This window comes from Pseudomonas kairouanensis (genome assembly GCF_004682055.1).
GTDB lineage: Bacteria > Pseudomonadota > Gammaproteobacteria > Pseudomonadales > Pseudomonadaceae > Aquipseudomonas > Aquipseudomonas kairouanensis.
Genome location: NZ_QUZU01000033.1, coordinates 1 through 57,319, shown reverse-complemented (window position 1 = coordinate 57,319; position 57,319 = coordinate 1). Strand labels below are relative to the sequence as shown.

Here is a 57,319-nt window from a genome sequence, read left to right as displayed (position 1 = left end):
CCCACTTCCATCACCTCGCCCACTTCTCGCTGCGTGGGTTGCCAGGAAAGCAAGCCCTTGGGGTTCGACTTTTCCTTCGCATACCAACCTATCGTAGACCTTCGTGACCACTCTATTTTCGCCCACGAAGCCTTGGTACGCGGTATCAAGGGTGAGGGCGCGTTCTCGGTGCTGGAGCAGGTCAACGAGAGCAACCGCTACCGCTTCGACCAGCGTTGCCGTACCCAGGCTATCGCCGGGGCCGCTGCATTGGGGATGCAGACCCACCTCTCCATCAACTTCATGCCCAACGCCGTCTACCGCCCGGAATTGTGTATCCGCAGCACCCTGGAGGCCGCGCGGGCACATAATTTCCCGCTCAATCAGCTGATTTTCGAGACATTGGAAAGCGAGCATGTAGATAACTATCGCCATTTGACGAATATTCTGCGTGAATACCGCGAATTCGGCTTCAAGACCGCCATCGACGATTTCGGCGCGGGCTATTCGGGGCTGAACCTGCTGGCCGATTTCCAACCTGATTTGATCAAACTCGACATGGCGCTGATTCGCGATGTCGATCAGGACCGTGTTCGTCAGGTGATCGTCCGGGGGATTGTCACAATCTGTGAGCAGTTGGAGGTTACTGTCATCGCCGAAGGCATAGAGAGTGCCGGCGAGCGTGATTTTCTGTCCGACTGCGGAATATATCTGATGCAGGGTTACTGGTTCGCCAAACCTGCATTCAAAGCCCTGGCCGAGGTTTCCCCCCAAGCCTGGGCGAATTGACCGGTTACCTATATTGAAGACATTTGACCATTTGACCGTTGTGGGTCTGCGTGAGTGGGTGGCACTTCCCGACTTGGGAGTGGCGGGCCTGCGCGCGAAGATCGACACCGGGGCCAGCACCTCCAGCCTGCACGCCACCGATATCGAGCCGTTTGAGCGCGACGGTGAGAAGTGGGTGCGTTTCACCGCGCATCTGGGCAGCGTGGTGCAACTGCGTCACCGCCGCTGCGAAGCGCCCCTGGTGACGATGAAAACCATCAAGAGCTCCAACGGCCATGCGCAGGTGCGCTATGTGATCAGCACCACGTTGGCGCTGGGTGATCGGGTCTGGCGGGTGGAGTTCACCCTGGCCTGCCGCAAAGCCATGCGTTACCGCCTGTTGCTCGGTTCCAAGGCGCTGATTGACGGCCAATTGGTGGTCAATCCCGGCGTCAAGTACGTTCAAGACAAGCCGGTGTTCCCGGTCTCTACTATTTCTGCCCCAGGTGCTGCATGAAGATTGCTGTGCTGTCGCGAAACCCGCGTCTGTATTCCACCCGCCGCCTGGTCGAGGCCGGCACCGAACGTGGCCACGAAATGGTGGTGATCGACACGTTGCGTGCCTATATGAACATTGCCAGCCACAAGCCGCAGATCCACTACCGGGGCAAGCCGCTGGAAGGCTTCGATGCGGTGATCCCGCGTATCGGTGCTTCGGTGACGTTCTATGGCTGCGCGGTGCTGCGCCAGTTTGAAATGATGGGGGTGTTCCCCCTGAATGAATCCGTGGCCATCGCCCGCTCGCGAGACAAGTTGCGCTCCCTGCAACTGCTGTCGCGCCGGGGCATTGGCCTGCCGGTCACGGGTTTCGCCCACTCTCCGGATGATATCCCCGACCTGATCGAGATGGTCAACGGCGCGCCTTTGGTGATCAAGGTGCTGGAAGGCACCCAGGGCATCGGTGTGGTTTTGTGTGAAACCGCCACCGCCGCAGAATCGGTGATCGAGGCGTTCATGGGCCTCAAGCAGAACATCATGGTGCAGGAATACATCAAGGAAGCCGGCGGCGCAGATATTCGCTGCTTCGTGGTGGGCGACAAGGTGATTGCCGCGATGAAGCGCCAGGCCAAACCGGGTGAGTTCCGCTCCAACCTGCACCGCGGTGGTAGCGCCAGCCTGATCAAGATCACTCCGGAAGAGCGCATGACCGCACTGCGCGCTGCCAAGGTGATGGGGTTGAGCGTGGCGGGCGTGGATATCTTGCGCTCCAACCACGGGCCGCTGGTGATGGAGGTGAATTCGTCACCGGGCCTGGAGGGGATCGAGACCACCACCGGCAAGGATGTGGCGGGGATCATCATTCAGCATCTGGAAAAGAATGGTGGGCCGAATATGACCCGGACCAAGGGCAAGGGCTGATAAATCAGTCTGTGACACCCTGAGAAACCAATGTGGGAGCGGGCTTGCTCGCGAATGCGGTGGGTCAGTCGATGAGTCCGTTGACTGACACTCCGTATTCGCGAGCAAGCCCGCTCCCACATTTGATCGGTGTTGTTGCCTAGACCGCGTCTCTGGGCAACATCAGACCCAACGGCAAACGCACACGCGCTTCCAGGCCGCCGCCCTCACGGTTGCGCAACTCGACATTGCCGCCATGCATCGAAGCGATCCGCCGCACAATCGCCAGTCCCAGGCCAGTGCCTTTGCCGCCCCGGGCACGGTCGCCACGGGTGAACGGGTTGAAGATACCTTCCAGTTCATCCGGATCGATACCGGCCCCTCGGTCCATCACGCTCAACACCACATAGGGTGCTGCGCTGTCGCCGGAGACATACGCAGCCACTTCCACATCGGAACCTGCGTGATGCAAGGCGTTACCGATCAGGTTGTTCAACAGACGCTTCATCGACACTCGGCGCAATGCAAACGGCTGGATCGGTTCCAGGCGCATGCGCACCTGCTCGCCATTCTGGTTGTAAGGGGCGACCACTTCGCGAACCAGGTCCGTCAGGTCGACCTCCTCCACCACCTCATCGCGACCATCGCGGATAAACGCCAGGAACTGGTCGAGAATCGCATCCATATCCTCGATATCGCGGACCATGTCATCCGTCAGGTCGTTGTGGTTACCCATCAACTCCAGAGACAAGCGCAACCGCGTCAACGGCGTACGCAGGTCATGGGACACCCCCGCCAGCATCAGCTCGCGTTCGCGCCCCGCCTGCTCGACGTCCTCCGCCATCTGGTTGAATGCGCCATACACCTCGGTCATCTCACTGGGCGTATCGCTGACCGGCAGGCGCACGCTGCGCCCCTGTCCCAACTGGCGAGCGGCAAACACCAGGCGCTTGAGCGGTTGGTTGAGTTGACGTACGAAAATCCACGCGGAGGCGGTGGATAACAACCCAATCGCCAGGAACCAGCCCAGCACGTTCCAGATCTTCTGCCCCCGTAGCGGGTGGGGATACAGCGGTACTTTCAGCCAGTCCTCGCCCAGGCTTGGCGCACGCACCCACAGCGCGGGCGATACGTGCATGCGCAGGCGCACTTCGGTGTCCTCACCGAGTTCGGCCTGCATCTGGCGCTGGTAAATTTCGCTGTAGGGCCAGTGCTGCTCGCCCTCCGGTACACCCGCGCCAGCGACGCGAACCAAGGTGGCAGCCTTGGCGATTTTTTCGCGGTTCTCGGGGTCGGCTGCCCAGTAGGCACGCAGCGTCAGGGCGACGCCGTGGCTGTACTGTCGATCCACCAGCACGTCTTCGTTCATCAGCAGATAAACCAGCGTGAGTGCCTTGGAAAACAGAACGACAATCAGCACCAGCCAAAGGGTGCGGGAGAAAAAACTTTGCGGGAACCACAGCGGGGTTTTCATAGAAGACAGCTAGACACCTTGCAGGAACGAGCGGCGCTCGCAGAATTGCAGACGCCGGGCATCCCGTCGACCCTCATGGGGTCTAACGCCAGGATGCCCGCCCCTGCAAAACATCGGTCACTTGGTTGCAGTACCATCCGGCACAAACACATAACCCACGCCCCACACCGTCTGGATATAGCGCGGTTTGGACGGGTCCGGCTCGATCATCCGCCGCAGGCGCGAGATCTGCACATCAATGGAGCGCTCCAAGGCGTCCCATTCCCGACCACGGGCCAGGTTCATCAGCTTGTCGCGGGTCAACGGCTGGCGAGCATTCATCACCAGGGCCTTGAGCACGGCGAATTCACCGGTGGTGAGCATGTGCACTTCGTCGCCACGCTTGAGCTCACGGGTGGCCAGCGACAGCTCGTAGTCGCCAAAGGTAACGCTCTCGTCTTCGCTGCCTGGCGCGCCCGGTACTGGCGGAGCCTGGCGACGCAATACGGCCTTGACCCGTGCCATCAACTCATCGGGGTTGAACGGCTTGGCCAGGTAGTCATCAGCGCCCAGTTCCAGGCCCTTGATGCGGCTCAGCTCATCGCCCTTGGCGGTGAGCATGATGATTGGAATCTGGTTGTTCGCGCCGCGCAGGCGTTTGCAGGCGGTCAGGCCGTCTTCGCCGGGCAGCATCAGGTCGAGTACGACCAGGTTGAATACTTCACGCCCCAACAGGCGGTCCATCTGCTCGGTGTTAGGCACCGCGCGGGCACGGTAGCCCTTGGAGTTGAAGAAACGCTCCAGCAGGCTGCTCAGCCCCGGATCGTCATCAACGATGAGAATTTTTTCGCCTTCAGCAGTTTGTGCAGTGCTGCTCATTGGATGCTCCTCTTATCTCGGCGCGCATTATGGCGTAGCTGCCGTTATACGCACCGTGTGCATTGTTAGCAGATTTTTCCTCTACCGCCAGCGAACCCGCGCGCTACAACCGCGGCTGCAGTACCCCCCAAGGGCAGAACGCTGGTTATAATGCGGCGCCTTCTTGCAGGGCAACGTCAGATCGTTACCGTTTACTGCCGGGCTTTTTTTCACCCGTTTGTCGTGACTTTTTCGATTTCGAGGGTCAATAGGCTGCCTCTTGACCCAGGCAGCGGCGCCAGTCGGGCCGCTCAACCAGCCTTGCCGGGCCTTGTTTTCCGGGCCTGCCAGCTGCTTTTAAGAATTTCAGGTGGTTTTATGGACAGCATCAACAGCCGCATCGCCGAGGAACTCGGTGTACGCCCCCAACAGGTCGAAGCGGCCGTCGCTCTACTGGATGAAGGCTCCACGGTGCCCTTCATCGCCCGTTACCGTAAAGAAGTGACCGGCAGCCTCGACGATACCCAACTGCGTCACCTGGAAGAGCGCCTGCGCTACCTGCGAGAACTCGACGAACGGCGCATCAGCATCCTTGCCAGCATCGAGGAGCAAGGCAAGCTGACCCCGCAACTCGAACGCGACATCAAGCTCGCCGACACCAAGACCCGCCTCGAAGACCTGTACCTGCCGTACAAACAGAAACGCCGCACCAAGGGCCAGATTGCCCTGGAAGCCGGCCTGGGCGAGCTGGCCGACGGCCTGTTCAACGACCCGTCGCTCACTCCGGACACCGAAGCCGCCCGCTTCATCGACGCCGAAAAAGGCGTGGCCGACGTCAAGGCCGCTCTCGAAGGTGCCAAGTACATCCTCATGGAGCGTTTCGCCGAAAACGCCAGCCTCCTGGAAAAACTGCGCACCTACCTCAAGCAGGAAGCCATCCTCAGCGCCCGAGTCATCGCCGGCAAAGAGGAAGAAGGCGCCAAGTTCCGCGACTACTTCGAGCACGACGAGCCGCTCAAGAGCATGCCATCCCACCGTGCGCTCGCCATTTTCCGCGGCCGCAACGAAGGTATCCTCAGCTCCGCGCTCAAAGTCGGCGACGAACTGCCGGGCACCATGCACCCGTGCGAGGGCATGATCGGCCAACAATTCGGCATCCAGAACCAGAACCGCCCTGCGGACAAATGGCTCGGTGAAGTCGTGCGCTGGACCTGGAAGGTCAAGCTCTACACCCACCTGGAAACGGACCTGCTGGGCGAGTTGCGCGACGGCGCCGAAACCGAGGCGATCAACGTGTTTGCCCACAACCTGCACGACTTGCTGCTGGCCGCACCCGCCGGCCCACGCGCCACATTGGGCCTGGACCCGGGCCTGCGCACCGGCTGCAAGGTGGCGGTGGTCGACTCCACCGGCAAGCTGCTGGACCACGCCACCGTGTACCCGCATGTGCCGCACAACAAGTGGGACCAGACCCTGGCGATCCTCGCCGCGCTGTGCGCCAAGCACGCCGTGGACCTGATCGCCATCGGCAACGGTACCGCCAGCCGCGAGACCGACAAGCTGGCCGCTGAACTGATCAAGAAATACCCGGCCATGAAGATGACCAAGGTCATGGTCTCCGAGGCCGGTGCTTCGGTGTACTCGGCGTCGGAACTGGCGTCCAAGGAGTTCCCGGATCTGGACGTGTCGATCCGTGGCGCGGTGTCCATCGCCCGTCGCCTGCAAGACCCGCTGGCCGAGCTGGTGAAGATCGACCCTAAATCCATCGGTGTCGGCCAGTACCAGCACGACGTGTCGCAGCTGAAACTGGCGCGCGGCCTGGATGCCGTGGTGGAAGACTGCGTGAACGCCGTGGGCGTGGACGTCAACACCGCCTCCGTGGCGCTGCTGGCGCGTATCTCCGGCCTCAACGCCACCCTGGCGCAGAATATCGTGACCCACCGTGACGAGAACGGCGCGTTCAAAACCCGCGCCGCGCTGAAAAAAGTCGCACGCCTGGGCGAAAAAACTTTTGAACAGGCCGCCGGTTTCCTACGCGTGATGAACGGCGACAACCCGCTGGACTCCTCCGCCGTCCACCCGGAAGCCTACCCGCTGGTGCAACGCATCGCCGCCGAGACCGACCGTGACATCCGCTCGCTGATCGGTGACGCCGCGTTCCTCAAGCGCCTGGACCCAAAGAAGTACACCGACGAAACCTTCGGCGTGCCGACCATCACCGACATCCTGCAAGAGCTGGAAAAACCCGGCCGTGACCCGCGTCCCGAGTTCAAGACCGCCGAGTTCCAGGACGGCGTCGAAGACCTCAAGGACTTGGAACTGGGCATGATCCTCGAAGGCGTGGTCACCAACGTGACCAACTTTGGCGCTTTTGTGGACATCGGCGTGCATCAGGACGGCTTGGTGCATATCTCTGCGCTTTCGGAGAAGTTCATCAAGGACCCGCGTGAAGCTGTTAAAGCCGGTGATGTGGTCAAGGTCAAGGTCATGGAAGTCGACATCCCGCGCAAACGTGTGGGCTTGTCGATGCGCATGAGCGACACCCCCGGTGAGAAAATCGACGGTGCCCGTGGCGCCCGTCCAGGTTCGGCACCACGCCAGTCGCAAAACAGTGCACCGCGCAAGGAAACCGCAGCGCCAGCGCCAAGCAATAACGCCATGGCGTCGTTGTTCGCCAACGCCAAACAGCTGAAGAAGCGCTGATGGAACTCCCGGCCGGCGTGACCCACAGCGCATTCAGCGAACTGATTGGCTGCCGCCTGCAACGCCTTGAAGAAGGCGTTGCCGAGGTGGCCCTGACCCTGGAGCCGCACCTGCGCAACCGCGCGGGCAAGCTCCATGGCGGCGCGATTTTCAGCCTGGTGGACATTGCGATGGGACTGGCCTGTTCCAGCGCCCATGGTTTTGACCAGCAGAGCGCGACCATCGAGTGCAAGATCAACTACATCCGCGCCGTGGAAGACGGCGACGTGGTGTGCATCAGCCGGGTGATTCATGCCGGTCGCCGCACGCTGGTGGTTGAAGCGGACGTGCACCAGGGCGACAGACTTGTCGCAAAAGCGCAGGGCACCTTCGCTGTCCTATAGCTCCCCACCCACGATTTGAGTTAATTTCGGCGCTGCACGAACGGCGTCGGAATTTTCTCGCTGCGCTGTAGCCAAATTCATGGAGTGAAGTGGGCTTTTTCAGAGCGGGTCAAATCGACTCTTAACCAGGCGAAAACGCCAGTTTTAACTTCACCCTTGTAGACCGTCCTGCCCACCCCCATATTGGGGCGACTGACGCGTGAAGGAATCCAACTTGAGCGAACTTCTCAACCGCCGCCTGGCCCTGCTCGGCAAGCGCGAACACCTCTCCCTGCTAGAGCAGTGCTTGCACGGCATCGAGCGTGAATGCCTACGCGTCACCGGTGAGGGTCGCCTGGCGCAAACGCCGCACCCTGAAGCCCTGGGCGCTGCGTTGACTCACGAACAAATCACCACCGACTACTCCGAATCGCTGCTGGAGTTCATCACGCCTGCACTGCCCAACCCGGCCGATACCCTGAGCAGCCTGGACAAGATCCACCGCTTTGCCTACAGCAAGCTCGGCAGCGAGTACCTGTGGAGCCCTTCGATGCCGTGCCCGTTGCCGGCCGAGGAAGATATTCCGATTGCCTACTACGGCACGTCCAATATCGGGCAGCTCAAGTATGTGTACCGCAAGGGCCTTGCCCTGCGATACGGCAAGACCATGCAGTGCATCGCTGGCATCCACTACAACTTTTCCCTGCCGGAACAGCTGTGGCCGCTGCTCAAGGAAACGGAAGGGTTCGTGGGTACCGACCGCGACTTCCAGTCCAGTGCCTATATCGCGCTGATCCGCAACTTCCGCCGCTACAGTTGGCTGTTGATGTACCTGTTCGGGGCTTCACCGGCCCTGGATGCCGGTTTCCTGCGCGGTCGCTCGCACCAGCTGGAAGTGCTGGACGCCGACACCCTGTACCTGCCCTACGCCACCAGCCTGCGCATGAGCGACCTGGGTTACCAGAGCAACGCCCAAGCCGGCCTGACGCCGTGCTACAACGATCTGGCCAGCTACACCGACAGCCTGCGCGAAGCGGTGGCAACGCCCTACCCGCCGTATGTCGAAATCGGCACCCATCAGGACGGTGAGTGGGTGCAGCTCAACACCAACATCCTGCAGATCGAAAACGAGTACTACTCCAACATTCGCCCCAAGCGCGTGACCTACACCGGCGAACGGCCGATCCAGGCGCTGGTGGCTCGCGGTATCCAGTACATCGAAGTGCGCTGCCTGGACATCAACCCGTTCCTGCCGATGGGTATCGACTTGCCGGAGTCGCGTTTCCTCGACGCCTTCCTGTTGTACTGCGCCCTCAACGACAGCCCTCAACTGGCGGACAACGAGTGCGGTAACGCGACCTCCAACTTCCTCAGCGTGGTCAAGGAAGGTCGTCGTCCGGGCTTGCAGTTGCAGCGTCAGGGCCAACCTGTAGACATGAAGGAATGGGCTGGCGAACTGCTGGAAAAAATCGCGCCGCTCGCGGCCCTGCTCGACGAAAGCCACGGCATCACCGAACACAGCCAGGCGCTGGACGCCCAGTTGGCGAAGGTCAAGGATTCGTCCCTGACGCCGTCGGCCCAGGTGCTGGCGGCGATGGCCGAGCGCAAGGAGAGTTTTGCGCAGTTCTCCCTGCACCAGAGCCAGCTGCACGCCGAGCATTTCCGTAAGGAGCCGTTGCCAGCAGAGGAGCAGGCACGCTTTGAAGAACTGGCGCGTACGTCGCTGGCACAACAGGCGGAGCTGGAGCAGAACGAAGTGGGCGATTTCGATGTGTTTGTCGGGTCGTACCAGGCGAGCATCCTCGCCATCAGCAACTAAGGCCTTACACAAAACCCTTGTGGGAGCGGGCTTGCTCGCGAAAGCGGTGTATCAGCAACACACTCAGTGGCTGACACTCCGCTTTCGCGAGCAAGCCCGCTCCCACATTTGGCCTGTGTCCACTCGACATTCTCCTAATAAGCTAATTCGAAAATGTTATTTATTTTCGAGTTCTTAGATCATTTAGTCTCCTCACACGCCGATCCTCGGCCGCCTGATTGAGGAGCTTCCCCGTGAAACTGTTAACCCGTCTGCGCCTCTTGGCTGCATTGTCCCTGGCCGGTGCCAGCCTGTTTGCCCAGGCGGCGGATGTGACCATCGCTTACCAGACCACCGTGGACCCGGCCAAAGTCGCCCAGGCCGACGGCGCGTATGAAAAAGCCACCCAAGCCAAGATCAACTGGCGCAAATTCGACAATGGCGCCGATATCATCGCCGCCATCGCTTCCGGTGACGTGCAGATCGGCTACCTCGGTTCCAGCCCGCTGACTGCCGCCATCACCCGCAAAGTGCCGGTGGAAACCTTCCTCGTCGCCACCCAGATCGGCGGTGCCGAAGCGCTGGTGGCGCGCAACGGTTCGGGGATCAACAGCCCGCAGGACCTGGTAGGCAAAAAAGTCGCCGTGCCGTTTGTCTCTACCGGCCACTACAGCCTGTTGGCCGCACTGAAGCACTGGAACATCGACCCCTCCAAAGTGACCGTCCTCAACCTCGCACCGCCGGCCATCATCGCCGCCTGGAAACGCGGTGATATCGACGCCACCTACGTATGGGACCCAGCCCTGGGCGTGGCCAAGGAAAACGGCAAGGTGCTGATCACCTCCGGCGAACTGGCCAAGTTCGGCGCACCAACTTTCGATGCCTGGATCGTGCGTAAGGATTTTGCCGAGAAGCACCCGGAAATCGTCACCGCCTTCGCCAAGGTCACCCTGGATGCCTACGCCGCCTACCGCAAAGACCCACAAGCCTGGATCGCCGACAAAGGCAACGTCGACAAGCTGGTGAAACTCTCCGGCGCCAAAGCCGCTGATATCCCATTGCTGCTGCAAGGCAACGTCTACCCGCTGGCCGCTGACCAGGTGACCCTGCTGGGCGCCCCGACCACCAAGGCCGTAACCGATACCGCTGCGTTCCTCAAGGAGCAAGGCAAGGTCGATGCCGTGCTGCCGGACTACGCCCCTTACGTCAGCGCCAAGTTCATTACCAACTGATCAGGAGTTCATCGCGATGGCCTTGCTACAACTGGAGCGCATCAGCGCACAGTACCCAGGCGCCACACAACCGGTACTGTCTGACATCTCAATCGACCTGGGGCCCCAGCAATTGCTGGTGGCCCTGGGCCCGTCCGGCAGTGGCAAGACTTCGCTGTTGAACCTGATTGCCGGCTTTGTCGAACCCTCTTCCGGGCGCATCACCCTTGATGGCGTACCCGTCAAAGGCCCCAGCGCCGAACGAGGCGTAGTGTTCCAGGACGACGCCCTGCTGCCCTGGCAGGACGTGCTGGCCAACGTCGGCTTCGGCCTGGAGCTGGCCGGTGTACCCAAGGCGCAACGTGAAGTGCGCGCCCGGGAAATGCTGGCGTTGGTGGACCTGGCCGGTTTCGACAGTCGGCGTATCTGGCAACTCTCCGGTGGCCAGAAGCAACGCGTTGGCCTGGCCCGTGCACTGGCCGCCGACCCTCGCGTATTGCTGATGGACGAACCCTTCGGCGCCCTCGATGCCTTCACCCGCGAGCAGATGCAGGAGTTGCTGCTGCAGGTCTGGCGGCGCACGGCCAAGCCGGTATTCCTGATTACCCACGACATTGAAGAAGCGGTGTTCCTCGCCACCGACCTGATCCTGCTGGCGCCCAACCCAGGGCAGATCGTCGAGCGCCTGAGCCTGGACTTCGGCCAACGCTACGCTGCCGGCGAGTCGGCACGGGCGATCAAGTCCGACCCGCGCTTTATCGAAACCCGCGAACACGTACTGGGCAAAGTGTTCTCCCAACGGCAGGTGTCCGCATGAGCAGCTACGAAATTGCCACCAAGCCAGTGGTGCACCCGGTTATCCCGGTACGCCGCAGATTGAGCACGCGCTGGATCAGCGTATTGACCCTGCTCGCGTTGCTCGCGCTGTGGTGGGCCGTGACCGCCACCGGCCTGATCGAGCCCCTGTTCCTGCCTCCGCCTTCTGCTGTGCTGCAAAAAGGCTGGCTGCTGGCGACCAGTGGCTATATGGATTCCACGCTGTGGCAGCACCTGGGCGCAAGCCTCAGCCGTATCGGTCTGGGCCTGGGCTTTGCAGTACTGACCGCCGTGCCGGTGGGGATTGCCATCGGCGCCAACCGCATTGCCCGTGGCGTGCTCGACCCGTTGATCGAGTTCTACCGGCCGATACCGCCCTTGGCCTACCTGCCGTTGATCGTGATCTGGTGCGGCATTGGCGAGCTGTCCAAGGTGCTGCTGATTTACCTGGCGATCTTTGCGCCCATTGCCATCGCCACCGCGACCGGCGTGCGCACCGTCGACCCGGCCAAGTTGCGGGCGGCACAGTCATTGGGGGCGACCCGTGCCCAGCTGATTCGCCATGTGATCCTGCCGAGCGCCCTGCCCGACATCCTCACTGGCGTGCGCATCGGCCTGGGTGTGGGCTGGTCCACCCTGGTCGCCGCCGAGTTGATCGCGGCCACCAGTGGCCTTGGTTTTATGGTGCAGTCGGCGGCGCAGTTCCTGGTCACCGATGTGGTGGTGCTGGGCATCCTGGTCATCGCCCTGATCGCCTTCGCCATGGAAATGGGCCTGCGCGCCCTGCAGCGTAAATTGGTGCCGTGGCATGGCCAGGCACATTGAGTGAGAACCGCATGAGCAGCCTGACCGTTACCCCAATCAGCACCGCCCTGGGCGCCCAGATCAATGGCGTCGATATCACCCAACCGCTGAACATTGAACAGCGCGACGCCATCGAACAGGCGTTGCTCACCCACTCGGTGCTGTTCTTTCGCGGCCAAGCCATCAACCCGCAGCAACAAGCGCGGTTCGCGGCGAATTTCGGTGACCTGCACATTCACCCGATCTACCCCAACGTGCCGGAAACGCCTGAAGTGCTGATCCTCGACACCGCCGTCACCGACGTGCGCGACAATGCGGTATGGCACACCGACGTGACCTTCCTGCCCACCCCGGCCCTGGGCGCGGTGCTCAGTGCCAAGCTGTTGCCCGCGTTTGGCGGCGACACGTTGTGGGCCAGCGGGATTGCGGCATATGAGGCGCTGTCCGAGCCATTGAAGCGCTTGCTCGACGGGCTCACCGCGACCCACGACTTCACCAAATCCTTCCCACTGGAGCGTTTTGGCAACACCGCCGAAGACCTGGCGCGCTGGGAAGAAACCCGCAAGAAGAACCCACCGCTGTCCCACCCGGTGGTGCGCACGCATCCGGTGAGTGGGCGCAAGTCGCTGTTTGTCAGTGATGGGTTCACCACCAGGATCAACGAACTGGAACCGGCGGAAAGCGAGGCGATTCTCAAGCTGTTGTTCGCCCACGCCACCCGCCCGGAATTCACCATTCGCTGGCGCTGGCAGGAAAACGATGTGGCGTTCTGGGACAACCGCGTGACTCAACACTACGCGGTGGACGACTACCGCCCGCAGCGGCGGGTGATGCACCGGGCGACGATTCTAGGCGACGTACCGTTCTAACGACTGGCGAAGCTCAAAATGTGGGAGGGGGCTTGCTCCCGATAGCGGTGGGTCAGCTAGAGATATGCTGACTGATCCACCGCCATCGGGAGCAAGCCCCCTCCCACATTGACCGAGTGCTACAGGTTATTCAGCGGTGGATGGCTTTTCCCACAGGTTGATCCCGCCTTCCTGGGCAAACCGGTCGATCTGCGCCAGTTCTTCTGCACTGAAGCTCAGGTTCTTCAATGCGCCGACGTTCTCGATGATCTGCTCTGGTCGGCTGGCGCCGATCAGCGCACTGGTCACCCGTGGGTCGCGCAGGGTCCAGGCCAGGGCCATTTGGGCGAGGCTCTGGCCGCGACGCTGGGCAATTTCATTGAGTGCACGTACGTGAGCAATGTTCTCTTCGGACAAGTGCTTGGCCTGCAACGAACCACCACCCGGACGGTTCACCCGCGCATCCGCAGGCACCCCGTTGAGGTACTTGTCGGTCAGCAAACCCTGGGCCAGCGGCGTGAACGCGATCACCCCGGCACCGAGTTCTTCAGTGGTGTCCAACAGGTCTTTTTCCACCCAGCGGTTGAGCAGGTTGTAGGCCGGTTGGTGGATCAACAGCGGCACTTTCCACTCTTTGAGCAAGGCGGCGATTTCGCGGGTTTTTACCCCGGAGTAAGACGAGATGCCAATGTACAACGCCTTGCCTTGTTGCACGGCGGTGGCGAGGGCGCTGGCGGTTTCTTCCAGCGGGGTGTCGGCGTCAAAACGGTGGGAGTAGAAGATGTCCACGTAATCGACGCCCAGGCGTTGCAGGCTCTGGTCCAGGCTCGCCAACACGTACTTGCGCGAACCGCCGCCCTGGCCGTAAGGGCCTGGCCACATGTCCCAACCGGCCTTGCTGGAGATGATCAATTCATCGCGGTAATGCTTGAAGTCTTCACGCAACAAACGACCGAAATTGATCTCGGCGCTGCCATAGGGTGGGCCGTAGTTGTTGGCCAGGTCGAAGTGGTTGATACCCAGGTCAAACGCCGTGCGCAACAGGGCGCGCTGGGTGTCGATCGGGGTGCTGTCGCCAAAGTTGTGCCACAGCCCCAGGGACAGTGCTGGCAGCACCAATCCACTGCGGCCTACGCGGCGATACGGGATAGATTCATAGCGGTTTTCGGCAGCAATGTACGTCATCGAATCCTCTCTGGGCTTGGGGCTAATAAGGCCTGGGAATAAGGTTATTCCCAGGCCTTTTAACCCGCTGAATCGCTTAAGTCTGCCCTTTCGTTTTACAGCAATTGCCTACCAGAGTGGAACGACATAGCTGACATAAAAGCGGTTTTCATCCTGCACGGTGGCACCGGTAATGTCGGGGCTGGCGTGGGCGTTTTTCCAGGTCACACCCAGGCCTTTGAGGGTGCCTGTGGGCACTTGATACGCCACCGCAACGTTGCGCTCCCATTCGCTGGTAGTGCCCTGTGCCGTGCGGATGTCGTCGCCATGGGCATAGGCGGCGGAGAACGTCAGGCCGGTGAGGCCCAGCTTGCCCAAATCATATTTGTACTGCGCCAGCCAAGTGCGCTCGCCAGCGTGCTGGAATTTGTTCAACTGCATGTTGGTCAGTGCCGGCGTGTCGGCGCCTGAGCCCGGACCCTGGCGGTTATCGCCGCTGTTGAGGCCAGAGTCGAGGTAAGGGAAATCACTGTCGCCGCTGTTTTTCTGGATACCCAGGCCGACGGTATGGCCGTCCAGGCTGTAGCTCTCAAGCAGGCTGGCGGTGGTCTGGTTGATACGGCCCTTGTTAACGCCATCGCCATACAGACCGCTGGCGGCGTAGTCCTTGTCGCCGTCGGCGTTACCGCCCACACCGAGGCTGCGGAACACGCGAATATCGGTGTCGATCGCCCCCACCGACAGGGCGTCATGGCGCTTGGCGCCGAGGAAGAATTGTTGGTAGTAATCCTCAAGGTTGGAATACCACAGGCTCACCGTGGTGTTCTGGATGCCGGTGTAGTCGGCGCCGCCGAACAGGAAGCGGTCACTCTCTTTGGTACCGCCGGCAGTGATCATGCCCTGGTCGCCGGTTTCGTTGCGGATCTTGGTCTTGAGGATATCGCCACCGGTGAAGGTGAAGTCGGTGAGGTCCTTGGACACCAACTGCACACCGGTATTGGTCTGCTGGTACAGGCGACCGTCGGTGTTGGCGAGGATCGGGTTGTTGCCGTACAGGGTGCCGACGCGCAGTTCATCCTTGGCAAAACGCATCTTGAACGTGGGGCTGAGCACGCCGAACTGGTCGGCGGATTTGCCGTTGTCCAATGGGAACATGCTGCCGGGGTAGCGGCCTTGGTGATCCTTGTCGTTGAGGTCGCCGCCGGAGTCCAGCTTCAACCCGTAGAACGCCTGCAGGTCCAGCCCGAAACCCACAGGCCCCTCGGTGTAGCCGGACTTGAAGTTGAACTCGAAGCCCTGGCCCCAATCCCGGATGCTGTGGGCCTTGGCGTTGCTGTTCACCACATCGCGCCCCTGCTGGTTGAGGTAGCGGTTGAGCAGGGTCACATCGGCGTGGCTGTCATCGATAAAATCGGCATGGGCGGACAACATAAAGCTCGCCATGGCGGCACCCACCATAGGGCTTATCAACGTCTTCATTGTTACCGGTCTCCGTCACTGTTCTGAAATGAAAGCGTCAAACGCTTCACACAATTACGCAGGGGACAGATGACAGTTACGCTTCAAAACCGGCGTGCGGCGGATGAAATTAAATTTAAGAAAGCCCTGTAGATCAGGGCCTTGCGAGGTTTTATGTGGGAGCGGGCTTGCTCGCGAAGGCGGTGCATCAGTCACACATGCATCGACTGACACGACGTCTTCGCGAGCAAGCCCGCTCCCACAAAAAGCTAGCGCACCAAGTGCAAAAATTGCAGGTGTCGCTCGTACTGGTCAAGGATGTCGTTGATGATCTGCTCCTTGGTGTAACCCACCAAATCGTAGTCCTGGCTGCCCTCGGCCAAGTGCACTTCCGCCCGGTAGTAGCGACGGTTGTTGAGCTCCTTGGAGCCCATGCCGCCACGGGCGAACGACGGCGTGAAGTAACCGCGCATCTGCACCTGGTAGATAAACGGATGTTCCTCGCCATGGCCGATTTCCAGGCTGACGCTGTCGTTGGACGGATCAGGCTGGGTCATCACATTCAGGCCCTTCTCCACGAACACGGCGGTCACTTCTTCAATCGCCGGGCGTACCGTCGATTCAAGGAAGCGGTACACCTCATCCCGCGAAGGAAAATGCACGGCCTGACTCAAACGCTGGCGCCAACCACCACGGCCCCTGCGCGATGCCGATACCGGCGCCAGCGAATGCAGTTGCGCGATCTGCTTTTGCGACTCCAGGTAGAACGCCTTGTGCAGCCCCCACATCATCAGCAGCAAAATCATCGAGAACGGCAGCGAGGTCAGCACCACCGCGGACTTGAGCGAGTCGATGCTGCCGGCAAACAGCAACGCACTGGTAACCAGCCCGGTCATCACCCCCCAGAACACCCGCAGCCATTTCGGCCCGTCTTCATCGGCGTTGCCGCCTTTGGATGACAGGGTCGACAGCACCACGGTGCCCGAGTCGGCCGAGGTGACGAAGAACACGAAGCTGATGAACACCGTCACCGCAATCACGGTCTTGGCCCATGGATAGGTTTCCAGCAACAGGTAGAGGCTCATCGATGGGTTATCGATAGCCGACTGACCGAGCGCCGCCATACCGTGGTTGAGCACTTGGTCGATGGCGCTGTTGCCGAAAATCGACATCCACGCCAGGGTGAAACCCAACGGGATCAGCAGCACGCCGAACACGAATTCGCGGATGGTGCGGCCACGGGAAATACGCGCGATAAACAGGCCCACGAACGGCGACCATGCAATCCACCAGGCCCAGTAGAACACCGTCCAACCGCCCAGCCAGTCGCTGGGCTTGTCGTAGGCGTACACATCAAAACTCTTGGTCGGCAACGCGCCCAGGTAGTCACCGATGTTCTGGATCAGAGTGTTGAGCAAATGCTGGGTGGGGCCTGCAAACAACACAAACAGCAGCAGCGCACAGGCCAGCAGCATGTTGATGTCGGACATCACCCGCACGCCCTTGTCGACGCCGGCCACCGCGACGATGATCGCGGCGCCCATCATCAAGGTGATCAACCCCACCTGGATCCACTGGGTGTGGGCGATGCCGAACAGGTAGTCCAGGCCAGAGTTGAGGTGCAACACCCCAAAGCCCATATCCGCGCCAAGGCCGAACACCGTGGCGATGATGCCGAAGCCATCCACCGCATAACCGATCGGGCCGTTGATGCGCTTGCCGATCAGTGGGTACAACGCCGAACGCAGCGCCAGCGGCAGGTTATGCCGGTAGGCGAAGTACGCCAGCGCCATGCCGACAAATGCGAACACACCCCAGCCATGCAGGCCCCAATGCAGAAACAGAATCTGCATGGCCTGGCGTGCAGCATCGGCGTTCATCGGTGCGCCCTGGGGCGGTTGCACCAAGTGGGTCAATGGTTCGGAAACGCAGAAGAAAAACAGCGTGATGCTGATCCCGGCGGCAAACAGCATGCCGGCCCAGGACAGGTAACTGAATTCGGGCTCGTCGTGGTCGGCACCGAGTTTTATCTTGCCGTAGCCCGATAACGCGGTGACCACCACGAAGACCAGATACAGGGTCATCGCCAGCATGTAGTACCAGCCGACCGTATTGGCCGCCCAGTTTTGCGCCGCCAGCAACCAGGCGCCGGCCTGTTGCGGAATGGCGATGACAGTGACGCCGAACAGCAGGATGAAGGTTGCAGCGAAGTAGAAGACCGGCGCATTCATGCGCACCTGGCCGCTGGAGGGGGTGGACGATGCACTCATGAACGATGCACCCCGAAGGTGTGGGATATGGCTGTAAAAAACGGACTCAGCAAAGGTAAGCCTCCTGTTGTGAGCGGGCAGCGAACCACCGGGTTTAACTTGAACGAGCGTTCAATTTAAACATGGATAGGCGGTTTTGGACTAATCGCAGGGCTGAGTGGTAAGTAATTCCTACACTAGCTCAAGGAAAGGTATGACGGATGGGGATGGAAAATCGTTCAGCGACTACGCTGGCAAAAAGTGGAACGCGGTAAAAAATGTGGGAGCGGGCTTGCTCGCGAATGCGGTGGTTCAGCCAACTGATTCAGTGACTGACACACCGCATTCGCGAGCAAGCCCGCTCCCACAGGGTATTTGTGTAGGCTCGTTACTTTTGCGTACCGTCATCATGCTGCAAATTGGCCTGGGTGATATTCGCCCCTGCCGGCACGCTACGGGTCAGCCACACGTTACCGCCAATGGTCGACCCCTGGCCGATAGTGATGCGCCCCAGAATCGTCGCCCCGGCATAGATCACCACGTCGTCCTCCACAATCGGGTGACGTGGATGCCCCTTCTGCAATTGCCCGTCTTCATCCGCCGGGAAGCGCTTGGCGCCCAGGGTCACGGCCTGGTAGATCCGCACGCGCTCGCCAATGATTGCGGTCTCGCCGATGACCACGCCGGTCCCGTGGTCGATAAAAAAGCTCGGGCCGATCTGCGCGCCGGGGTGGATGTCGATGCCGGTGGCCGAGTGGGCGATTTCCGCACTGATCCGCGCCAACAGCGGCAGGCCGGCACGGTACAGGTGGTGCGCCAGACGATGGTGAATCACCGCCAGGATGCCGGGGTAGCACAGCAGCACTTCATCCACGCTGCGGGCGGCCGGGTCGCCGTGGTAGGCGGCCAGCACGTCGGTGTCCAGCAGGCTGCGCAGTGTTGGCAAGGCCAGGGCGAAATCCTGGATCAAGCGGATGGCCAGGGCATCGACCTCGCTGTCGTCCTTGGCGCCCTGGCGTGCGGCGTAGCGCAGTTCCAGACGGGCCTGGCCGAGCAGCGCATTCAGCGCCACGTCCAGGGTATGGCCGACATAGAAGTCTTCACTTTCCTCGCGCAGATCCACCGGCCCCAGCCGCATCGGGAACAAGGCGCCGCACAACGCTTCGAGGATCTGCGCCACGGCCTCGCGGGACGGCAATTCGCGGCCGCCATGTTCACCGCTCAAACGGCCATTGCGCGTTCGCCACTGGTCCCGGGCGCCGCGCAACTGGCTGACGATGGTCTGTAATTGCCAATGGCTGGAACGCTCACTCACGGTATTGCCTCCTGACGAAATGCCCACCACTTTACGGTATGCACCCAGGCCGCTCTTAAGAACCAATGGTGCGATGCTAAGAACCAGCCGGTATAACGCGATTGGCGGTTGCCCGATGAAAAGTGCCTGCCTATAGTCGCCCCATCACTTAGCAACCGTGCGTAGCCATGATCAAACAACAGCTTGACCGCTTTAACCGTCTGGAACTGCTCGGCGGCGCCACTGCCCTGGAAAAACTTGAACGGCTATCGACCTGGTTGGGCCGGGATATCTACGTCAAGCGCGACGACACCACACCGTTGGCGATGGGCGGCAACAAGCTGCGCAAACTCGAATACCTGGCGGCCGATGCCATCTCTCAGGGCGCCGATACCCTGGTGACCGCCGGCGCGATCCAGTCCAACCACGTACGCCAAACCGCCGCCATCGCCGCCAAGCTCGGCCTGGGCTGCGTCGCCCTGCTGGAAAACCCCACCGGCACCGAAGACCCCAACTACCTGGGCAACGGCAACCGTCTGTTGCTGGACTTGTTCGACGCCAAGGTGGAGTTGGTGGAAAACCTCGACAACGTCGACGACCAACTCAATGCCCTCGCCGACCGCCTGCGCAGCAATGGCAAGAAGCCCTACCTCGTCCCCATCGGCGGCTCGAACGCCCTGGGCGCCCTGGGTTACGTGCGCGCTGGCCTGGAGCTGGCCGCACAGATCGAAGACAGCGGTATTGAGTTCGCGGCCGTCGTGCTGGCGTCCGGCAGCGCCGGGACGCACAGCGGCTTGGCATTGGCCTTGAGCGAAGTGCTGCCGGATTTGCCGGTGATTGGCGTCACTGTCTCACGCACCGATGAAGCCCAACGCCCGAAAGTGCAGGGTTTGGCCGAGCGCACCGCCGAGTTGCTGGGTGTGGATATTCCCGAAGCCTTCAAGGTGATCCTGTGGGACGAATACTTCGGCCCCCGTTATGGCGAGCCGAACGCCGGCACCCTCTCTGCGATCAAGCTGGTCGCCAGCCAGGAAGGCCTGCTGCTGGACCCGGTCTACACTGGCAAGGCCATGGCAGGGCTGCTCGATGGCATCGGGCGTCAGCGCTTTGAGGATGGGCCGATCATTTTCCTGCATACCGGCGGGGCACCGGCGTTGTTTGCCTATGGCGCCGCATTTAGCTGAAGCAACAGGGATCAAATGTGGGAGCGGGCTTGCTCGCGAATGCAGTGTGTCAGTCAACACATCCGCCACTGACACACCCCTTTCGCGAGCAAGCCCGCTCCCACATTAGAACTGCGATATATTCAGTATTGGAATATCAAATTAGATTTATATTATTTTCAAGTCTTAAAAACCGGCTTTATCATCGCGCCGTAGGCGAAGACGCGCTACGCGCTTTAAGGCAGGATACGACTACCGCATCACCTGCTTCGCACAACACAAAAAACACAGGGGCTCTTCATGACTATTTCTGTATTCCGTCGCACGTTGTTGGTTGGCACTTTGGGCCTGGCCCTCGGCGCTGGCCTGATCGGCCAAGCAGTCGCTGGCGAACAGTTGGACAGCATCAAGAAAGCGGGCGAAATCAAGATCGGCCTGGAAGGCACCTACCCACCGTTCAGCTTCGTCGATGAAAGCGGCAAGCTCAGCGGTTTCGAAGTGGAGCTGTCCGAAGCCCTGGCCAAGGAGCTGGGCGTGAAGGTCAAGCTGCAGGCCACCCCGTGGGACGGCATTCTCGCGGCCCTGGAATCCAAGCGCCTGGACGCCGTGGTCAACCAAGTGACCATCTCTGAAGAGCGCAAGAAGAAGTACGACTTCTCCAAGCCTTATACAGTCTCCGGTATTCAAGCACTGGTGTTGACCAAGAACGTAGGCACCATCAAGACCGCCGACGACCTGGCCGGCAAGAAAGTCGGTGTGGGCCTGGGCACCAACTACGAACAATGGCTCAAGGACAATCAGCCGAAAGCCATCATCAAGACCTACAACGATGACCCGACCAAGTTCCAGGACCTGCGCATCGGCCGTATCGACGCGATCCTGATCGACCGCCTGGCCGCCCTGGAATACGCCAAGAAAGCCAAGGACACCTCGGTGGCCGGCGATGCGTTCTCCCGCCAGGAAGCCGGTATTGCCCTGCGCAAAGGCGAGCCTGAACTGCTCGACGCGGTCAACAAGGCCCTCGACAAACTGCGCGCCGACGGCACTTTGAAGAAGCTGTCCGAGAAGTACTTCAACGCTGACGTCACTCAATAATGGAAGCAGGTTTCCAACTCGCGCTGGACTCCGCGCCCTTTCTGCTCAAGGGCGCGTACTACACGGTGATCCTCAGCCTGGGCGGGATGTTCTTCGGTTTGCTGCTGGGCTTCGGCCTGGCCTTGATGCGCCTGTCGCGCTTCAAGCTGGTGAACTGGCTCGCCCGAGTCTACGTGTCGTTCTTTCGCGGCACGCCCTTGCTGGTACAGCTGTTCCTGATCTACTACGGCTTGCCGCAAGTGGGCATCGAGCTGGACCCGATCCCGGCCGCCATGATCGGCTTTTCGCTGAACATGGCCGCCTACGCCTGTGAAATCCTGCGTGCCGCCATCGGTTCCATCGAGCGCGGCCAATGGGAAGCTGCAGCCAGTATCGGCATGACGCGCGCGCAGACCCTGCGCCGGGCCATCCTGCCGCAGGCCATGCGCACGGCGTTGCCGCCGCTGGGCAACAGCTTCATTTCGCTGGTCAAGGACACCGCGCTGGCCGCCACCATCCAGGTGCCCGAGCTGTTCCGCCAGGCCCAACTGGTGTCGGCGCGCACCTTCGAAATTTTCACCATGTACCTGTCCGCCGCCCTGATCTACTGGATTTTGGCGAGCATCCTGGCGCATCTGCAAAATCGTCTGGAAGACCGGGTCAACCGGCATGACCTGGAGTCTTGACCCATGATCGTGGTTGAAAAACTGACCAAACAATTCAAGGGCCAGGTGGTACTCAACGGCATCGACCTTGAGGTCAAGGAAGGCGAAGTCATCGCCATCATCGGCCCCAGCGGTTCCGGCAAGACCACCTTCCTGCGCTGCCTCAATTTTCTCGAACAACCTACCAGTGGCCGGATCAAGGTGGGCGACATCGAGATCGACACCAGCAAGCCGATCAACCAGCAGGCAAACCTGGTGCGGCGCCTGCGTCAGCATGTGGGCTTTGTGTTCCAGAGCTTCAACCTGTTCCCCCACCGCACCGCGCTGGAAAACGTCATCGAAGGCCCCACCGTGGTCAAGAAGATGCCGCGCGAGGCCGCTGTCGAATTGGGCCGCAAGCTGCTCGCCCGAGTGGGCCTGGCGGGCAAGGAGGATTCATACCCACGGCGCCTCTCCGGTGGCCAGCAACAGCGCGTGGCGATTGCACGAGCGCTGGCCATGGAACCGGAGGTGATCTTGTTCGACGAACCCACCTCGGCCCTGGACCCGGAGTTGGTGGGCGAAGTGCTGGCGACCATCCGCAGCCTCGCCGAGGAAAACCGCACCATGGTCATCGTCACCCACGAAATGAGCTTTGCTCGTGACGTGGCCAACCGCGTGATCTTCTTCGACAAGGGCGTGATCGTGGAACAAGGCGAGGCCAAGGCGCTGTTTGCCAACCCCAGGGAAGAACGCACCAAGCAGTTCCTGAGCAAGTTCCTGGCTCACTGAGCCAGGTTCTATTTGGAATTCCCTTGCACCCCAAGCCCGCTCCCACATTTTTAACTGCATTCCAACCGGTAAAACACCCCGCCACACCCCTCCAGAAATCCCCCTCCCCGTCAGACGCTTCTGAATCTGCTCCAGCCCGCCGTTTAGCCTTTTGCCGCCATTGACGCTCCTTGGCCAACCCTCTTATCTAGCGCCCAGAGGATTGGATCCTATCCCGGCTACTCAATGAATCGTTCTTTTCGGCCCCTGCTACCCAAGGCCGGAACGATCGCTGCTGGCTGCATCAAGGAGATTATTTATGACGCACACTCTGCTTACCGCCCCGACGCTGCCCCAGGCCCTCGACGACGGTATCAACGCACTGGCTGCCGCCCACTTGCAGGTCGACATCGCCCCCTACCCCGGCATGGACGACGGCGACCTGATCGAGCTGTTCTGGAACAACTGCTTCGCCGCCTCCAGGCGGGTGACGGCAGGCAAGGTCGGCACACCTACCCGCCTGCGGGTGCCCGAGAGTTTCGTGCTCGATGGCGTCGCCCAGGTGCACTACCAGGTTATGCAGATCGGCCACACTGCCGTGCGTTCGGCGGTAGCCAGACTGCGCGTGAAAACCCAATGCCCCGGCGGCCAGCCCGTGCCTGCGCACAGCGACGAAAACCAGAACCTGGCTCCCGTGGGCCTGCCTGACACCATCCGCCGCTACGGTGTCAACGCCAGCCAGGTTCGGCGCGGTATCCCGCTGACCATCGAGCCCTACCTGAACATGAGCGCCGGCGACGCCATCACCCTGCGCTGGGGCGATGTGCGCCTGGACTTGCCGAAGATCCAGGCGGCGGATGTCGGCCTGGCGGTGCAGGTGTGGGTCCCCTCAACGCTGATCATCGAAGCCGGCGATGACAGCCGCCTGGACGTCACCTACTGCATCCTCGACCGCGTGGGCAACAATTCGCGCTGGGCACCGGTACGTACCCTCGCCATCGCCGCTGCAGCGCCGGCCCGGCCAGACGGGACGGCATTGATCTACCAGCCTCACCCCCTTGGCTAACCGCCAGGAGCCGGGTGACAGACCTTCTATGCTTATTCCAAAAAGCACGTTTATTTAAATATTTAACGCGCTTAGGGTATATGCACCGGACCACCGGACATCACTGATTTTTTTGTTTTTATTTCATTGAATGCGAGGTCGGTATGGTCAGAATTACCCCGGTGCATAACGCCAGGGCATTACGTGCAGCCAAGGAGCGGCGCTGATGTCTAACTTGGCTCTTACACCCCCCAGAGCGATCTGGACATCGCCCCGCTGTTGTTGCCGGCCGTCGTGCTGCGCAACGACGCCGAGGCGCTCAACGCCGCCCATGAGCTGGCCCAGGCCGCACGCCTGCAAGCCGCCAAGCGCGATCAGCAACGCAAACTGCCGTGGGCGCAGGTCGAGCAGTTCACCCGCAGCGGGCTGGGCAGTATTTCCATTCCCCGTGAATACGGCGGCCCGCAGGTGTCCTTCGTGACCCTGGCCGACGTGTTCGCGATCATCAGCGCGGCAGACCCGGCCTTGGGCCAGATCCCGCAGAACCACTTTGGCATCCTGCATGTGTTGCAGGGCGCGGCCACCGAGCGCCAGAAAAAGCAGCTGTTCCAGAGCGTCCTCGACGGCTGGCGCATCGGCAATGGTGGCCCGGAACGCGGTACCAAAAACACCCTGGACCTCAAGGCACGCATCACCGCCGAAGGTGACGGTTACGTCATCAGCGGCCAGAAGTTTTACTCCACCGGTGCGCTGTTTGCGCATTGGGTCGCCGTGAAGGCGCTCAACGATGACGGCAAGCAGGTCATGGCCTTCGTGCGCCGTGGCACCGAAGGGCTGCGCATCGTGGATGATTGGTCGGGCTTCGGCCAACGTACCACCGCCAGCGGCACGGTACTGCTGAATCAAGTGCCGGTGGACGCGGAGTTGGTCGTGGAAAACTGGCGCATCGGCCAAACCCCGAATATCCAGGGCGCCGTTTCGCAATTGATCCAGACCGCCATCGACGCCGGCATCGCCCGTGGCGCCTTGGACGACACCATCGCGTTTGTCCGTGAGCGCTCGCGCCCGTGGGTTGACGCCAAGGTCGAGCGCGCCAGCGATGACCTGTACGTGATCGCCGACATCGGCAAGCTGAAGATCGAACTGCATGCTGCCGAGGCGCTGCTGCGCAAGGCCGGTCAAGTACTGGACCAGGTCAGCGCGGCCCCCATCACCGCGCAATCGGCCGCCCGTGCCTCGATTGCCGTGGCCGAGGCCAAGGTGCTCACCACCGAAGTGTCGCTGCTGGCCAGCGAAAAACTCTTCGAACTGGCTGGCAGCCGCGCCACCCTCGCCGAATTCAACCTCGACCGTCACTGGCGCAACGCAAGGGTGCACACCCTGCACGACCCGGTGCGCTGGAAGTATCACGCCATCGGCGCCTACCGACTGAACGGCACGTTGCCGGCTCGTCACTCCTGGATTTAACCGACCAGACCTCTTGAGAAACCTATGACCCTTTCTCACCACGTCGCGGTTATTACCAGCGACGAACAAGCCCTTATTGTGGCCAGCGACCTGGCCGAAGACTTTCGCCGCGACAGCGCCCAGCGTGACCGCGAGCGCCGCCTGCCGCTGCCCGAGTTGGATGCGTTTTCCCGCTCGGGCCTGTGGGGCATCAGCGTGCCCAAGGAATACGGCGGCGCGGGCGTGTCCAACGTCACCCTGGCCAAGGTCATTGCATTGATCGCCCAGGCGGATGCGTCCCTGGGCCAGATCCCGCAAAACCATTTCTATGCCCTGGAAGTGCTGCGCGTAAACGGCACGCCGGCCCAGCAACAACGCCTGTACGCCGAAGTGCTCGCAGGCCAGCGCTTCGGCAATGCCCTGGCCGAACTGGGCACCAAGACCGCCCACGACCGCGTGACTGCCATCACCCGCGACGGCGATGGGTTTCGCATCAGTGGCCGCAAGTTCTACTCCACCGGCGCGATCTACGCCCAGCGCATCCCCACGTCAGTGGTGGATGAACACGGCGTGCAGCAACTGGCATTCGTGCCGCGCGACAGCGAAGGCCTCACCGTGATCGACGACTGGAGCGGCTTTGGCCAGCGCACCACCGGCAGCGGTTCGGTGGTGTTCGACAACGTGTGGGTAGCCGCGCACGACGTGATCCCGTTCCAGAGCGCCTTCGAACGCCCGACCACGGTCGGCCCGTTGGCACAGATCCTTCACGCCGCCATCGACACCGGCATCGCCCGCGCCGCCTTCGAGGATGCGCTGCACTTTGTGCGCACCAAGACCCGCCCATGGATCGACGCCGGCAACGACAAGGCCACCGAAGACCCCCTGACCCTGAAAAGCTTTGGCCACCTGAGCGCCCGCCTGCATGCCACCGAGGCGCTGCTGGAACGTTCAGGCGAGTTTCTTGACCGCGCCCAGGCCGACAGCAACGCCCACACCGTCGCCGCGGCCTCCATTGCAGTGGCCGAAGTGCGTGCCCTGAGCACCGAGGTTTCCCTCGCCGCCGCCAGCACCCTGTTCGAACTGGCCGGCAGCCAGGCCACCCTGGCCGAGCATGGCCTGGACCGCCATTGGCGCAACGCCCGCGTGCACACCCTGCATGACCCGGTGCGCTGGAAGTACCACGCCGTGGGCAATTACTACCTCAACGATGAAAACCCGCCACTGCGGGGGACTATCTGATGGCGAAGAAAAAAATCCTGCTCAATGCCTTCAACATGAACTGCATCGGGCATATCAACCACGGCATGTGGACCCATCCACGGGACACCTCCACCCAATACAAGACCATCGAGTATTGGACCGAATTGGCGCAAACCCTGGAACGCGGGTTGTTCGACGGGCTGTTCATCGCCGATATCGTCGGCGTGTATGACGTGTATCAAAACTCCATCGACGTGCCGCTCAAAGAGTCGATTCAGTTACCGGTCAATGACCCGCTGCTGCTGGTGTCGGCCATGGCCGCCGTCACAAAAAACCTGGGTTTCGGCCTCACCGCCAACCTCACCTACGAACCGCCGTATCTGTTCGCCCGGCGCATGTCCACGCTGGACCATCTGAGCCGTGGCCGGGTGGGTTGGAACATCGTCACCGGCTACCTCGACAGCGCCGCCAAGGCCATGGGCCTCACCGAGCAGGTCGAGCACGACCGTCGCTACGACCAGGCCGATGAGTATTTGGAGGTGCTCTACAAACTCTGGGAAGGCAGTTGGGAAGACGACGCCGTGATCAACGACCCACAGGCGCGGGTGTATGCCCAGCCGGGCAAGGTGCACAAGGTCGAGCACCACGGCGAGTTCTACCAGGTGGAGGGTTATCACTTGTGCGAGCCGTCGCCGCAGCGTACGCCGGTGTTGTTCCAGGCCGGCAGCTCGGACCGTGGCTTGTTGTTCGCCGGGCGGCATGCCGAGTGCGTGTTCATCAGCGGGCAGAACAAGGCATCCACCAAAGTGCAGGTGGACAAGGTGCGCGCCAGCGCCGTGGAAGCGGGGCGCAACCCGGATGACATCAAGGTGTTCATGGGCCTCAACGTGATCGTCGGCGCCACCGAGCAAGCAGCCTGGGCCAAGCATACCGAATACCTGAGCTACGCCAGTGCGGAGGCGGGTGTGGCGCATTTCTCGGCGTCCACGGCCATCGACTTTGCCCAATACGAACTGGACGAACCGATCCAGTACGTGAAGAGCAACGCGATCCAGTCGGCCACCAAGAACCTGCAGAACAACGACTGGACCCGGCGCAAATTGCTGGAACAGCACGCCCTTGGTGGGCGCTATATCACCCTGGTGGGTTCGCCTGAACAGGTGGCTGACGAGCTTGAATCGTGGATCAGCGAGACCGGGTTGGATGGGTTCAACCTGACGCGGATCGTGACGCCGGAGAGCTATGTGGACTTTATCGACTTGGTGGTGCCGGAGTTGCAGAAGCGTGGGTCGTACAAGACCGCTTATGAGACCGGCACGTTGCGGGAAAAAGTCTTCCAGACCACCGCGCGCCTGCCCGAGCAACACACCGGTTCTCAATACCGCCACTGAACAAAATGTGGGAGGGGGCTTGCTCCCGATAGCGGTGTGTCAGTCACCTAATTCATCTACTGACCCACTGCTATCGGGAGCAAGCCCCCTCCCACATGGGATCTTCATTGTTTGCATCCATACCTTATGACTGGAAAACCACTATGAAAAAAACACTGCTCGCCCGCCCAGTCAAAGCACTGGCCCTGGCTTTTGGTTTGTTCAGCTCGGCGGTATTTGCCGCCGACGCGCCGCTCAAAGTCGGCACCACCGCCGCGTTCGCCATTCCGCTGGAAGCCGCCGTGGCTGAAGCCGGCAAGCAAGGCCTGAAAGTCGAGCTGGTGGAATTCACCGACTGGATCGCGCCCAACGTCAGCCTGGCCGCCGGCGATATCGACGTGAACTACTTCCAGCACATCCCGTTCCTGGAAAACGCCAAGGCCGCCGCCGGGTTTGACCTGGTGCCCTACGCGCCGGGGATCATCAACAACGTCGGCCTGTACTCGAAGAAATTCAAAAGCATCAACGACCTGCCCCAAGGCGCCAGCGTGGCCATCGCCAACGACCCGATCAACAGCGGTCGTGGCCTGCAACTGCTGGCCAAGGCTGGCTTGATCACCCTCAAGCCGGGCGTGGGCTACAAGGCCACCGAAGAAGACATCGTGACCAACCCGAAAAAGATCAAGATCCTGCAAGTCGAAGCCGTGCAGTTGGTGCGCGCCTATGACGATGCCGACCTGGTGCAGGGCTACCCGGCCTACATCCGCCTGTCCAAGACCTTCGATGCCGAGTCGGCCTTGCTGTTCGACGGCCTCGACCACCCGGAATACGTGATCCAGTTCGTCACCCAGCCCAAGGGCACTACCGACCCACGGGTGATCAAGTTCGTGGACATCTACCAGCATTCACCCGTGGTACGCGCCGCCTTGGATAAATCCCTGGGCAAGCTCTACCAAGTGGGTTGGGAAGCTAAAAAATGACCGCCGCCCACTCTCAACTGCGCGACCTGGGCCTACCGCCCAGGGACGCCGAGCAGGCAGAACTGCATCCAGACCTGAACCGCGCCCATGTGCGCTTTATCAACCTGGGCAAGACCTATGACGGCCGCGTGCATGCCCTGCAGGGCATCGACCTGGCGATCCAGCGCGGTGAAGTGTTTGGCATCATCGGCCGCAGCGGCGCGGGTAAGTCGTCGTTGATCCGCACCATCAACCGCCTGGAACAACCCAGCAGCGGGCGGGTGTTGATCGATCAGGTGGACATCGGCGACTACGACGAAGACCACCTGGTGGCGTTGCGTCGGCGCATCGGCATGATCTTCCAGCACTTCAATTTGATGTCGGCCAAGACCGTGTGGCAGAACGTCGAGTTGCCGCTGAAAGTGGCCGGTGTGCCCAAGTTGCAACGTGAGCAAAAGGTGCGCGAGCTACTGGAGCTGGTGGGTTTGCAGGACAAGCATAAGGCCTACCCGGCGCAGCTGTCGGGTGGGCAGAAGCAGCGCGTGGGCATTGCCCGCTCGCTGGTGCACGACCCGCAAATTCTGCTGTGCGACGAGGCCACTTCGGCCCTTGACCCGGAGACCACCCAGTCGATCCTCGGCCTGCTGCGCGAGATCAACCAGCGCCTGGGTTTGACCATTGTGCTGATTACCCATGAGATGGCGGTGATCCGCGAAATCTGCGACCGCGTGGTGGTGCTGGAGCACGGGCGTATCGTCGAGCAGGGCCCGGTGTGGCAGGTGTTTGGCAACCCACAGCACGAGGTCAGTAAAACCCTGCTGGCCCCGCTGCAACACGGCTTGCCAGAGGAACTGCAAAGCCGTTTGCAGGCCACACCGGCGTCGGCCGGTGCCGCCGTGGTGCTGCGCTTGCAGTTCACCGGCAGCGACACCGACGAGCCGGACCTGGCCGCCCTGTTCGCCGCCCTTGGCGGGCGTGTGCGTTTGCTGCAAGGCGGGGTGGAACGTATCCAGGGGCACGCCTTGGGGCAATTGCTGCTGGCGGTGAATGGTTCGCCCCACAGCGCCGAGGAACTGCGCAACCGCGCCGGCAATTGGGCACAACAGGCGGGGGTGCTGGGCTATGTGGTTTGATCGTTTATTGCAGGGCGCCATCGACACTTTGTTGATGGTCGGGGTGTCGTCGCTGATTGCGTTGTTGGTGGGGATCCCGCTGGCGGTGTTCCTGGTGACCAGCGACAAGGGCGGTATCTACCAGGCGCCGGCGCTGAACCGAGTGCTGGGGGCGTTCGTCAATCTGTTCCGCTCCATTCCGTTTTTGATTTTGATGGTAGCGCTGATCCCGTTCACCCGGCTGATCGTCGGCACCACCTATGGCGTGTGGGCGGCGGTCGTGCCGTTGACCATCGCCGCTACGCCGTTCTTTGCGCGGATTGCCGAGGTGAGTTTGCGCGAGGTTGACCATGGGTTGATCGAAGCGGCACAGGCCATGGGTTGCCGTCGCTGGCACATCATCTGGCATGTGCTGCTGCCTGAGGCGCTGCCGGGGATTGTCGGCGGGTTCACCATCACCCTGGTGACCATGATCAACTCATCGGCCATGGCTGGCGCGATTGGTGCCGGTGGCCTGGGGGATATCGCCTACCGCTATGGCTACCAGCGTTTTGATACGCAGATCATGCTCACGGTGATCGTGCTGCTGGTGGTGTTGGTGGCGTTTATTCAACTGGGCGGCGACCGCTTGGCGCGAGTGCTCAATAAACGCTGATCGGTTGGGTTATATTCCCGGCCATGACCTTAAAACCCGATGACCTCGACCAGATCACCTCCACCACCCTCGGCCACTACAACAAGGTGGCCGAGGACTTTCGCGCGGGCACCCGCGACCACGATGTGAGCCAGAACATCGACGCGCTGCTGCGGCATATCCAGGGCGCGGCGCCGTTTACCGTGCTGGATTTCGGCTGCGGGCCGGGGCGGGATTTGCAGACCTTTACCCACATGGGGCATATCGCCGTGGGCCTGGACGGTTCCGAGCGCTTTGCGCAGATGGCGCGCGAAGACAGCGGGTGTGAGGTGTTGCAGCAGGACTTCTTGAAACTGGAACTGCCTGCCGAACGCTTCGACGGCATCTTTGCCAATGCGGTGCTGTTTCATATTCCCAAGCAGGAATTGCCGCGTGTGCTCAAGCAGTTGCAGGGGGCGCTGAAGCCTGGGGGCGTGTTGTTCAGCTCCAACCCAAGGGGTGAGAACCAGGAGGGTTGGAATGGGCCCAGGTATGGGTCTTATCACGACCTGGCGGCGTGGCAGGCGTTGCTGAGTGAGGCGGGGTTTGTGGAGTTGGAGCATTACTATCGGCCAGCCGGGTTGCCCCGCGACCAGCAACCTTGGTTAGCCAGTGTCTGGCGCAAGCTTTAGGGTTGCCTGGGCTGACGCTTTCGCGAGCAAGCCCGCTCCCACATTTGATTGCATTCCAAAGTTGGAACTCGGTCAAATGTGGGAGCGGGCTTGCTCGCGAAGGTCTCAAAGGCACCGCTAATCGACCTGATACACCACAGGTTTCTCACCCACCACTAACGCTGTAATGCTGCTCGCGGCATAACCCTCTCTTGGGACCGCAGCAAAATTCGCCACCAACCGCGTCCCCTCCGCAAAGCGGGTTTCCTGCACCAACCGATCCGCCGTCAACCAGCGAAACCCGGTCATCGCCTGGGTGGCCAAACGCTGATGCAACGGCCGGAAAAACCGGTCCTGGCGCTTGATCACCGGCAACCGCTGCGTAATGGTTGCCGCACTCAGGTGATACAGCGGCGGCACGTTGTAGAGCAGTTGGGTCAATTCGTTCTGGGCCTGCACATTGCTCAGTTTCAGGCTGTCGAACAGCCAATGGTGGGTCGTGATGACCGAGCCATGAAACACCGCCTGATACAACGGCAAACGCATGCTCGGCTCGAAATGCACGGTGCGAAACGGCTCGTTCAACGGCACCGGTTTGAAGAACACTGCGGGCTGCTCCGGTGGGTACCAATTGCCGACGTAATAAGGCGACTGTTTGTTCTTCGTCATCGCGTGATCACCCCAACCGATCACCGGTGTCTGCATGCCATGGGCGAACAGGATGCCCTGGGCCGTGATGGCGTTGCCGTCCTCCGAGCCGGTGGGCAACTTGAGCACCGTGTTGAGCCAGCGGGACGCATCGATATTGCCCTCGGCATTCTGCGCCTGGGTCATCGTGGCGCCGTCGCGGTAGCTGTCGAAGACCATGCTGGTGGCGTAGGCATCGAGAAACCAGGCGTTGAAGCCGGCCTTGGCCTGGATCGCCTGCACCCGTGCTTCGAGCAAGGACCGTACACAGCGGGGGTCGGTGTAGTGCCCCGATTGCTGGAAACCCGTCTTGAGCTTGCCGCCCTTCAACACAATCGCGCAGTCGCGGTAGGCGTTGCTGCCCAGGTGGGCAGTGGTCCAGTCCGGGTTTTCCGTGGCCGACAGGGCGGTTTCATAAGAATCGTAGGGCGCCATGAGGAAACCGGCCTCGACCCCGGCGCGAATCGCCTCGGGGTGCCACAGGCCGCCTTCCCAGCCTTCCCCCAGGGTTACCAGCAGGCGTGCAAGATCAGCGTTGACCAGCGCCTGGATCGCCTTGCTGCCCCATGCCGCTGGCGCGTCACTGAGCGCCCCGGCAAACGCGACGGCCAGCTCGTTGCGAAGTTCGCCATAGCGGGCCGCGAGGCGCGTCATATCGGGCTCTTGCCCCTGCCAGCTCTGGCGTGCCTTCTGGTTGATCGCTGCGTTCAGGCCGCGCAACAGCACCGTCTGTTCATAGCGATCGGGTAGCGTGGTCTGCTTCAGCACCTGGGCGGCGTCCTTGTTCAACAAACCCCTGAGTTCATGGCCGCGCAGGCGCTTGAGCAGTAGCGGCCAATCACGCACATCCTGCACGGCCAGCAGGTCATTGCCCCATAGATAAACGTGGCTGGCGCCCAGCAATTTTTCGGCTTCGGGGGTTTGCCGCAGCTTGTCCGCCAGCGGTTCATAACGGCCCTGGGCCACGAGCCATTGGCGATAGCGCTTGGCACCGGCCAAGGGGTCGGCCTCCCCCAGGTGCAGCAGCAAGGTCATGGGGGCCGAGGGGTCGAGCGCGGTGAACTCATGAGCCACCGCCAGGGCCTGCCCCGCGCCCCAGCGCAGGCGATTGTTGAACGGGTTGGTCAGCAGCCAGTTCAAGGTGAAGCTGCCGTGGTCCGTACCCCATAGCGGCAGGCTGAGGTCCTGGGTGGTGTTGAGGTCGCCTTGGTCCTGCAAAAACTTATCCCAAAGTGCGTTGCCGGACGGCACGTAATGCCCTTCGGCCAACGGCCACATCAGGCCCTTGCCCAGGGCGCTGGCCGGTTGTTGGAGAATCGGCAGTTCGGCAGGCGCACGGGCGCGGAGGGTCAGCAGCAGGTCGCGTTGATCTAGGGTCGCGCTTACGCGAAAGGCACCGTCGTCCCATTGCCAATCGGCCTGCTGGGCGGTTTGCGAAAGCTGGCTGACAGCACGGGCCGCCACGCCGGTAGAGGCTTGCACCGGCGCTTCGCCAGTGGGTGTGACGCGAATGGCGAGGGTGGCGGGGTCGAGCTCGACACGCCACAGGGGGTTTTCCAGGACGGTAGCGGCACAGGCCAGGGGCGACACGAGGGTCATGCAGATCAGAAGAATATGACGGTGCCAGTTCATAGTGTTCGACCGGTTGGGGGTGAAGGTCGAGAGGGTAAAGCAGGCGGTGGCCTGAAGCGGGCCAACAAGACTATCAGGAGGTTTCCCACATAACTTGAGGAATTTGGAGATCCAAATGTGGGAGAGGGCTTGCTCCCGATAGCGGTGTGTCAGTCAGCTCATCTGATACTGAAACACCGCATTCGCGAGCAAGCCCGCTCCCACATTTTTAACCGCGTTTTTCCTGTTCGTCCGGCTTCGGCTCGCGGATCTTGTACCAGGCCACATACAGCGCCGGCAGGAACAACAGCGTCAGCAAGGTGGCAATAATGATCCCGCCAATCATCGCGTAGGCCATCGGCCCCCAGAACACTTCGCGGGCGATGGGGATCATGCCCAGGCTCGCCGCCGCCGCCGTCAGCAGGATGGGTCGGCGCCGGTGCTCAGTGGCCTCGACCACCGCATCCCACGGTGAATAACCGGCCACCTCGTACTCGTGGATCTGCGTCACCAGGATCACCGAGTTGCGGATGATGATGCCGATCAGCGCCAATATGCCCAGGATCGCCACAAAGCCCATGGGCGTACCTGTGGGGATCAACGCCAGTACCACGCCGATCAGGCCCAGGGGCGCGACACTCGCCACCAGGAACATCTTCTGCACGCTGTGCAACTGGATCATCAGGAAGGTCGCCATCAGGAACAGCATCAACGGCACCACACTGGCAATCGGGCCTTGGGCCTTGCCGCTTTCTTCCACAGTGCCGCCGGTGGCGACCTTGTAGCCCACCGGCAAATCGGCGTTGAATTTATCGATGGTCGGCGCCAGCTGCTTCACCAGATCCGTCGGCTGCATTTCATCGCGCACCGAGGCCTTAATGGTGATGGTGGGTTTGCGGTCGCGGCGCCACACCAGTGGCTGCTCCAACTCATAGCGCACGGTGGCGAAGGCCAGCAGCGGAATCGAGGTGCCGTTGGGCGTGACGATCTGCAGGTTCTGCAAGGTCTCCGGCGTGCCCCGCTCGGCGTCTTCGGCGCGGCCGACCACGTTGATCAGGTAGATATCGTCGTGCACCTGGGTCACCGAGGCGCCGCTGACCACGCTGTTCATCAACTGCGCCACGTCTTCGGACGACAGCCCCAATTGCCGCGCCTTGTCCTGGGCGATGTCCACTCGCAGCACTTTGCCCGGCTCGTTCCAGTCGTAGATGATCTCACCCAGGTGGGTGTTTTGATCAAGCAAGGTGGCCAGTTCAATGGCGTGCTTGCGCACCTGGTCAATGTCTTTGCCAGATACCCGATACTGGATCGGCCGCCCCACGGGCGGGCCCATTTCCAGCGGTTGTACAAAGCTGCCGATGCCGACGAAGTCATCGCGCAGGCGTTTTTGCAGGCGCTTGATCAACTCACCACGCTCTTCCAGGCCTTTGCTGACGATCACCAATTGCGCGTAGTAGGGGTTTTCCAGTTGCTGGTCCAGGGGCAGGTAGAAACGGATCGCGCCCTGGCCGATGTAGGTGCTCCAGCGGGCGATGTCCGGGTCGTCCTTGATGATCGCTTCCAGGCGGTCCACGGTTTTGCGCGTCTCATTGATCGAGGCGTTTTGCGGCAGGTTCAGGTCGACGAGGATTTCCGGGCGGTCCGATGACGGGAAGAACTGGTTCTGCACGAACTGCATGGAAAACACCGACGCCACGAACAGCGCCACGGTGATGCCAATGGCCCACCAACGGTTGCGCATGGCCCACAGCATGCCGCCATTGAACGCACGGCCAATCCGGCCAGGCTCCGCATCATGGGGTTTGACCTTGGCGCTGAGGATATGCACGCCAATCACCGGCGCAAACAGCACCGCCACCACCCACGACACCAGCATCGCCACGGCAATCACCGCGAACAGTGTGAAGGTGTACTCGCCCGCCGAGCTGGCGTTGAGGCCAATCGGCACAAAGCCTGCCACCGTCACCAAGGTCCCCGTAAGCATCGGGAATGCGGTGGAGGTATAGGCATAGGTCGCCGCCTGTTCCTTGGTTTCGCCTTTTTCCAGGCGCGTGATCATCATTTCCACGGTGATCATCGCGTCGTCCACCAGCAGGCCGAGGGCAATGATCAACGCGCCCAACGACACCCGCTGCATGGTGATGCCGCTGTATTCCATGAACACAAACACCAGCGCCAGCACCAACGGAATCGAGCACGCCACCACCAGCCCGGCACGCAGGCCGAGGCTGATAAAGCTCACCACCAATACGATGATTACCGCTTCGAACAGCGCACTGGTGAAGCCACCCACGGCCTCTTCCACCACCTCGGCCTGGTCGGACACCTTGTGCACGCCCACGCCCACCGGCAGGTCGGCGGTCAGCTCGTCCATACGTTCATGCAGGGCCTTGCCGAAGGCTTGGATATTGCCGCCCTTCTGCATGGCAATCGCCAAACCAATGGCCGGTGTGCCGTTGAACCGAAACATCGGCCGCGCCGGGTCGACGTAGCCACGGCTGATCTGGGCAATGTCTGCCAGGCGATAGAAACGGTCGTTGAGCCGCAGGTTCACGTTGGCCAGGTCTTTTTCCGAAGCGAACTGCCCTGAGGTGCGCACCGAAATCCGTTCCGGCCCAGCTTCGATCACCCCGGCGGGCGTCACGGCGTTCTGCGATTGCAGGCTTTGTACGACCTGGCGCTGGTCGATCCCCAACGCCGCCAGTTTGCGCGTGGAGAAGTTCAGGTAAATCACTTCGTCCTGCTGGCCGATCATCTCGACCTTGCCCAACCCCGGCACCGAACGGATCTCGGCGCGCACCTGCTCCACGTAGTCGCGCAGCTGGCGCATGGTCAGCCCATCGCCGGTAAAGGCATACACCGAGCCAAACACATCACCGAACTCATCGTTGAACGACGGCCCCTGCAAGCCCTGGGGGAAGCTGCCGCGAATATCGTCGATCTTCTTGTGCACCAGGTACCAGATATGGGGAATGTCCTTGGCGCTGGTGGTGTCCTTGAGGAACACGAACACGGTGGACTCACCGGGCCGGGTGTAGCTTTTCACGTAGTCGAGGGAGTCGAGTTCTTCGAGCTTTTTCTCGATGCGATCGGTGACCTGCTTGAGGGTTTCTTCCTGGGTCGCACCGGGCCAGCGGGTCTGGATAACCATGGTCTTGATGGTGAACGACGGGTCTTCCTCGCGCCCCAGGTTCATGTAGGAGAACACGCCCATCAGCAGCGCGACGAACATCAAGTACCAGACGAAGGACTGATGCTTGAGGGCCCAGTCGGATAGGTTGAAGCTGCCTTTCATCGCGGGCTGTCCTCGTCGATTTTGACTTTTTGCCCAGGTTTCAGGCTGTTCACGCCAGCGGTGACGATGCGTTCGCCGGGTTTGACTCCCGCGTTGAGCACTGCGCTGTGGGCGTCACGGCTGATCACCGTGACGTCACGCGGTTGCACGGTTTGGCTTTGGGTGTCGAGCAGCCAGATGCGGGTCTTGCCGTCCACCTCCTGCAAGGCGCTCAGGGGCAGTTCGATACGCGGCGCGATGGCGGTGCTCAGGGTTACGCTGATGGCCGTGCCAAGGCGGAACGCAGGCGGCGTCTCGGCCAGGGTCAAGCGGGCCCGACGGGTGCGCGTGGCGCTTTGGGCCTGGGGCTCGATCTCGCGCACGATGGCGGTGGTGTGCACGTTGGGGTCCAGCTGTGCGGCCACCAGGAACACCACGTCCGGCGGCAGGCGCTCGGCGAGGCCGGCGGGCAGGTCGATCACCGCTTCCTTGATGTCTGGGCGGGCCAGGGTCACCACTTGCTGACCGGCCGTCACCACTTGGCCGGCCTCGGCGTTCCAGGCGGTGACGATGCCTGGGTGGTCGGTGCGCAGTTCGGCGTAGTTGAGCTGGTCCTTGGCCTGGTTGACCGAAGCCTGGGCCTGGTCGAGGGAAGCCTGGGTGGTTTTCAGGTCGGTCTGGGCGATGTCCAGTTGGGCCTGTGCGCCCACGCCGCGGTTGAACAGTTCCTGCTGGCGGCGGGCGTTGGCCTGGGCGTTGATGAATTGCGCCTGCACCCTGGCCAGGTCGCCCTGGGCCGCGCGCAGTTGGTTTTGCTGATCGGTGGGGTCGAGCACGGCGAGCAAGGCGCCCTTCCCCACTTCGGCCCCTACATCCACAGCGCGGCGGGCAATACGGCCGGGCACACGGAAACCCAGGTTGCTTTCATAGCGGGCCTGGATGGTCCCGGCGAAGCGGCCAAGGGTTTCCTGGTCTTCGGCCTTCACTTGCATGGACAGCACCGGGCGTACGGGCTCGGGCGGCGCGTCCTCCTTGGAGCAGGCGGCCAGCAACAGGCTGGCGGCGAGTAATACCGTCAGGCGCTTCATGGCTGGGCTCCTTGCTGGGCAATCTCGACCAGCATGTCGGGGTGCAGCAATTGCCCACCGGCCACCACGACTTTTTCGCCGCCCTTGAGGCCATCGGCAATGATGACTTTGCCCGTGAGGTAGCGCGCCACGCTGACCTTGTGCAATTGCGCCTTGCCGTCGCCGTCGATCAGCCATACGGCAGGATCGTTGATGTCTTTGGTCAAGGCCGACCAGGGCAGTTCGATGCTGGGCTTGGCCGGGCCATTGGCCGTGGCGCTGACCACCGAACCCAGTTGCATGCCTTTGGGCAACGCCTGCAGGGCAATCTTGACCTGCACAGTGCCAGTGTTGGCCGCCACGGCGGGAGTCACTTCGCGGACCTTGCCCTGGGCCTTGATGCTGGGGTTGTCCAACAGGCTGACGGTGATCGGCGCCTCGGGCGGCGGCTCCACCAGCAGGGATTCATACACATTGAACACCGCATCGCGCTCGCCATCCTGGGCCAGGCTGAAAATCGGCACCGTGGCCTGCACCACCTGGCCCACTTCGGCCTGGCGCGCAGTGATCACACCCGGCGCATCGGCAATCAGTGCGGTGTAGCTCAGTTGCTCACGGGCATTGGCCAGTTGGGCCTGGGCGGCGGCCAACGCACTTTGGCTGCTGCGCAAGGCGGCTTGGGCCGCGTCGTACTCGCTGCGGCTGGTATAGCCCTTGGGCAGGAGTTTTTCCTGGCGCACAAACGCGGCAGCGGTCTGCTTGACCCGTGCCTGCTCGGCCACGACCTGGGCCTGGGCGGAATCGACGTTGGTCTGCAGATCCTTGGGATCGAGCTTGGCCAGCACTTGCTTGGCGGTGACGCGGTCGCCCACGTCCACCATGCGTTGGATGATCTTGCCACCCACGCGAAAGGACAGGTCGGTTTGCACACGGGCCTGGATATCCCCGGTCAGCGTGACCGCAGCGGCAAAGTCCGCCGACTGCACGGTCTGCACAAAGACCCGGGAATGCTGCTTGGGCTCAGCCTTTTCCTGGCCACAGCCGCTCAGCAGCGTCAGTAGGCCAAGTCCTAAAATACAGGTGGAAATACGACCGCCCATGCAGGCTCCTTTTGCGTGATGCCGACTTGCCAGTGTGTATGCGACTGTGAGCTTAGTTCAGGGTTCCTTATCTGCATGGAGGCTCCCATACTCCAATGGTTCCCAAGCTGAATGAATGCCCATGCTCAAGACCCTCGCGGTGGCCAATTACCGCTCGATCAATAAATTGGTAGTGCCCCTGGACCGCCTCAACCTGGTCACCGGCCCCAATGGCAGCGGCAAATCCAACCTGTATCGCGCCCTGCGCCTGCTGGCGGAAACTGCCCAGGGTGGGGTGATCAATGCGCTGGCCCGCGAGGGCGGGTTGGATTCAACCTTCTGGGCCGGGCCGCAAACCATCAGCCGCCGTATGCACAAGGGCGAGGTGCCGATTGAGTCCTCGGTACGCCAAGGGGTGAAACGCTTGCGCCTGGGTTTTGCCGGGGAGGATTTCAGCTACGCCATCTCGCTGGGCTTGCCCGAGCCGAGTTTGTCGTTTTTCTCCCTGGACCCGGAAGTGAAGAAAGAATGCATCTGGGCCGGGCACATTTACCGCCCGGCTAGTTTGCTGGTGCAACGTTCCGGACCGATGGTACGGGCGCGTGACGGGCGCAGCTGGGACGTGCTGGCCCAGCACACGCCGAATTACCACAGCCTGTTCGATCAGGTCGGCAGCCTGCGCGGCTCACCGGAAGTGTTGCTGCTGCGCGAAAGCATCCGAGGCTGGCGCTTTTATGATCACTTTCGCAGCGATGTGGATGCCCCCGTGCGCCAGCCGCAACTGGGCACGCGAACGCCGGTGTTGCATCACGATGGGCGCGATCTGGCGGCGGCATTGCAGACCATCCGCGAGATCGGCGACCCAGAGGCGTTGCAGCGGGCGGTGAGTGATGCGTTTCCCGGCGCACGGCTGAATATCGAGCCGTTGCAGGGCGGGCGCTTTGCGATCGAGTTTTATCAGGAGGGTTTGCTGCGACCGCTATCGGCAGCTGAGTTATCGGACGGCACCTTGCGCTACTTGCTGCTGATCGCCGCGCTGCTCACACCAAGACCACCGACCATGATGGTGCTGAACGAGCCGGAAACCAGTCTGCACCCGGACCTGCTGCCAGCGTTGGCGCGCTTGATCATCCAGGCGTCCCAGCAGTGCCAGGTGTGGGTGGTGTCCCATGCCAGCCGCTTGATTGCGGCGTTGCAGCAGGATGCGGGGTGTAATTCGATTGTGTTGGAGAAGGTGTTGGGGGAGACGCAGATTATGGGGCAGGGGATTTTGGATGCGCCGGCGTGGCATTGGCCGGAATAGGCGGTGACTGGGCGGGCCTCATCGGGGGCAAGCCCCCTCCCACACTGGATCGGGTTCACAGATGTCGATATGTGAATACAGTCAAATGTGGGAGGGGGCTTGCCCCCGATAGCGATATCAGCCCTGCCACTTCCCGCCTTCAACAATCACACTCTCAGGCTTGGTGTCATCGCTCAGCTCTTTACGCACGTACTGGTCATACAGTTTGAGCAGGAATTTCTCCTCACCCAACTTCGCCAACTCGGCATTCACCCAGTCACGCAGTTCGGTGTTGCCCTTCTTCACCGCCGGCGCAATCGGCGCTTCGTCACCGAGTTTTTCTTCCAGCACGCGGTAGCCCGGGTTCTGCTTGGCCCAGCTGAACAGCACCAGGTTGTCTTGGGCATAAGCATCACCACGACCGGCCGACAGCGCTTGCAGCGACTCGGAGTTTTTCTCGAACTTGAGCAGTTTCCAGTCCGGGTGGTTTTTGGTCAGCCAGATATCGGCGGTGGTGCCGGTGGTGACGATGGTGGTGCGGGTGGCCAGGTCGTCCAGGCTTTTGACTGCGCTGTCATTCGGCACCAGGGCCTGCACCGCGACTTTCAGGTTGGGGTTGGTGAAGTCCACCGCTTCCTTGCGCTCCGGGGTCACGGTCATGTTGGCGAGAATCAGGTCGACCTTGTCGCTTTGCAAAAACGGAATACGGCTGGCCGGCTCGACGGCGACGAACTCGACTTTGTTTTCATCGCCCAGCAGGTCCTTGGCGAATTGGCGGCCGATGTCGGTATCAAAACCCACATAGCGGCCGGCCTCGTTCACAAAACCGAACGGCGGCTTGTCGGTAAAGACGCCGACGATCAGCTTGTCGCGGGCCTTGATCTTGTCGAGGTAGCTCGCGGCAGCCGCCGCTGGCTTGGCAGGCTCTTCGACCTTTTTATCGCAGCCGGCCAGTACGGCGACGGCTAGCAGTGGCAGCAGTAACTTTTTCATAGCAGCTCCAGTTCCTTGGTTTTCTTGGGCAGTGTTGACACAAAGGAGAATTTCTCCAGGAACTGCTGCGCGCGTGCGGTTTGCGGGTTCGTAAAGAATTCTTCGGGGGTGTTCTGTTCGAGGATGCGACCGGCCTCCATAAACACCACGCGGTCGGCGACGGCGCGGGCGAAGGCCATTTCGTGGGTGACGATCAGCAGGGTCATGCCATCGCGGGCCAGGCCCTGGATCACTTCCAGCACTTCCTTGACCATTTCCGGGTCGAGGGCGGCGGTGACTTCGTCAAACAACATGACCTGGGGGTTCATGCACAACGAGCGCACGATGGCGATGCGTTGCTGCTGCCCACCCGAGAGTTGGCGTGGGAAGGCGTCGCGCTTGTCGGCAAGCCCTACGCGCTCCAGCAATTTTTCGGCTTGCTCGCGGGCTTCGCGAGGGTCGCGTTTTTGCACTTTCAGCGGGCCCAGCAGGATGTTGTCGAGCACGCTCATGTGCGGGAACAGGTGGTAACTCTGGAACACCATGCCGATGTCTTGGCGCACTTGGCGCCAGTCGGTTTTTTTGTCCAACAGCTCATTGCCAGCAAAGCGCAGGCTGCCGCTGTGGGCCACTTCCAAACCGTTGAGGCAACGCAGCAAGGTGCTTTTGCCGCAGCCGCTGGGGCCGAGGATCACCACCACTTCGCCGCTTTGCACCTTAAGGTCGATGCCCTTGAGCACCTGCTGTTCGCCGAAGAATTTGTTGAAACCCTGGAACTCGATCAATGCGCTCATGCTTGGGCCCAGCGCCGTTCCAGCACCTTGGAGGCGGCCGACAACGGGTAGCAGATAAAGAAGAAAAACAGGAACAGCACGCCGTAAATCAATACCGATTCGTAGGTGCGTTCGATGATTTGCTGGCCGACCTTGATCACATCCACCACACCGATCAGCACCGCCAGCGAGCTGGTCTTGATGATGCGCGTGTAGACGTTGATGGTCGGCGGCGTCATGCGCTTGAGCGCCTGGGGCAACAGCACGTAGCCGTACAGCTGCGGGTCGGAAAGGCCAATCGACAAGCCCGCCTCGCGCTGGCCACGGGGCAGCGAATGCAACGCGCCGCGTACCACTTCGCCCACTTCACTGGCGCCCCACAACGACAGCACCAGCACCGCGCACCAGAAGCTGGGGATGCTCAGGCCAAAGAAAATCGGCAGGCCAAAAAACAGCAGGTACAACCACACCAACACCGGAATCGCGCGGAACAGCTCCAGGTACACCCGCAGCACCGCGTTGATCAGCCGGTTATTCAAGGTGCGCAGCACGCCATACAACACGCCGCCAATGGTGCTGAAGGCGATGCTCAAAAATGAAATCGACAGGGTTTGCGCAGCGCCCTTGCCCAATTGGGGCAACGACACCCACAACAACTCAAGACCCGAACTGGCCATGCTGGAGCCTCCTTTCCAGGCGGCTGAGCAGCAGCGACAGGGGCAAGAACAGCAGCACGCAAATCAGCGTGAGCACGGCAAGCATTTCATAGGTTTTGTAGTACAGGGCGATGTAGCTCTTGGTGGTGTAGAGAATCTCCGGCACCGCCACGGCGGAGACCACGGTGGTTTCCTTGAGCAGGAAGATGAAATTGGCGAACAGCGCCGGCAGGCTGAGGATGCCGGCCTGGGGCAGGATCACATGGCGCAGCAGCTGCCAGTCCGACAGGCCGATGGACTTGCCCGACTCGATCTGCGCCAGCGGCACCGCTTCCACCCCGGCGCGCAACACTTCGGTGAGGTAGGCGCCGCCCAGGAAGGTCATGGTGATGATCGCCGCCCAGAAGCCAGAGATATTGAAGCCCAGGGCCGGCAGCGCGAAGTAGACGAAAAACAGTTGGATCAGCAGCGGCGTGTTGCGCGCCAGCTCCACGTACAGCGCCACCAGGCGCGACAGGTACGGCGTGCGGAACACCAGCAGTGCAGCGTTGATCAGCGCCACCAGCAAGGAGGTGGCAATGGCGATCAGGCCCACTTGCAGCGTCACCCCCACGGCTTTTAAAAACGCCGGCAAGGTGCTGAGGATAAATGCGAAATCGAAGGTCATCGGAGGTCCAAAACGCCGCAAGGGTAATGCGGCGTGCGCGGTTCGATCCGACGTGGGTAACGTCGGGTAGGGCGAACTTTAAGGGTATAAAAACGAAAATTTAAATACCCAAATAGCATATTGATATCACCCAAAAAGATAACCGCCGGATTCGCGGGTTTGCCGGGTGAGGGCTATGGTCTTGGGGTCTGTGATTCGAGGGAATGAATGATGAAAGAAGCGAAGCCGATGGATCCGCAGGAGTTGGTGAAGTGGTTGATGGCGTTGCGTAGGGCGATCAACACACGAGTTATGTGAGCCTACGCAGTTCAAATGTGGGAGCGGGCTTGCTCGCGAATGCGGCGTATCAGTCAGCACATCCGACACTGATACACCGCCTTCGCGAGCAAGCCCGCTCCCACAGTTTTGACCGCATTCCAACTATAAAAAACGCCGACGCTATACAAGCCGCCGGCGTTGAAACCTTGAAGGGGGTTTTGGGTTACATCAGAACGCTGGCACCACCGCGCCGCTGTATTTCTTCTCGATGAAAGCTTTGACTTCCGGGCTGGTCAGGGCCTTGGACAGCTTCTGGATAGCGTCGCTGTCCTTGTTGTCCGGGCGGGCCACCAGGAAGTTCACGTACGGCGAATCAGCGCTTTCCAGGATCAGCGCGTCTTTGGCTGGGTTCAGGCCAGCTTCCAGGGCGTAGTTGGTGTTGATCAGGTCCAGGTCAACCTGGTCCAGCACGCGCGGCAGCAGGGCCGATTCCAGCTCTTTGAATTTCAGGTGTTTGGGGTTGCTGGCGATGTCTTTCGGCGTGGCCAGGGCGTTGGTTGGATCTTTCAGGGTGATCACGCCAGCCTTTTGCAGCAGCAACAGGGCACGGCCGCTATTGGAGCCTTCGTTGGGGATGGCCACGGTGGCGCCGTCTTTCAGGTCTTCAATTTTCTTGATCTTTTTCGAGTAGCCGCCGAACGGTTCAACGTGCACGCCGACCACGGTCACCAGGTTGGTGCCTTTGCCCTTGTTGAAGTTTTCGAGGTACGGCAGGGTCTGGAAGTAGTTGGCGTCCAGGCGCTTTTCGGCCACTTGTACGTTGGGTTGTACGTAGTCGGTGAAGACTTTGATTTCCAGGTCCACGCCTTCTTTGGCCAGGGTTGGCTTGACCAGTTCGAGGATCTCCGCGTGCGGGATCGGGGTGGCGGCAACCACCAGCTTCTCGTTGGCCTGGGCCAGGCTTGCAGTCAGGGCAGCCGCCAGTGCGGTAAACAACAGAACCTTTTTCATGCAGTGTCCTTATCGGAATTCCGAGGGCGTCTGTGACGACCGTTTTTATAGAGTGTGCCAGCGAAATGCTATCGCGGCGTGGGAGTGACAATACCTAGATTTTTTATTCCCGAACAATATCTTTTATTCACGTTGATATTCCATTTTGCTCATGCAGGAATTTTCTTAATATTTCCTGCTCCGCCGGACTCGCGCTGTTGAAAATCCGCTGCACTTGCTCAAGCGGCGAGCCCGCCACCGGTAGGTTCAGATGCTCGGGCAAAATCTCGTCGCCACTGCTCACCAGCAACGCAAAGTGAATAACGTTTTCCAGCTCGCGGGTATTGCCCGGCCAGCTGTGGTGCTCCAGCACCTGCTGAGCGGCATCGCTGATCAGCGGCACCGGCAGGTCCAGGCGCTGACTGTAGATGCCCAGGAAATATTCGGCCAGGGACAGGATGTCGCCGACCCGCTCGCGCAGCGCGGGTAGCTCCAGCTGGCCTTCGCTCAGGTAATGGAACAGGCGCTCATGGAACTTGCCCGCCGCCACGGCCTGGGCCAGGTCGATGCTGGTGGCCGCCACCAGGCGCACATCCACCGGGCTTGGTTGGTGGGCTCCCACGCGGGTGACTTCGTGGTTCTCCAGGGCGGAGAGCAACTTGACCTGGATCGGCAGCGGCAAGTCGCCGATCTCATCCAGGTACAAGGTGCCGCCATTGGCCGAACCAAACCACCCTGCCCGGCTGCTGGCCGCACCACTGTGGCTGCCGGCGGCATAGCCGAACAGCTCGGCGTCGGCGTAAGTCGGGCTGATGGCGCCGCAGTTGACCGACACAAACAAGCCGCCGCGATCACTGCCCCGGTGAATGTGGCGCGCCAGCAGTTCTTTGCCGCTGCCGGTCTCGCCACGAATCAACACGGGCAAGGCACGGGGGGCGAGGCTTTCGAGGTCTTCGCGCAGTTGGCGCGAGCGCGGGTCGACGAACACCAAGGCCTTGGCGCGGATGCTCAGCGGGCTTTTATCGGCGTCGGGGAAGGTCAGCAGTGGCTGGCCGTAGGTTTCATGCAGACTCATGGCAGGCTCCCGCCCCAAATCCACTCAAGGGACGGGGCGTTGAAAAATGTTCAGGCAGTGCGCCGGGCGTGATGCTCAAGGCGGCTTTGCAGGCGATAAAGATAGGCGAAACCCTGCTCCCAGCGCTGGTGGCCGGACTTCACATTGATATGGCCGGCGCCCGACAAAATGCCGGCTTCGGCGCCCCAATTGCGCGCCAGTTCCAGGGCCCGTGGGGCGCTGACGGCGCTGTCGTTGTCGGAGCTCACCACCTGGCTGGGAAACGGCAGCAGGTCGGTCGGAATCGGTGCGAAGTTACGCAAGGCAGGTGAGCAGGCAGGTCGCTCCACATCGGCCGGAGCCACCAGCAAGGCACCCCGTACCTGACGCAGAAACTGCACCGGCGCTGTAGCCGCCCAATGGGCCACCGTGATGCAACCCAGGCTGTGGGCGATCAAAATCACCGGCGTGCTGTCGGCCGCGATAGCCTCGGCCAACGCTGCCACCCAGTCTTCGCGACGCGGTGTCAGCCAATCGGCCTGCTCCACACGGGCGCTGTTGGGCAGGCTGTTCTGCCAATGGGTTTGCCAATGATCTTCTGGCGATCCTTGCCAGCCCGGCACGATCAGGTAACGAATCGACTCGCTGTGCATGGGTGTGCCCTCCTGCAGCGTTTAACGTTGCTGAATAGTATAGGGACGAGGGTTATATTCGTTAAGGAATAAGAAGCTATTTATTAATAACCAAAAACTCAATCCTAGTGAAAATCAAAATGTGGGAGGGGGCTTGCTCCCGATAGCGGTCTATCAGCCAATACAACTGTGACTGAACCACCGCTATCGGGAGCAAGCCCCCTCCCACATTTATCGGATTTCACATTGGCATTGCAGTGGTTTTTAGACCGCGTGCTGGGTCCGAGGCAGGCACTCGATGGTGCGATCTACCACCGTCTTGGCCATTTCCAGCAAATGCCCCACCGCATGAATTTTCGCGCGGTCGTGCGGCGGCAGGTGCTCACAACAGTCCCACACCGTGGCCGAGGCGCTGTGGATCAGGTGAGCGATATAAAGTTGGGCGTCTTCGAAACTGAGATTTTCGTTGGCGACGAGGCAATCGAGGGGTGGATCGGGGAGTGCTTTGGTCATGGTGTAACTCCTATTGAAGACGGGAGCGACCACTAACGCTGCTAAACGATAGGTGGCAGCTGTACGCGGGTTAGCAGACTGGCCAATAGGAACACCAGCGCACCCGAGGGTGCCCCACGCACAGCCACCATAAAAGGAGATGTGAACCGTGTGCCTATTGAACTCAGGCTGCTAAACCCGATCACTGAAAACCAGCGACGGGCCGAAGACTAGCCATCCATTCCAACAGCCACAAGGCGGCGGGGATTGTCTCGGAAACGTCCTGCAATTTAAAGGGAGGTGACTTGCTGGCCCTTTACAAACCATGACGGTTTTTAACGGCAGCACTGACGAGCTTTCGCTTCTGACCCTGGCAGATGACTGCGTTAAATAGCCGCCTTCATTTCCCCGCCCGCCCGAGCCCCATGGACAACTCCGACATCGCCATCACCCTCGTTTTGATCTCCGCCTTCATGCACGCCACCTGGAACGCGGTCGTTCGGGCGGGGAGCAGTCGCTTCATGACCTTGGCGATGGTCGATGGTACGGCGCTGCTGATCTGCCTGGCGGCGTTGCCGCTGGTCAATGCGCCAAGCCCACAGGTGTGGGGCTATGTGCTGGTTTCCGTGGTGCTCAACACGGCCTATCGATTATTTCTGATCAAGGCGTATGAGACCGGCGACTTTGGGCAGGTCTACCCGGTCATGCGTGGGGTGCCGCCGGTTTTAGTCGCGCTGTTTTCCTGCTTTCTGCTGCATGAGCAGCTATCGCCCTACGCAATGGCAGGGGTGTTGCTGATCTGTGTCGGCATTATCAGCCTGACATTCGTGCGCAGGATGACCGCGCGTATGTTTAAACCGATCCTGATGGCGGTGTGTGCGGGTGCATTTATCGCGTCCTACACAGTGGTGGATGCCAAGGGTGTAAGAGCCAGCGAGACGGTGCTGCAATACATCCTCTATCTGACGGTATTCCAGAGCATTCCGATTCCGGCGCTGGCGGTTATCAAAAAGCATGTGGCCTTCGCAGAGGCCATTCGCAACCATTGGAAAGTCGGCGTCATGGGCGGCGTTTTTTACCTCACGTCCTACGGCCTGGTGCTGTTTGCGCTGTCGCTGGACGCTGTGGCTAAGGTCTCAGCGCTGCGCGAGACCAGTGTTATTATCGGCGCCATTATTGCCGCGCTGTTTTTTCACGAGCGGTTCGGCTGGCGGCGGATGCTTTCGGCGTTCGTCATTGTTTGCGGGATCATCCTGATCAAAGTGAGCACCTGATGGGCCAACGTCCGCCACCTATTCCCATGCTGCAAGCCTTTGTCAGTGCTGCACAGACGGGGAGTTCTGCCCGCGCCGCCTCCCAGTTGAACCTGACCGCCAGTGCGATAAGCCATCAAATTGCGGGGCTGGAAGAGTGGTGGGGCGTGCAGTTGTTCGAGCGCCACTCAAGGGGCGTGAATCTCACGGCAGCGGGGCACGCTTTGTTGCCGGTTGCAGATGGTTTTTTCAAAGAACTTGAGGCGGTGTTGAACACACTTAACCCGAGCAAGTCACAGCCGCTTTACCTCTCGTGCACCTCGTCTCTGTGTTCCTCCTGGCTTATCCCCAGAATGCATGGTTCCCATACCGACGCTTCATTCAACCTCGACCTGGTATTGACCAGTGCGGACATGAACAGCGCCAATCTCGGCGCTCATCAGTTCGATGTCGCTATTGTGATGGGGTACGGCGACTACCCGGATCATCATGCCGAACTGCTGATGCGCGATGCCGTATTCCCGGTTTGCTCACCAGAGTTTCAACGTATTAATGGCGATATTCCGCTGACGGATATCGCGCAGTATCCACTCATTCACCGTGTGGACGATCAGGTGTGTCCGGGATGGGAAAGCTGGTTTGCGTTTCAGGGCCTGGCGGCTGCGCCTTATCACCATGGGCCACGCTTTCCGGACTCCAGCCTGGCAATCAGCCTGGCGGTGAAGGGTGGCGGGATTGCACTGGCGAGGACAGCGTTGGTGTATGACCAGTTGGAAGATGGCGCGTTGGTCACACTCGGCGGGCCGGTGATGATGTCGCCGGCGGCGTACTACGTTATTTGTCGCAATGGACGGCAATCGGAACCTGATATCGCTCGACTGATTGACTGGCTTAAAGAGAACGCTGGAAAGTTTCAGCGAGAGGTTGAAATCCGGTATCCGCAAATCGCTGGGGTTGGCGCACTTTGAACCTCTGGTATTGCCCAAACGCAGGCAAAAAAAAGGCCGCACCCTGCCAAGGAGACGGCCAAAAATTTGTCGAGGCTTTTGCAATTAACGGGCGGTAATCACCGACAGCTTGGTAATCCCCGCGCGTTCGATCGACGCCATGGCTCGCGCCACTTCGCCGTAGTTCACTCCATCGTCAGCCTGCAGTTGCACCCGCACATCGGGGTCCTTGGCCTTGGCCGCCTGCAGGTTGAATTCCAGCAGGTCCGGCTGGATTTCGTCCTTGTTGATAAACAGTTTGCCGGCGCCGTCGATGCTCACCACCAGCGGGTCCTTTTGCTCAACCGGGGCCACAGACTCGGTCTTGGGCAGGTTGATCGGGATCGCATTGGTCAACAGTGGCGCGGTGACGATAAATACCACCAGCAGTACCAGCATCACGTCCACCAGGGGCGTGACGTTGATCTCGCTCAGTACCTCATCGCTGTCTTGCGTGGAGAAGGCCATCTCAGGACGCCTCCTTCACTTTTTGCGGGTTGCCGGCAGCGGCTTTGTTCAGTGTGGGGTGCAGCAGCACGCGGAACGAATTTTTCTGCGCCAGGCTGTAGAAGTCGTGGGCGAAGTCATCCAGGTCGGCGGCGGTCAGCTTGAGGCGACGCAGGAAGTAGTTGTAGACCAGCACCGCCGGTACGGCGACGGCGATACCTACGCCCGTGGCAACCAGTGCGGCACCAATGGGGCCGGCCACGGTTTCGAGGCTGGCGGAACCGGCGGCGCTGATGCCTTTGAGGGCTTCCATGATGCCCCACACGGTGCCGAACAGGCCGATGAACGGCGAGGTGCTACCGATACTGGCGACCACGGCCAGACCGGTTTCCAGGGAGCGGCGTTCACGTACGATCTGCTGGCGCAGGGCGCGTTCGAGGCGGTCCTGGTGGTTGATGGCCTGGCTCAGGTCGGCAGCGTGCGGAGCGTCGCCCACCTGGATCGCGGCGTAACCGGCCTGGGCCACGCGGGCAGCGGCGCCGGGTTGGGTTTCAGCCAGTTCGGCGGCAGAGTCGAGACTCGACGCCGCCCAGAACTGTTTGTGGAATTTGCGATCCTGCGCCTTGAGGCGACCGAACTGCACGCCCTTGAGCAGGGCCAAGCCCCAGGTGGCGACCGAAAAGACCACCAGCAGCCAGATCACCGCGCTTTCGATGGATTCAAGTGGAGATGCTAATGCCATGATGTTTTCCCTCTGTGCAGGTCGCGGCGTGTGCAACACACCGCAGCCGAATAGTTAGTGAATCTTGAAGTCGATCGGTACGCTGACCCAGCCGTCCTGGGCCACATCGCCCTGCTTGGCCGGTACGAAGCTCCAGCGCTTCACCGCGGCCAGTGCGGCGTCATCAAGTTGCTGGCGACCGCTGCTTTTCTGGACCTGGATCTCGCCCGGCTTGCCGCTGGCCAGCACATGCACCCTGAGCAACACCGTGCCTTCCCAACCCCGGCGCTGGGCCAGTGAGGGGTATTCGGGCGCCGGGTTCTTCAGGTACGCGGCATTGGCCGAAGCGGGTGTGACCGGGGCCGGCGCTGGTGGCGCGGGCGGCGCAGGCGGTGCCGGTTTGGGTGGCGCAGGCGGTTGCTCGACCGGCTTGGGTGCGGGCTCAGGCTTGGGCACCGGTTTTGGCACGGGCTTGGGCTTTGGAATCGGTTTTTTGGGCGCAGGTTTTGCGGCCAATTCATCCACCACCGGCGGCGGTGGCTCGACCACTGGCGGCGGCGGTGGTGGCGGCACAGGCGGTGGCGGTTCAACCACTGGCGGTGCCGGCTGGGAAAATTCGATGGTCATCGGCGGAATTTCCGGCGGCACAATCGGCAACACCGGGGTCGGCTTCTGGGCCACCCAATAAATCACCGCACCGTGCAGGGCCAACACCAGCAGACCCAGCAGAATCCCTTCGCGACGGCTAGAGAAACGCTTGGGGGTTTTCTGCGTTCGCAACTGCCCCAACGGCGCGCGGTGCGGCCGGCCAAGGTCGACCAACTCACCACTCGGTGCCTGGCGCCATTGCGCCTCTTGTGCACTGGCGGCGGTCTGGACATTGCCCATTGATTCACTCCCTACGGTTTTGAAACAAAAAAACCGACAGGCCTGCATGGAAGGCCGTCGAGGGCTGAATCATCGGGGCCAGACGCTTATCTCTTAAAGTAATCTTTAAAGTTATACATAGATCTAAATTGAATAAATGAAACATCCAGAAACGTCAAAGCCACGGTCTACGTGGCCTGCAGCCTGGCGGCTTTTTTTCAATGCCTTTGAGGCATACAAAATATTCACTAAAGGCATGGCTCAGTAGGGGTTGTTTGCGCACAAATCGAACAATTCACTCTGCAAACACTGCCCCGCCGCCCCCAAGCCACTGCGGGCATACAGTGCCAGGCGCACACCCTGCACCGCCGGCAAACCACTGTCTGCCCCCACCACCTGATGCCCGGCCTGCACCACACGCTGCGGCAACAAACTGATGCCCAGCCCTGCCGCCACGGCCGCACACACACTGGCCAGGCTCGCGCTGGAATAGCCGATGCGCCAGCGCCAACCGGCCACTTCCAGGTGCTGCAGCATTTCATTGCGGTACAACCCGCCCACCGGAAACGCCACCAACGGCAACGGGTCACGCCCCAGGGAGGGTGTGCTGCGGCTGTCGACCCAACACAGCGGTTCCGGCCAGGACGCCAGGCAGTCATCGCTGTCCCCCATCTGCTTGACCAGCAATACATCGAACTCACCGGCGCGGTATTGGCGTTGCAACTCGGGGCCCAGGCCGCTGGTGACCTCCAGCCGCACCCGCGGATAGGCCAGCACAAACGCCGACAACAACGGCATCAGGCGTTCGGACGCGAAGTCTTCCGGCACGCCCAGGCGCAACACGCCGTCGCTCTGCTGGTTGATCAACACATCGGCAGCCTCTTCATGCAGCGCCAGGATGCGCCGCGCATAGGCCAGCAAACGCTCGCCCTCGGTGGTGGCCACCACGCGGCGCTGGTCGCGGTCGAGCAACTGACACGCCACCGTCTCTTCCAGGCGACGGATCTGCTGGCTCACCGTGGACTGGGTCAGGTGCAGGCGCTCGGCGGCGCGGGTGAAGTTGCCGCAGTCCACCACCGCGACAAAGCTGCGTAACAACACGGGATCGAACATGGCGCTCACCATTGCGTTTGCCACTGGTTGGCATGGTTATATTTAATTTCAGAATACCTCGGCGGCTACGCATACTTCATCCCTCATCGTGCCCAGGAGGCTTGCATGACCCAGGATCAACAGCACCTGCAACGCGCCATCGCCCTGGCCCACACCAATGTCGCCCAAGGCGGGCGCCCGTTCGGCGCGGTGCTGACACGCCACGGTGAAGTGCTGGTGGAGGCCGTGAACGAAATCCACCTGACCCAGGACCCCACCGCCCACGCCGAACTGTTGGCCATACGCGCTGCGAGCCGACAGCTCGGCGCACGCCTGGAGGGCTGCGTGATCTATGCCAGCGGCCAACCCTGCCCGATGTGCCTGAGCGCCATGTACCTGTGCGGCGTGGAGCGAGTGGTGTTCGCGGCCAGTAATGCAATGGCCGAACCTTTCGGGCTCTCGACGGCCGCCATCGGTCAACAGGTCGGCTTGCCCCCAAGCGAACAACGCCTGCCGATCCAGCACCTGCCCGACGCCGCCATGACGGCCTTGTACCGCCAATGGAAAGCCCAGCATGACCCTCAATAAATCACTCGCCGGCTGGGGCCTGCTGGTGGTGCTGGGCCTGAACCTGCGGCCGATCCTCAGCTCCATCAGCCCACTGCTCGGCGAGATCCGCCTGGCCACCGGCCTGAGCTTCCAGAGCAGCGCATTGCTCACCAGCCTGCCGGTGATCTGCATGGGCCTGGTTGCCTTGGTGGGCGTACGGGTTGAGGCGCAACTGGGCGAACGACGCGGCATCGCCCTGGGTTTGATGATGATTTTGCTGGCGTGCCTGGCCCGCTGGCTGATGGGCCAGGGCTCGACACTGCTGGTCACCGCCTTGCTGGGGGGCGCGGGCGTGGCGCTGATCCAGGCGCTGGTGCCGGCGATGATCAAGCGCGAATTCCATCACCGCGTGCCGGTGGCGATGGGGGTGTATTCGGCTTCGTTGATGGCGGGCGGCGGGTTGGCGGCGTTACTCAGCCCGGTGGTGGCCACGCATTTGCAGCAATGGCAGGCGGGGTTGGGGGTGTGGTTGCTGCCCGCGTTGGGGGCCTTGCTGCTGTGGGCCTGGCTGCCATTGGGCGCAGCCAAAAGCGCGAAGGAAATTCCCGCGTTCAAGGGCCTGCGCAACCGCCGTGCGTGGTTGCTGGCGCTGTACTTTGGCTTGGTGAACTGCGGCTACATGAGCATGGTGGCGTGGTTGCCAGCGTTCTATCAGCAACTGGGTTGGGGCGTGTTGCCCAGCGGCTCATTGCTGGCGTTCATGACTATCTTCCAGGTGATTGCCGCGCTGTTGATGCCGGTACTGGCCCAACGCGGTATCGACCGGCGCCCACTGCTTGCCATCAGCCTGTTGGCGCAGACCGTGGGTTACCTCGGCCTGATCATCGCGCCGCTGCAATTCCCACACCTGTGGGTGGCGTTGTGTGGCTTCGGCTTGGGCGCCTGCTTTGCCCTGAGCCTGCTGCTGACCCTGGACCACCACCGCGACCCGCGGCAAGCCGGGCAACTGGCGGCCTTTGTGCAAGGCGTGGGTTTTTTGATCAATGCGGTATCGCCGTGGATGACCGGCTGGCTGCGCGAACTCACGGGCAGCTTTGTCAGCGCCTGGGTGGTGCTGACGGTCACGGCCGTGGCGATGCTGGTGGTGACGCGGGTATTCAGCCCGGCCACCTATCGCACCGCCGCAGTGCCCGCTTAGAAGTCGTAGCGCCCGGTTACGCCCAGGGTGCGCGGCGTGCCCAACAGGCCTTCGTAGCCGCCGTTGCCGCCGGTCCACAAGGTGGTGTAGTAGGTTTTGTCGAAGGCGTTTTTAAGCCACAACGACACGTCCCACTGCCCTTGCTGGTAGTTGCCACGCAGGCCGGTAGACAAGTTGACCACCGCGTACGCCGGGATCTGCCCGTAGTCGGAGTCTTCCACCGTACCCACCGCCTTGGAGCGGAACGCATAGCTGGCGGTGACGTAGGGCTCAAAGCCGTTATCCAGGTTCCACTTGTACTCGCCGTTGGCGTTGGCGATCCACTTCGAGGCGCCCACCACCTGGTGGCCGGTCAGGTCGCAAGAGGCCGGTGCACCAGGGCGCAGGCTGACTTCCGGCGGGCACGGCGCATCTTTGTAAGACAGATAACTCACATCGTTGAACGAGCCATTCACGTTCAGCGTCAGGCCCTTGATCGGCACCAGGGTGCTCTCCACTTCCACACCCCGTGAGCGCACGGAACCGGCGTTGGTCAGGTATTGCACACGGTTGCTCTGGTCGTAGGCGTTGGTCTGGTAGCCGTTGACCTGGGTCCAGAACAGGTTGGCATTGAGTTGCAGGCGCCGGTCCCACAGCGTGCTCTTGAAGCCCAGTTCAGCGTTGTTGGCGCGCTCGGTGCCCACCAGCAGCGAGTCTGCCCCAGCCGTCGGCGCGGAACCGACCGCCAGGTTGACGCCGCCGGACTTCTCGCCGTGGGACAAGGTGGCGTAGCCCAGCAGGTTGTCGTTGAAGCGATAGCTGAGGTTCAGCAGGCCCGAAGGGCTGGTGCTGTATTGGTTGAGATCGCCGGAGTCATAGGCTCCAGCGCGTCCATTACGGCCCGCGGCGGCCGCACCCGTGACGGCGGCACCGCCCAATGGCGCATTGCGGGTCACCCAGGCGCTTTTCTCTTCGTAGGTGCCGCGCACGCCCGCAGTGAAGTCCAGGCGCTCGGTGAGGTGCCAGGTGCCTTGGGCGAACAGCGCAAAACTGTCGGTGCGGATATGCCCGTTGCCAATGCTGGTGACGTTGGCCAGAGCGCCCGTGGCGGTGCCGTTCCAAATATCGGCCTGGGGCCCGTAATAGGAGAACGATTTGTTGTCCAGGGAGTTGCCGAAGTAATAGGCGCCCAGTACGTAATCGAAGAACCCGCCGGTTGGCGAGGCCAGGCGGAACTCCTGGGACCACTGCTTATCTTCCACCGACACACCGGCGTTGTATGACGCTGGCACGTTCAGGCCGTCGTCGTTGCGCGGGGTGAAGTTCCAGAAGCGGTAGGAGCTGACCGAGGTCAGGGTGAAGTCGCTCGGCAAGGTCCAGTTGGCCTCCAGGGACGTGCCGCCCTGGAACACGGTAACGTGCTGGTCGTTATCCAGGTTGACCTTGCGGTGGGTGCCGTCCACCAGCGTTGCCCCGGCGGCAGCGGCGCGGGACTCGTAAAGGTTGGTGCCGTTGATGGTCGGCCCCGTGCTGTAGAGCACGCGGGTGCCGGCGCTGGAGTCTTCTTCGTTGTAATCGCCGATCCAGCGCAGGTTGAAGCTGTCGCTCGGCTTGTACAGCAGTTGCCCGCGAAAGCCCTGGCGTGAGCCACCGTTGAGGTCATGGCCGTCGTGTTCGTTCTTGATGTCACCGTCGCTGCGCGTGCGGTACGCCGAAAAGCGCCCTGCCAGGTCGTCGGTGAGCGGGCCAGAGATCGTGCCCTTGGTCTGGAAGTACCCGTCCTCGCCCAACGAGGTTTCGATGCTGCGCTCCGGGGTAAAACTGGGCGCACGGGTGCTGATGTTGATCACCCCGGCCGTGGTGTTCTTGCCGAACAGGGTGCCTTGGGGGCCGCGCAGCACTTCAAGCTGCTCGATGTCCATCAGGTCGAACACCGCCATCCCCGGCCGGCCCAGATAAACGTTGTCGATATACAGCCCCACACTGCCTTCCAGGCCGTCGCTGGCCGGGTTGTTGCCCAGGCCGCGAATCGACACGCTGGACTGGCGGGCATGCATGTAGGCCACGTTGACGCTGGGCACCAGTTGCTGCAAATCCTGAATCCGATAGACCCGCTGGCTCTCCAGCGCCTGGCCGCCGATCACGCTCATGGGCGTGGGTACGTCCTGAGCGCTTTCGGTGCGGCGGCGCGCGGTCACCGTGACGGTTTCCAGTTGGCCGCTGGCGCTCTCGCCTTCTGGTTTGGGCGCCGTCGTATCGGCCGCGTAGCTGGGCGACCAACTGGCGCTGCCAGCCAGCAACAAGGCCAAAGGCAAGCGTTTAAGCCTCCAGGGAGAGCAAGGTACAGCGGGCGTCAACAGACTCATAAGCGGCTCCGGAACCAGGAAATATCCACCAACCCATATTCCCTTAGGTTATTTATTTATGTTTTTACGAACATTTACTGCATAAGAGATAGCCTTTATAAGGAGTCGACCTAATGCATAGCCAATGCATTTCCCCGATATTTTTGATGTGAAAAATGCATATCGATTTGCGCCAGCTTCGCCACTTCATTGCCCTCGCCGAACAACGCAGTTTTGTAGCCGCAGCGTTGGCCGTGAACCTGTCGCAATCGGCGTTCAGCCGTAGCATCCAGGCCCTGGAGCATGCCGCCGGTTGCCAGTTGGTAGACCGTGGCCGCAAGGACCTGGCGCCGACCAAGCAAGGCCAGGTATTGCTCGAACACGCTCGGCGCCTGGTCAGCGGCGCCCAGCAACTGGCCAACGAGATCAGCCAATTCAACGGGTTGGAGGCCGGCGAGCTGCGCTTTGGTTGCGGGCCGGCGCCAGCGGCTGGGTTGATCCCCAAGGCCATCGGCAGCTTTATCGGGCGTTACCCCAAGGCACGGGTGCAGTTCCAGGTGGATGACTGGCAAACCTTGAGCAAGCGCCTACTCAGCGAAGAGTTCGAATTTTTCGTCGCCGACACCCGCCACTTCGAGGCCAACCCGGACTACCACACCCACCGCCTGCGCCCACGTCGCTGGGACTTTTGCTGCCGCGCCGCCCACCCGCTGGCAGGCCGCGACAGCGTGAGCGCCGCCGAGCTGATGAGCTACCCACTGGCCGTGACCATCCGCCCGCCCAACCTGCGCAAGGTCATCGTCGACCTCAGCGGCCGCCCCGATTACCTGCCCAACGTGGAATGCGAAAACGGCTACAGCCTGATGGGCGTGGTGCTGCGTTCGGACGCCATCGGCATCGTCAGCGCCAACAGCGATGTGCTGCACATGGCCCGGGGTGATTTGGTGTGCTTGAAGATCGACGGCCTGGCCGAGGATTTGGAGGAGCGGTATACGCGTTATGGGATCGTCAGCCGGGCGGGGTATCGGTTGTCACCGTTGGCGGAGGCGATGATCGAGCAGATCAAGCAGATCGATGAGGTGGAGGAAGACGTGTGTGCCTTGGAGAATGTTGCCGTCTGAACTGGCGCTATCGGGGCCAAGCCCCTCCCACAGGGG

General features: G+C 61.4%; 51 protein-coding genes (1 of these 51 cut by a window edge). 28 read left to right on the top strand and 23 right to left on the bottom strand.

The features are described from left to right. The 3 genes in view from rimA to rimK are tightly spaced (at most 13 nt apart) and all read left to right on the top strand, a layout consistent with a single transcriptional unit that may run on beyond the window. Nucleotides 1-768, top strand: partial view of a S6 modification regulatory phosphodiesterase RimA gene (rimA, locus tag DYL59_RS22515; protein ID WP_135291155.1) — the 3' portion only. Its footprint begins 12 nt before the window's first position; the window shows 768 of its 780 coding nt (coding positions 13-780); its start codon lies off the left edge, out of view; it ends in the stop codon at nt 766-768. Between the two features lie 13 nt (nt 769-781). After that, the gene (gene rimB / locus DYL59_RS22510; protein ID WP_005783815.1) at nt 782-1,264 is read left to right on the top strand and encodes a retropepsin-like aspartic endopeptidase RimB; all 483 of its coding nucleotides are present in this window, start codon (nt 782-784) and stop codon (nt 1,262-1,264) included. Continuing rightward, nucleotides 1,261-2,166, top strand: a complete 906-nt coding sequence (rimK, locus tag DYL59_RS22505) for a 30S ribosomal protein S6--L-glutamate ligase (RefSeq protein ID WP_003187674.1) — start codon at nt 1,261-1,263, stop codon at nt 2,164-2,166. The genes rimB and rimK overlap by 4 nt, the downstream gene beginning before the upstream one ends. A gap of 139 nt (nt 2,167-2,305) precedes the next feature. Here the strand turns inward: rimK and DYL59_RS22495 are convergent, their stop codons facing one another. Then, entirely contained in the window at nt 2,306-3,619 is a 1,314-nt protein-coding gene (locus DYL59_RS22495; protein WP_135291153.1) for an ATP-binding protein, read from the bottom strand. 117 nt (nt 3,620-3,736) lie between these two features. Further along, complete coding sequence (gene ompR, locus DYL59_RS22490) at nt 3,737-4,477, bottom strand: osmolarity response regulator transcription factor OmpR (RefSeq protein WP_015373500.1); 741 nt, start codon at nt 4,475-4,477, stop codon at nt 3,737-3,739. A gap of 357 nt (nt 4,478-4,834) precedes the next feature. Between ompR and DYL59_RS22485 the strand changes: the two genes are divergently transcribed. From DYL59_RS22485 to tauD, 7 genes are all read left to right on the top strand, one after another. Further along, a complete protein-coding gene (locus DYL59_RS22485; protein ID WP_135291152.1) occupies nt 4,835-7,159 on the top strand; it encodes a Tex family protein in 2,325 nt (774 codons plus the stop codon). Then, entirely contained in the window at nt 7,159-7,542 is a 384-nt protein-coding gene (locus DYL59_RS22480; RefSeq protein WP_135291151.1) for a PaaI family thioesterase, read from the top strand. Before DYL59_RS22485 ends, DYL59_RS22480 begins: the two co-directional genes overlap by 1 nt. Before the next feature lie 214 nt (nt 7,543-7,756). Further along, complete coding sequence (gshA, locus tag DYL59_RS22475; RefSeq protein WP_135291150.1) at nt 7,757-9,340, top strand: glutamate--cysteine ligase; 1,584 nt, start codon at nt 7,757-7,759, stop codon at nt 9,338-9,340. 233 nt (nt 9,341-9,573) lie between these two features. Next, nucleotides 9,574-10,551 (top strand): taurine ABC transporter substrate-binding protein, encoded by a 978-nt coding sequence (tauA, locus tag DYL59_RS22470; protein WP_135291149.1) that lies wholly within the window; start codon nt 9,574-9,576, stop codon nt 10,549-10,551. Between the two features lie 16 nt (nt 10,552-10,567). Continuing rightward, on the top strand, nt 10,568-11,347 hold the full coding sequence (gene tauB / locus DYL59_RS22465) for a taurine ABC transporter ATP-binding subunit (RefSeq protein WP_135291148.1): 780 nt from the start codon (nt 10,568-10,570) through the stop codon (nt 11,345-11,347). Then, on the top strand, nt 11,344-12,171 hold the full coding sequence (gene tauC / locus DYL59_RS22460) for a taurine ABC transporter permease TauC (protein WP_135291147.1): 828 nt from the start codon (nt 11,344-11,346) through the stop codon (nt 12,169-12,171). Before tauB ends, tauC begins: the two co-directional genes overlap by 4 nt. Nucleotides 12,172-12,182: 11 nt before the next feature. Next, on the top strand, nt 12,183-13,019 hold the full coding sequence (gene tauD, locus DYL59_RS22455) for a taurine dioxygenase (protein ID WP_135291146.1): 837 nt from the start codon (nt 12,183-12,185) through the stop codon (nt 13,017-13,019). Between the two features lie 126 nt (nt 13,020-13,145). Here the strand turns inward: tauD and mgrA are convergent, their stop codons facing one another. The 4 genes from mgrA to epsC all read right to left on the bottom strand — a co-directional run bounded on the left by mgrA (nt 13,146) and on the right by epsC (nt 19,184). Beyond that, the gene (gene mgrA / locus DYL59_RS22450; RefSeq protein ID WP_135291145.1) at nt 13,146-14,183 is read right to left on the bottom strand and encodes an L-glyceraldehyde 3-phosphate reductase; all 1,038 of its coding nucleotides are present in this window, start codon (nt 14,181-14,183) and stop codon (nt 13,146-13,148) included. 108 nt (nt 14,184-14,291) lie between these two features. Then, the gene (locus tag DYL59_RS22445) at nt 14,292-15,620 is read right to left on the bottom strand and encodes an OprD family outer membrane porin (protein WP_135291171.1); all 1,329 of its coding nucleotides are present in this window, start codon (nt 15,618-15,620) and stop codon (nt 14,292-14,294) included. Between the two features lie 269 nt (nt 15,621-15,889). After that, nucleotides 15,890-17,851, bottom strand: a complete 1,962-nt coding sequence (gene betT / locus DYL59_RS22440; RefSeq protein WP_238340763.1) for a choline transporter BetT — start codon at nt 17,849-17,851, stop codon at nt 15,890-15,892. Between the two features lie 406 nt (nt 17,852-18,257). Then, entirely contained in the window at nt 18,258-19,184 is a 927-nt protein-coding gene (gene epsC, locus DYL59_RS22430; RefSeq protein ID WP_135291143.1) for a serine O-acetyltransferase EpsC, read from the bottom strand. A 167-nt stretch (nt 19,185-19,351) separates the two neighbouring features. On the opposite strand from epsC, the gene DYL59_RS22425 reads away from it, so the two are divergent. The 12 genes from DYL59_RS22425 (at nt 19,352) to DYL59_RS22370 (ending at nt 31,252) form a co-directional block, all read left to right on the top strand. After that, the gene (locus tag DYL59_RS22425) at nt 19,352-20,347 is read left to right on the top strand and encodes a D-cysteine desulfhydrase (protein WP_135291142.1); all 996 of its coding nucleotides are present in this window, start codon (nt 19,352-19,354) and stop codon (nt 20,345-20,347) included. Between the two features lie 279 nt (nt 20,348-20,626). Further along, a complete protein-coding gene (tcyJ, locus tag DYL59_RS22420; protein WP_135291141.1) occupies nt 20,627-21,421 on the top strand; it encodes a cystine ABC transporter substrate-binding protein in 795 nt (264 codons plus the stop codon). Continuing rightward, on the top strand, nt 21,421-22,086 hold the full coding sequence (gene tcyL / locus DYL59_RS22415; protein ID WP_135291140.1) for a cystine ABC transporter permease: 666 nt from the start codon (nt 21,421-21,423) through the stop codon (nt 22,084-22,086). Before tcyJ ends, tcyL begins: the two co-directional genes overlap by 1 nt. Before the next feature lie 3 nt (nt 22,087-22,089). Beyond that, entirely contained in the window at nt 22,090-22,836 is a 747-nt protein-coding gene (tcyN, locus tag DYL59_RS22410; protein ID WP_135291139.1) for an L-cystine ABC transporter ATP-binding protein TcyN, read from the top strand. A gap of 298 nt (nt 22,837-23,134) precedes the next feature. After that, a complete protein-coding gene (locus tag DYL59_RS22405) occupies nt 23,135-23,881 on the top strand; it encodes a hypothetical protein (RefSeq protein WP_135291138.1) in 747 nt (248 codons plus the stop codon). Between the two features lie 240 nt (nt 23,882-24,121). Then, entirely contained in the window at nt 24,122-25,327 is a 1,206-nt protein-coding gene (locus DYL59_RS22400; RefSeq protein ID WP_135291137.1) for an SfnB family sulfur acquisition oxidoreductase, read from the top strand. A 24-nt stretch (nt 25,328-25,351) separates the two neighbouring features. Then, complete coding sequence (locus tag DYL59_RS22395) at nt 25,352-26,545, top strand: SfnB family sulfur acquisition oxidoreductase (protein WP_135291136.1); 1,194 nt, start codon at nt 25,352-25,354, stop codon at nt 26,543-26,545. Beyond that, complete coding sequence (locus tag DYL59_RS22390; protein WP_135291135.1) at nt 26,545-27,897, top strand: LLM class flavin-dependent oxidoreductase; 1,353 nt, start codon at nt 26,545-26,547, stop codon at nt 27,895-27,897. Before DYL59_RS22395 ends, DYL59_RS22390 begins: the two co-directional genes overlap by 1 nt. A gap of 143 nt (nt 27,898-28,040) precedes the next feature. Further along, complete coding sequence (locus tag DYL59_RS22385) at nt 28,041-28,856, top strand: MetQ/NlpA family ABC transporter substrate-binding protein (protein ID WP_135291134.1); 816 nt, start codon at nt 28,041-28,043, stop codon at nt 28,854-28,856. Next, nucleotides 28,853-29,968, top strand: coding sequence for a methionine ABC transporter ATP-binding protein (locus DYL59_RS22380; RefSeq protein WP_135291133.1), 1,116 nt, complete (start codon nt 28,853-28,855; stop codon nt 29,966-29,968). The genes DYL59_RS22385 and DYL59_RS22380 overlap by 4 nt, the downstream gene beginning before the upstream one ends. After that, nucleotides 29,958-30,602, top strand: coding sequence for a methionine ABC transporter permease (locus DYL59_RS22375; protein ID WP_017736886.1), 645 nt, complete (start codon nt 29,958-29,960; stop codon nt 30,600-30,602). The genes DYL59_RS22380 and DYL59_RS22375 overlap by 11 nt, the downstream gene beginning before the upstream one ends. A gap of 23 nt (nt 30,603-30,625) precedes the next feature. Next, entirely contained in the window at nt 30,626-31,252 is a 627-nt protein-coding gene (locus DYL59_RS22370) for a class I SAM-dependent methyltransferase (protein ID WP_135291132.1), read from the top strand. 117 nt (nt 31,253-31,369) lie between these two features. Here DYL59_RS22370 and DYL59_RS22365 read toward each other — a convergent pair whose 3' ends face one another. The 4 genes from DYL59_RS22365 to DYL59_RS22350 form a co-directional block, all read right to left on the bottom strand. Continuing rightward, nucleotides 31,370-33,550, bottom strand: coding sequence for a glycoside hydrolase (locus tag DYL59_RS22365; protein WP_135291131.1), 2,181 nt, complete (start codon nt 33,548-33,550; stop codon nt 31,370-31,372). Nucleotides 33,551-33,758: 208 nt separating this feature from the next. Continuing rightward, nucleotides 33,759-36,824, bottom strand: a complete 3,066-nt coding sequence (locus DYL59_RS22360) for an efflux RND transporter permease subunit (RefSeq protein ID WP_135291130.1) — start codon at nt 36,822-36,824, stop codon at nt 33,759-33,761. Next, nucleotides 36,821-37,891, bottom strand: coding sequence for an efflux RND transporter periplasmic adaptor subunit (locus DYL59_RS22355; RefSeq protein ID WP_135291129.1), 1,071 nt, complete (start codon nt 37,889-37,891; stop codon nt 36,821-36,823). Before DYL59_RS22355 ends, DYL59_RS22360 begins: the two co-directional genes overlap by 4 nt. Beyond that, nucleotides 37,888-38,970 carry an efflux RND transporter periplasmic adaptor subunit gene (locus DYL59_RS22350; RefSeq protein ID WP_135291128.1) on the bottom strand — a complete coding sequence of 361 codons (1,083 nt, stop codon included), beginning with the start codon at nt 38,968-38,970 and terminating at the stop codon, nt 37,888-37,890. The genes DYL59_RS22355 and DYL59_RS22350 overlap by 4 nt, the downstream gene beginning before the upstream one ends. Before the next feature lie 121 nt (nt 38,971-39,091). Here DYL59_RS22350 and DYL59_RS22345 point away from each other — a divergent pair, with 121 nt between their 5' ends. Then, nucleotides 39,092-40,252, top strand: coding sequence for an AAA family ATPase (locus DYL59_RS22345; protein ID WP_135291127.1), 1,161 nt, complete (start codon nt 39,092-39,094; stop codon nt 40,250-40,252). 117 nt (nt 40,253-40,369) lie between these two features. On the opposite strand, the gene DYL59_RS22340 is transcribed toward DYL59_RS22345, so the two are convergent. The 8 genes from DYL59_RS22340 to DYL59_RS22305 all read right to left on the bottom strand — a co-directional run bounded on the left by DYL59_RS22340 (nt 40,370) and on the right by DYL59_RS22305 (nt 46,746). Continuing rightward, on the bottom strand, nt 40,370-41,224 hold the full coding sequence (locus tag DYL59_RS22340; RefSeq protein WP_135291126.1) for a transporter substrate-binding domain-containing protein: 855 nt from the start codon (nt 41,222-41,224) through the stop codon (nt 40,370-40,372). Continuing rightward, nucleotides 41,221-41,997, bottom strand: coding sequence for an amino acid ABC transporter ATP-binding protein (locus DYL59_RS22335; RefSeq protein ID WP_135291125.1), 777 nt, complete (start codon nt 41,995-41,997; stop codon nt 41,221-41,223). Before DYL59_RS22335 ends, DYL59_RS22340 begins: the two co-directional genes overlap by 4 nt. Then, complete coding sequence (locus DYL59_RS22330) at nt 41,994-42,653, bottom strand: amino acid ABC transporter permease (protein ID WP_016975004.1); 660 nt, start codon at nt 42,651-42,653, stop codon at nt 41,994-41,996. The genes DYL59_RS22335 and DYL59_RS22330 overlap by 4 nt, the downstream gene beginning before the upstream one ends. Continuing rightward, nucleotides 42,634-43,299 (bottom strand): amino acid ABC transporter permease, encoded by a 666-nt coding sequence (locus DYL59_RS22325; RefSeq protein WP_003187615.1) that lies wholly within the window; start codon nt 43,297-43,299, stop codon nt 42,634-42,636. The genes DYL59_RS22330 and DYL59_RS22325 overlap by 20 nt, the downstream gene beginning before the upstream one ends. A gap of 486 nt (nt 43,300-43,785) precedes the next feature. Continuing rightward, nucleotides 43,786-44,568, bottom strand: a complete 783-nt coding sequence (locus DYL59_RS22320; RefSeq protein ID WP_135291124.1) for a MetQ/NlpA family ABC transporter substrate-binding protein — start codon at nt 44,566-44,568, stop codon at nt 43,786-43,788. Nucleotides 44,569-44,695: 127 nt separating this feature from the next. Continuing rightward, nucleotides 44,696-45,622, bottom strand: coding sequence for a sigma 54-interacting transcriptional regulator (locus tag DYL59_RS22315; RefSeq protein WP_135291123.1), 927 nt, complete (start codon nt 45,620-45,622; stop codon nt 44,696-44,698). A gap of 50 nt (nt 45,623-45,672) precedes the next feature. Then, nucleotides 45,673-46,254 (bottom strand): alpha/beta hydrolase, encoded by a 582-nt coding sequence (locus tag DYL59_RS22310; protein WP_065899566.1) that lies wholly within the window; start codon nt 46,252-46,254, stop codon nt 45,673-45,675. Nucleotides 46,255-46,497: 243 nt separating this feature from the next. Next, complete coding sequence (locus tag DYL59_RS22305; protein ID WP_135291122.1) at nt 46,498-46,746, bottom strand: hypothetical protein; 249 nt, start codon at nt 46,744-46,746, stop codon at nt 46,498-46,500. 404 nt (nt 46,747-47,150) lie between these two features. On the opposite strand from DYL59_RS22305, the gene DYL59_RS22300 reads away from it, so the two are divergent. Both DYL59_RS22300 and DYL59_RS22295 read left to right on the top strand, forming a co-directional pair. Then, entirely contained in the window at nt 47,151-47,999 is an 849-nt protein-coding gene (locus DYL59_RS22300; protein ID WP_135291121.1) for an EamA family transporter, read from the top strand. Further along, on the top strand, nt 47,999-48,946 hold the full coding sequence (locus DYL59_RS22295) for a LysR substrate-binding domain-containing protein (RefSeq protein WP_135291120.1): 948 nt from the start codon (nt 47,999-48,001) through the stop codon (nt 48,944-48,946). The genes DYL59_RS22300 and DYL59_RS22295 overlap by 1 nt, the downstream gene beginning before the upstream one ends. A gap of 84 nt (nt 48,947-49,030) precedes the next feature. Here the strand turns inward: DYL59_RS22295 and DYL59_RS22290 are convergent, their stop codons facing one another. The 4 genes from DYL59_RS22290 to DYL59_RS22275 form a co-directional block, all read right to left on the bottom strand. Continuing rightward, on the bottom strand, nt 49,031-49,432 hold the full coding sequence (locus DYL59_RS22290) for an ExbD/TolR family protein (protein WP_135291119.1): 402 nt from the start codon (nt 49,430-49,432) through the stop codon (nt 49,031-49,033). A gap of 1 nt (nt 49,433) precedes the next feature. After that, complete coding sequence (locus tag DYL59_RS22285) at nt 49,434-50,156, bottom strand: MotA/TolQ/ExbB proton channel family protein (protein WP_135291170.1); 723 nt, start codon at nt 50,154-50,156, stop codon at nt 49,434-49,436. Nucleotides 50,157-50,207: 51 nt separating this feature from the next. Then, nucleotides 50,208-51,020, bottom strand: coding sequence for an energy transducer TonB (locus DYL59_RS22280; RefSeq protein ID WP_135291118.1), 813 nt, complete (start codon nt 51,018-51,020; stop codon nt 50,208-50,210). A gap of 240 nt (nt 51,021-51,260) precedes the next feature. Continuing rightward, entirely contained in the window at nt 51,261-52,112 is an 852-nt protein-coding gene (locus tag DYL59_RS22275) for a LysR family transcriptional regulator (protein ID WP_135291117.1), read from the bottom strand. A 105-nt stretch (nt 52,113-52,217) separates the two neighbouring features. Here DYL59_RS22275 and DYL59_RS22270 point away from each other — a divergent pair, with 105 nt between their 5' ends. Then, nucleotides 52,218-52,679 carry a nucleoside deaminase gene (locus DYL59_RS22270; RefSeq protein WP_135291116.1) on the top strand — a complete coding sequence of 154 codons (462 nt, stop codon included), beginning with the start codon at nt 52,218-52,220 and terminating at the stop codon, nt 52,677-52,679. After that, complete coding sequence (locus DYL59_RS22265) at nt 52,666-53,838, top strand: CynX/NimT family MFS transporter (protein ID WP_135291115.1); 1,173 nt, start codon at nt 52,666-52,668, stop codon at nt 53,836-53,838. Before DYL59_RS22270 ends, DYL59_RS22265 begins: the two co-directional genes overlap by 14 nt. Here the strand turns inward: DYL59_RS22265 and DYL59_RS22260 are convergent. Continuing rightward, a complete protein-coding gene (locus DYL59_RS22260) occupies nt 53,835-56,183 on the bottom strand; it encodes a TonB-dependent receptor (protein ID WP_135291114.1) in 2,349 nt (782 codons plus the stop codon). The genes DYL59_RS22265 and DYL59_RS22260 overlap by 4 nt on opposite strands. 155 nt (nt 56,184-56,338) lie before the next feature. Between DYL59_RS22260 and DYL59_RS22255 the strand changes: the two genes are divergently transcribed. Further along, a complete protein-coding gene (locus tag DYL59_RS22255; protein WP_135291113.1) occupies nt 56,339-57,283 on the top strand; it encodes a LysR family transcriptional regulator in 945 nt (314 codons plus the stop codon). Nucleotides 57,284-57,319 lie beyond the last annotated feature (36 nt).

Bases quoted from the DNA above. Each gene is read 5' to 3' on its own strand.
- DYL59_RS22345 (WP_135291127.1), top strand. From the start codon at position 39,092: ATGCTCAAGACCCTCGCGGTGGCCAATTACCGCTCGATCAATAAATTG.
- DYL59_RS22355 (WP_135291129.1), bottom strand. From the start codon at position 37,891: ATGAAGCGCCTGACGGTATTACTCGCCGCCAGCCTGTTGCTGGCCGCC.
- DYL59_RS22380 (WP_135291133.1), top strand. From the start codon at position 28,853: ATGACCGCCGCCCACTCTCAACTGCGCGACCTGGGCCTACCGCCCAGG.
- DYL59_RS22330 (WP_016975004.1), bottom strand. From the start codon at position 42,653: ATGGCCAGTTCGGGTCTTGAGTTGTTGTGGGTGTCGTTGCCCCAATTG.
- DYL59_RS22495 (WP_135291153.1), bottom strand. From the start codon at position 3,619: ATGAAAACCCCGCTGTGGTTCCCGCAAAGTTTTTTCTCCCGCACCCTT.
- DYL59_RS22275 (WP_135291117.1), bottom strand. From the start codon at position 52,112: ATGTTCGATCCCGTGTTGTTACGCAGCTTTGTCGCGGTGGTGGACTGC.
- DYL59_RS22310 (WP_065899566.1), bottom strand. From the start codon at position 46,254: ATGCACAGCGAGTCGATTCGTTACCTGATCGTGCCGGGCTGGCAAGGA.
- DYL59_RS22315 (WP_135291123.1), bottom strand. From the start codon at position 45,622: ATGAGTCTGCATGAAACCTACGGCCAGCCACTGCTGACCTTCCCCGAC.
- DYL59_RS22270 (WP_135291116.1), top strand. From the start codon at position 52,218: ATGACCCAGGATCAACAGCACCTGCAACGCGCCATCGCCCTGGCCCAC.
- tcyN (WP_135291139.1), top strand. From the start codon at position 22,090: ATGATCGTGGTTGAAAAACTGACCAAACAATTCAAGGGCCAGGTGGTA.
- DYL59_RS22290 (WP_135291119.1), bottom strand. From the start codon at position 49,432: ATGGCCTTCTCCACGCAAGACAGCGATGAGGTACTGAGCGAGATCAAC.
- DYL59_RS22425 (WP_135291142.1), top strand. From the start codon at position 19,352: ATGATCAAACAACAGCTTGACCGCTTTAACCGTCTGGAACTGCTCGGC.
- DYL59_RS22485 (WP_135291152.1), top strand. From the start codon at position 4,835: ATGGACAGCATCAACAGCCGCATCGCCGAGGAACTCGGTGTACGCCCC.
- DYL59_RS22395 (WP_135291136.1), top strand. From the start codon at position 25,352: ATGACCCTTTCTCACCACGTCGCGGTTATTACCAGCGACGAACAAGCC.
- tauC (WP_135291147.1), top strand. From the start codon at position 11,344: ATGAGCAGCTACGAAATTGCCACCAAGCCAGTGGTGCACCCGGTTATC.
- DYL59_RS22300 (WP_135291121.1), top strand. From the start codon at position 47,151: ATGGACAACTCCGACATCGCCATCACCCTCGTTTTGATCTCCGCCTTC.
- DYL59_RS22260 (WP_135291114.1), bottom strand. From the start codon at position 56,183: ATGAGTCTGTTGACGCCCGCTGTACCTTGCTCTCCCTGGAGGCTTAAA.
- DYL59_RS22340 (WP_135291126.1), bottom strand. From the start codon at position 41,224: ATGAAAAAGTTACTGCTGCCACTGCTAGCCGTCGCCGTACTGGCCGGC.
- DYL59_RS22385 (WP_135291134.1), top strand. From the start codon at position 28,041: ATGAAAAAAACACTGCTCGCCCGCCCAGTCAAAGCACTGGCCCTGGCT.
- DYL59_RS22370 (WP_135291132.1), top strand. From the start codon at position 30,626: ATGACCTTAAAACCCGATGACCTCGACCAGATCACCTCCACCACCCTC.
- DYL59_RS22350 (WP_135291128.1), bottom strand. From the start codon at position 38,970: ATGGGCGGTCGTATTTCCACCTGTATTTTAGGACTTGGCCTACTGACG.
- mgrA (WP_135291145.1), bottom strand. From the start codon at position 14,183: ATGACGTACATTGCTGCCGAAAACCGCTATGAATCTATCCCGTATCGC.
- tcyJ (WP_135291141.1), top strand. From the start codon at position 20,627: ATGACTATTTCTGTATTCCGTCGCACGTTGTTGGTTGGCACTTTGGGC.
- DYL59_RS22265 (WP_135291115.1), top strand. From the start codon at position 52,666: ATGACCCTCAATAAATCACTCGCCGGCTGGGGCCTGCTGGTGGTGCTG.
- DYL59_RS22375 (WP_017736886.1), top strand. From the start codon at position 29,958: ATGTGGTTTGATCGTTTATTGCAGGGCGCCATCGACACTTTGTTGATG.
- tauD (WP_135291146.1), top strand. From the start codon at position 12,183: ATGAGCAGCCTGACCGTTACCCCAATCAGCACCGCCCTGGGCGCCCAG.
- tcyL (WP_135291140.1), top strand. From the start codon at position 21,421: ATGGAAGCAGGTTTCCAACTCGCGCTGGACTCCGCGCCCTTTCTGCTC.
- DYL59_RS22295 (WP_135291120.1), top strand. From the start codon at position 47,999: ATGGGCCAACGTCCGCCACCTATTCCCATGCTGCAAGCCTTTGTCAGT.
- DYL59_RS22405 (WP_135291138.1), top strand. From the start codon at position 23,135: ATGACGCACACTCTGCTTACCGCCCCGACGCTGCCCCAGGCCCTCGAC.
- DYL59_RS22320 (WP_135291124.1), bottom strand. From the start codon at position 44,568: ATGAAAAAGGTTCTGTTGTTTACCGCACTGGCGGCTGCCCTGACTGCA.
- DYL59_RS22325 (WP_003187615.1), bottom strand. From the start codon at position 43,299: ATGACCTTCGATTTCGCATTTATCCTCAGCACCTTGCCGGCGTTTTTA.
- betT (WP_238340763.1), bottom strand. From the start codon at position 17,851: ATGAATGCGCCGGTCTTCTACTTCGCTGCAACCTTCATCCTGCTGTTC.
- ompR (WP_015373500.1), bottom strand. From the start codon at position 4,477: ATGAGCAGCACTGCACAAACTGCTGAAGGCGAAAAAATTCTCATCGTT.
- DYL59_RS22255 (WP_135291113.1), top strand. From the start codon at position 56,339: ATGCATATCGATTTGCGCCAGCTTCGCCACTTCATTGCCCTCGCCGAA.
- DYL59_RS22360 (WP_135291130.1), bottom strand. From the start codon at position 36,824: ATGAAAGGCAGCTTCAACCTATCCGACTGGGCCCTCAAGCATCAGTCC.
- DYL59_RS22335 (WP_135291125.1), bottom strand. From the start codon at position 41,997: ATGAGCGCATTGATCGAGTTCCAGGGTTTCAACAAATTCTTCGGCGAA.
- DYL59_RS22280 (WP_135291118.1), bottom strand. From the start codon at position 51,020: ATGGGCAATGTCCAGACCGCCGCCAGTGCACAAGAGGCGCAATGGCGC.
- DYL59_RS22305 (WP_135291122.1), bottom strand. From the start codon at position 46,746: ATGACCAAAGCACTCCCCGATCCACCCCTCGATTGCCTCGTCGCCAAC.
- rimK (WP_003187674.1), top strand. From the start codon at position 1,261: ATGAAGATTGCTGTGCTGTCGCGAAACCCGCGTCTGTATTCCACCCGC.
- DYL59_RS22480 (WP_135291151.1), top strand. From the start codon at position 7,159: ATGGAACTCCCGGCCGGCGTGACCCACAGCGCATTCAGCGAACTGATT.
- DYL59_RS22365 (WP_135291131.1), bottom strand. From the start codon at position 33,550: ATGAACTGGCACCGTCATATTCTTCTGATCTGCATGACCCTCGTGTCG.
- DYL59_RS22390 (WP_135291135.1), top strand. From the start codon at position 26,545: ATGGCGAAGAAAAAAATCCTGCTCAATGCCTTCAACATGAACTGCATC.
- tauB (WP_135291148.1), top strand. From the start codon at position 10,568: ATGGCCTTGCTACAACTGGAGCGCATCAGCGCACAGTACCCAGGCGCC.
- DYL59_RS22445 (WP_135291171.1), bottom strand. From the start codon at position 15,620: ATGGTGGGTGCCGCCATGGCGAGCTTTATGTTGTCCGCCCATGCCGAT.